Origin of the sequence: Sporolactobacillus terrae (genome assembly GCF_019930545.1) — a bacterium.
GTDB classification, from domain to species: Bacteria; Bacillota; Bacilli; order Bacillales; family Sporolactobacillaceae; genus Sporolactobacillus; species Sporolactobacillus terrae.
On the sequence record NZ_CP082837.1, the window covers coordinates 3,285,317 to 3,326,898 of the forward strand.

The window sequence follows — 41,582 nt, forward strand, 5'->3', positions numbered from 1 at the left end:
GATCCTTAATTTCCATGTTTGGGAGCTGTTCAAAGAGATAGGTTAGATAGTTGAGCGGGTTCAGCCCATTTTCTTTCGCTGTTTCCACAACGCTGTAAATAATGGCGCTCGAGCGCGCGCCTTTCGGCGTGTTGGCGAACAGCCACGCCTTTCTTCCCATCACAAACGGTTTGATCGAACGTTCAGCTCGATTGTTGTCCAGTTCCGGACGCCCATCTTTTAGATGATAAGGACGTGCGGACGTTTTTCTGGACCAACACCGCTAGGCAACCGCGCCATGCCGGTACTCTTGAGGGCTCTTTCCTCCTAAAGAATTTTTTCTTCGCTTGGTGTTATACCACTCGAGATAGGTGTTTAATTGATTCATAAAGTCCTGAACCGAGACGCCTTGCCAACTTTGGTTGTAGAAAAACTCAGTCTTAAGATGCCCAAAGAGGCTCTCCGCTCGAGCGTTATCGGGCGTACTTGCCTTTTTCGACATCGAACGAGTGAACTCGTATTTCTCCATCAAGGCGATCCAGGCAGGCCAGCGATAATGCGCGCCACGATCTGAATGGACGACTGGCTTCTCGTTGTCATTGAGTGTCTCAGCTGCTGCTTTAAGCATTGTTGAGACTAACTCTGCGTTCGGACTTGTACCGATAGACCAGCTCGTAATCTGCCCATCAAAGCAATCAATGATTGGTGAGAGATAGACTTTGCCTGCTTGAATCGAAAACTCCGTGATGTCTGTGAGCCACTTCTCGTTAGGACGATCTGCGGTGAAGTCACGTGCTAAGAGGTTGGGAACGGCCGGCGTGATCTCACCGGCGTAAGAGCTATACTTTCGACAGCGTGTAACCGTGACATACAGGCCTTCTTCTACCATTAGGCGTCGTACAACCTTCTCAGAGAGACGGATACCTTCATCGCGAAGTTCCCCTGTCATTCGTCGATAGCCATAGCTGGAATAGTTCTGCTTGAAGATAGCGTGAAGCCGAGGCCGCACCTGCGCATATTTGTCCTCTCGGGCCATTGCCGTGTGTTGGTAGAAGTAACTACTCTTGGATAGCTGGAGCGCAGCCAGGAGTGTCTTGAGTGGATACTTTAAACGTAGGGCATCAATCACTTGAACCTTCTCCAGGTTCGTGAGCTTGAGCTGATCGATGCCCAGATCTTTTTTTAAGAGATCATTCACCTGGAGAAGGATATCATTCTGGAGCTCTAGTTCTTGTGCCCTTTTTAGTAACTCCTCGCGGTTCAGCGAAGTTAGATTACGAGGAGCAACCCTACTCACAGCGTCACACGGCGCTTTCTGTTTTAGTTTAGCGACCTGCATAGCGGTGGTATTTGACTTTACCACACGTGGCTTTATTGGGTGTTTCACTCGATCCGGGGCAACGGTAATCTTGTGCTCAGTATACCGAGAATCTTCCCGTACCCAGATGTCTAGCAGAGTGCGGGAAGGGAAACCAAGGATGCGAACTGCACGAACAGAACTACGACCGTGTTCGAAGTAGTAATCTACGGCTTCCTTACGCTGAGAATCTGTGTACTTTCCACGACTCCGCTCATCAAAGGCATGAGCGTCTGATTCGTATTGCCTAACCCATAACTTAAGGGCGCTTCGTGAGGGATAGCCCAGTTCACGAAGGACTTGTGCCCATGCTCGATCGTATTGATGGAATAGCTGAACTGCTTTGAGTTTATCTACGTTAGAATACATGATTTATAGTATACCCGAAGTCCAGGATTTTGTCCGCACGTCCTGCTGGTACATTCCATTGGCGGTAATCATTTGATGGTCTACATTTAGTTATTAATTATTGAGAAAATTGATAAAAAAGCAAAAAAGTTGTCAGATAATGTGACATTCGTGTTGAAAAAAATAGTCATAGCTATAAAATCAATATATAGAAACTAATAATCGATTATCAATAATTGATAACAAAAAAGGAAGGCGAGTTACTTGCAACATTTTGAAAAGGTTGTTCGAGGAAAACTAGTGCTTAAAGATAGGCTTGTTGATGGAGAAATTGGCATCACCAATGAAAAGATTGCTTCTATTGCAACCGATGGTGAAAAGCTGCAAGGCGATGCCGTTCTTGATTTTGGTAAGGCATATGTTTTTCCCGGGTTTATTGATGAACATGTTCATTGTTTTAGTAATCCTGAAGAAGGCTTTGTACCAACGAGTGCGGCAGCAGCGGTTGGCGGTGTTACGACATTCTTTGACATGCCCTATGATCGTCCGCACCCGATTAATTCAGTAGACCTATTTAAAGATAAGGTTAAAAGAATGGAAGGACAAACCTATGTAGATATCTGTTTATGGGGCACCATTGCCAAACAAAATGGAACCGATCAAATCCTTCCTTTAGCAGAAGCAGGCGCTGTAGCTTTCAAAATGTCAACCTTTGAGACGGATCCGTTTCGCTTCCCAAGAATACCGGATCCGGAAATCTTAAAAGCAATGAAATTGGTTAAAAAGAGTGGTCTCGTTGCTGCTTTTCACTCGGAAAATGATGATATTATTTTCAGCATGATCGATGATTATAAGAAAGCAGACAAGGTTTACCCAAGAGCACATATGGAGACGCGGCCCCCAGTAACGGAAACCAGTGCCGTTCTAAAACTTCTGGAATTTGCGTTTTGGACTGGAGTGCATCTGCACATTGTTCACGTCAGTCACCCACGTACGATTGAACTGATCAAGCAGTTTCAAAAGCAAGGAGTCAAGGTGACCTGTGAAACATGCTATCCTTACTTGCTTCTTGATGTTCATGATCTTGAGAAGTTCGGACCAAAATCAAAAATGAATCCGCCGGTCCGTTATCCGGAAGACGTGAAGAGGATGTGGGATCATCTTGAAAAAGGTGATATTGATTTTATCTCTTCAGATCATTCACCTTGGGGACTTGAACAAAAGGATATTGGCAATGACAATATTTTCAAAGCAGCATCAGGACTTCCGGGAGTCGAAATCATTGCACCGTTAATGTTTGACAGCGGCGTTGCTTCCGGGCGTCTGACACCCGTTGAATTTGCTCACTTGATGTCTACGCACCCGGCTGAAATCTTTAATGTGCCAAATAAAGGTTTGATTGCGGAAGGCTATGATGCGGACTTTGCTGTGATTGATCCGGAGCAAGTAACAGAAATTGATAAGGACAAACTGCATTCAAAGATTAAATTGACACCGTTCCATGGGAAAAAATGCCGTGGTAAAGTCATTTCTACAATTGTCCGAGGTACGGTCGTCTACAATGGCGACGAACTCATTGGTCAAAAAGGATATGGAAAATTCGTTGCCGGTGCGGCGGCTAAAAGTAGTGTAACGCAGTAAAAGCAGGAGTTGTTGATTGGTGTTGGAAGAAAGCAAAATGATGAAGATGCTTAACCAAGTGTTGGGTTTGGGATGGAGCGATTTTTCAGAAGAAACAACAGAACGAGCAAAATGGGTCCTTATTGATACACTGTTTGTGATGATGTCGGGAATTCGTCATTCACCTGAATCCCAAAAATATCTGAAGGATAAAGCCGTTTGGCAACGAGATAAGGCCCATCCCATTCATGTTCCGGGGACAGAAGCCTATTTGACCGAAGAACATGCGGCTATTCTTTTCGGCACGTCAATTGTATGCGATGAGATGGATGAAGGAAGTCAGTTTGCCAAGGGACATCCTGCTGCCCATCTTATCCCGGCTATGTATATTGAAGCGACAAAGCATGAAATTGACGGAAAACAATTTCTTACAGCATTAATTATTGGGTACGAGATTGCGGCGAGATTTGCCTATGCAAGCAATATGAAGGATGAAATGCATCCTCATGGAACCTGGGGAATCATTGGAGGGGCAGCAGCCGTAGCACTGCTGCAAGGCAAAAATAAAAATGAAGTGATTCAGACGATCCTTCTGGCAGCGAGTCTGCCGTTGGCAACTTCTTGGGAGGCTGCAGTAACCGGACAGACCGTGCGCAATCTGTATACAGGATTAGGAAATGTGATTGCTCTTTATGTTCAAGATTTTGAGAAGGCAGGATTTGTAAGTTCCGAGCATGTGCTTCACCATTTATGGGGGCGGATTATGTCTCGTGGAAGCAACGAAGACCTGTTTTTGAAAAAAATAAATGATCCACTATTGATTAATCTCAACTATTTTAAACTTTATCCTGCGTGCCGTTTTTCACATTCAGCAGTTGAAGCTTTTCTGCAGTTGAAAAGCAAAGATAAGTTTGATGTTGATGATATCGAGTCCATTGAGGTTGAAACTTATGATTTAAGCGCTCGATTGAATCATCCGTCACCACAAACGACGCTTGCAGGGAAATTTTCAATACCTTTTTTGATTTCTATTTTGGCGCACGACTTTTCATTATTTGACGCAACACGCGATGAAATCTTCCATAATCCATCGGTTCGCAATTTAGCAAGGAACATTCAGGTGACAGCCAATCAGGCGATGTCTGAAAAGCTTCCTGAAAAACGACCGGCACGGGTGACAGTTTATCTAAGGAATGGCAGAAAAATAGTCGGAGCAGTTGACGATGCGCCAAGCGGGTTTGAAATGGAATCCATCAAGCGTCTTGAGAGTAAACACTGGCGCATTGCAGATCATTCGATTGACAGCGGTCAATGGACTGAAGCTATTTTAGATCTTCAGAATGTAACAGATGTTCAGAAACTATTAGAACGATACGTTTGGAGAAGAGAAAAATGAACGACTTAGTAAATATGGAAAGGGTAAAAAGCTATTTTCAAGAATTATCAGAATTATCAATCCTCGAGGAAGACGGCGGTTATACGCGTCTTGCCTTCTCTGATCAAGAAAAGGCAGCCCACCAGTGGTTGAAGGACAAGCTAAAAAAGATATCTTGTACGGTTCATCAAGATTCAGTCGGTAACGTATTTGGACGCTATGGTTCTGATTATGAACCATCCCTTGCATTTGGATCTCATTTAGATACAGTGCCGCATGGAGGTTTGTTTGATGGGGCGTTAGGTGTGATTGCAGGGTTGGAATGTTTGACTCGGTTTAGTGAACAAAGGATTAAGACCACTCATCCACTAGAATTGATCTGCTTTACCGGTGAAGAGACTAATCCATTGGGTGGAACATTTGGGAGCCGAGCAATGGCCGGCTTACTTGAGAGGAGTGATGCTTATGAGAAACGGCTCCATGAATGTTCTTTTTCATGGACAGATGTGGAAGCCGCTCGAAAAACCAAAAGTGATTTTATTCATTTCTTAGAACTCCATATTGAGCAGGGCAATGTTTTAGAAACAGTACAAAAGAAGATCGGTGTCCCCAATGCGATTGCGGGTATGCTCCGGTTAGCTGTGACGATTCACGGAAAAGCTGCACATGCCGGCACAACGCCTATGACTTTAAGACAAGATGCATTAATTGCTGCTGCGGATCTGATTAAACGGGTGAATCAACTAGCCTTGGAAAGTGAGGGGGCACTAGTCGCAACGGTAGGCGAGATTCATGCCGCCCCTAATGTGCCAAGCGTTGTTCCAGGGGAAGTACACTTGATCGTTGAAATTAGGGGCATTGATTGGAGCAGCGTTCAGTCGGCTGGTCAATCGGTAACAGACTGGTTGGAGAGCCGAAGCGGGAACGTGGATGTTAAAAAGCTTGTGGAGAAATATCCATGTGAATTATCGAATTCGTTGCAAGATGAGATAACCATGTATTGCTCTGAGCATCATATTCCGTTCCATCAGATGTTCAGTGGAGCTAATCATGATTCAAATGCAATGAGTACCCTATGTGATACAGGGATGATTTTTGTTCCAAGCAAGGATGGAATTAGCCATCATCCGGATGAGTTTACCTCATGGGATGATATTGAAATTGGTATTAATACACTAATCGGAACGATTTATGGATTATGTACGGATGGAAGAACTCATTAAATGAATGGAGCGATTGATTTGAAAAAACTCAATTTTTTAGTAATGGTGATGTTAGCTTTTCTTCTTATTGTAGGCTGTTCAAATAGTAGTAGCGGTAGTTCAAGCAGTGATTCAGGCAGTTCATCAAAGAAAACAGCATCCGACACGCTTTCACAAGTTAAAAAGAATGGAAAAATCGTCATTGCAACAACCGGTGATTTCCGTCCATTTACTTATAAAGATAAGAGCAATAATCTCGTTGGCTATGATATTGAATGGGGGAAAATTATTGCTAAGGGATTGGGGGTAAAACCTGAATTTGTCACCGGACAATTCTCAGGACTCATTCCAGGACTCAATTCAAAACGATTTGATGTGATTATTTCGGGTGTAACCGCAACACCAGAACGAAAATCAACACTAAATATTTCGGACTCATATGCTAAAGACGGTCCGGTTGCTATTGTTGAAAAAGGCGATAACAGTGTGAACGATGTTCGTGATTTGAAAGGGAAAATTGTTGGTGTAAATTCCGGATCAGTCTTCGAAGATACGGTGAAAAAGATCGGCGGCTATAAAACGTTGAAGACTTATCCAGGTCCAAATGAAGGCTTGGCAGATTTGGACAATGGAAGAATCAATGTCGAGGTACTTAGTTTGATTTCCGGAACAGATTATTTGAAAAACGCACCTAATGGCGATCACTTTAAAATCGTTGGTGACCCTTATGAACCCTATGATCTCGGCGTTGCCATGCGAAAAGGTGACGACAGTTTAACCAAAGCAATTAACAAAATTATTGCGGAACAAAAAGAAAATGGTACTTATGAGAAATTAAGCAAGAAATATTTAGGTGTGCTGATTAAATAATCAGTAATAAATAGGGATTGATTCATGATGTGTCTATGCCGCCTGCGCTTGTAGGTGGTCATTTTTTAACAGGAGGTATCTCCCATTGGACTTTTCAGTTATTAAGCAAGGTATACCTTTACTAACTCACGGTGCATTAATTAGTTTGGAAATTTCACTACTTGCCATTTTGTTTGGAACAATCGCCGGATTCTTGTTAACTTTAATGCGACTTTCGCACAGCAATGTACTTAGAGGACTATCAGCAACTTATGTGTGGGCGATTCGAGGACTACCTGTGTTGATTCTGCTTTTTCTTATTTATTATACAACACCGTTCGGAATTCGACTGTCCGCGTTTGTTGCCGGTGTTTTAGGATTAACCATTAATGCGGCAGCATTTAAAGCAGAAATTATTCGTTCAGGAATGCTTGCTGTTTCAAAGGGTCAGATTGAAGCTGCCGAAGCTATAGGCATGAGTCCCTTGCGCGTGATGTTTCATGTAAGAATACCTCAGGCAGTGCGAATTATTATTCCTCCGTATATCAGTAACTGTATTGCCATTTTAAAAGAGTCGGCAATGGTATCGGTCATTACGGTTCCGGATTTGATGATGAACGCACAGTCTCTGTATAGCAGTACCTATAAACCGTTAGAGACGCTTGGATTTGCTGCTGTTCTCTATCTTGCGATGACAAGTGTCATCATGTTGATTCAAATCTTCGCTGAGAAGAAACTACAGACTAAATGAAAGGAGCGTAACTGATGACCAAAATGATTGAAATTCAACATCTAAAAAAGAATTATGGAGAAAAAAAAGTACTCAGTGATATAAATTTATCGGTGTCTCAAGGTGAGGTAGTGACCATCATCGGTCCGAGCGGTTCGGGAAAAAGTACATTGCTGCGCTGCATTAATTTATTGGAAGTGCCAAGTGGTGGGAAGGTTTTGATTGATGGAACAGCAGTCCGTTACAAAACCAATAAATCGAACCTGTTGACCATTCGCACACGGTTTCAGTTGAGTGAGTTGAGAAGTCAAGTCGGTATGGTTTTTCAACATTTTAACTTATGGACGCATCGGACGGTTTTACAAAATATCATTGATGCGCCGATGATGGTTCAGAAAAAGTCATATTCTGAAGCGGTTGCCATTGCTGAAAGCCTCTTAAAGAAGGTCGGTTTGTTTGATAAGAAAAATGAGATGCCTTACCATCTCTCCGGTGGACAGCAGCAAAGAATTGCAATAGCTCGAGCACTTGCAATGCAGCCAAAGGTCATACTTTTTGACGAAGCAACCTCTGCCCTTGATCCAGAGACTGTCGGTGATGTGTTGAAAGTCATGACTGACCTTGCGCATGAAGGAATGACCATGGTTGTTGTGACTCACGAAATGCAGTTTGCTCGGCAAGTATCGGACCGTGTACTTTTCATGGAAAACGGGGTTATTCAGGCTGAAGGAACCCCTGATGAACTCTTTCGTAATCATTCGAACAAACGTATAGCCGAGTTCATTCATCATTTTCAGGCTGATTAACGCATCAATTGCAGCATGCTTATATAAAAACGAAATGAAAGGTTGTTGTGTATTGATGATACATAGCTCAGACCGTATAAGTGACATCCCCTTTTCGAGTATACGTCAGGTTTTTGATCACGCTGCGTCGTTGGAGAAAAGTGGTATAGGTATAACACATATGGAAATTGGCCGTCCTGATTTTGACACACCACAATCTATAAAAAAAGCTGCAATACGCGCGCTTCAAGAGGGGAAGGTTCATTACACGGCCAATGCAGGTATTCAGGAATTAAAAGAATCGATTTCCCGAAAACTAGCTGTTGAGAATCAATTTTCTGTTGATCCTGAAAAAGGTGTCGTGATTACGATTGGCTGCAAAGAAGCGATATTGGACACCATGCTTGCCTACATTAATCTGGGTGATGAGGTACTCGTTCCTGATCCATCATGGCTGGAGTATCAAAATATAGTCAAATTGGCCGGTGGCGTTCCGGTTCCCGTCGCGCTTAGAGAGGAAGAAGAATTTCTTCTGAATCCGGATGATGTACGTGAATGCGTTACAAGCAAAACAAAAATGCTTATTGTAAATTCGCCGCAAAATCCGACTGGAGCCGTGTTGCCTAAATCCTATCTGCAAGCCCTTGCTGAGATCGCAAATGCATTTGATCTGATTGTACTTTCAGATGAAATTTATGAAAAACTTATCTATGACGATGCAAAGCATGTTTGTTTTGCAAGTCTTCCAGGCATGGCTGAGCGAACCATTGTAATTAATGGGTTCTCGAAAGCTTATGCCATGGACGGATGGAGACTGGGCTATGCTGCCGGAGAAGAACATTTGATTCAGCCCATTCTCAAAGTACATCAATACAACACATCGTGTTCGACTTCTTTTGCCCAATATGGTGCGGTGAGTGCTTATGAAGGTTCTCAGGAAAGTGTTCGCGCTATGGTGAACGCATTCGATCAGCGAAGAAAATTAATCATCAGTCGACTTCAACAAATGGATGGCGTTCATTGTGTTGTTCCTAAAGGAGCATTCTATGTTTTTCCTTCATTCAAGTCATTAGGAATGTCATCAAAAGAACTGGCCATTGCCTTGCTGGAGCAAGCACACATTGCTTGTGTTCCTGGGGAAGCGTTTGGTAATCAAGGGCAAGGTTATCTGCGAATGGCTTATTCAGCGAGTTATGATCAGCTGGAGCAAGCTATGGATCGGCTCGCTCATTTTCTGCAGAAATACAGATAGGATTTTATGTATTCATGAGGAGAGCGTGAAATGAAAATACTTTTTAGTGTCGGAAATGCCTTTGTTCCGATTCATCAAGAGATGGTCGTGCAGATGGAACAGCTAGGGGCAGAAGTGGAGTGCTTAACGTTTGAACAATCAATGCATCCCGAGATTGTAAAAGAGAGAATTGAGGATGCAGACATCTATATCTTAGCGGTAACCAAGGTCGGTCGCGACGTAATTGACTGTGCCAAGTCACTTAAATGGATGATTAAGCTTGGAACGGGTGTCGATAATATCGACGTGATGTATGCTGCTAAAAAAGGCATTATTGTCAGTAACGCTCCGGGCCAAAATGCTTGGTCCGTTGCTGAACTGGTTATTGGCTATATGATTGGACTTTCACGAAAAGTGTCACTGCTTGATGCACGTACAAAAAATGGCAGCTGGAAACATAGTCTAGGACTTGAGTTGTATGGGAAAACACTGGGTATTTTCGGATTTGGGACTATTGGCAAGAAGCTTGCCCGTATTGTCGATGCTTTTCAAATGAATAAGCTGGCATTTAGTTACCATCAGGATGAAAAAACGGCGGAATCTCTGCATGTTTCCTTTGTATCAATGGATCAATTATTCTCTCAATCTGACTATCTTGTGATCTGTACTGCTTTGAACCAGACAAATTATCATATCATTGATGCTTCAGTATTAAAAAAAATGAAGCCTAATGCGTTTCTCATCAATATCTCGCGCGGCGCAATTATTGATGAGAAGGCACTATTTGATGCTTTAAAAATAAACGAAATCGGTGGTGCGGCGCTTGATGTTCGTGAAATCGAACCTCCTGAAATGGTGCCTGATCTGAATAATCTATTGGTTACCCCTCATATTGGCGGATCAACCATTGAGAGCATTCAAAGAATTGCCGATGTAACACTTGAAAATATTCATCGTTTTTCTCAGGGAAAACCGATCCTTCATGTCGTGAAGTGCTAAGTTTTCTCAACCTTGATAAGGAGTGAAACGTTCTCTATGTATCTATGTACTGCAGGAAACAAAAGCGCGTCCTGCTCTAGTGATTCTATGTCCCTTCGAGGGAGTGTTACGCTTTGCTCTTAGCGATCAATCGTTTTCTCGGCAAATGGCTGCCGATTTTAACACCAGCAAGTGTGATTATTGGTATATTAGCAGCTCCTTTGTTTCAACCCTTTACCGCTCTTGTTCCATGGCTATTCGCATTGATCACATTTGCAGGCAGCCTTCAATCAAATATTACAACTGCTCGTCATGCGATGGCCCATCCATTGACTCTGTTTGTTTCATTGACGATTCTTCATGTGCTCACTCCGCTGTGGGCATGGAGTATTGGTCATTTGTTTTTTTACGGGGATGTGTATACAACCACTGGGTTAATTCTCGCCGTCGTTATCCCTACAGGTATTACAAGTGTGATCTGGGTGTCAATGTATCATGGGAATATACCGATTGCATTAGCGATTATCTTCATTGATACGATGCTTTCACCGCTTATTGTCCCTTACAGCATTCATTTATTGGTCGGGCAATCGATTCAGATGGATGTGGCCAGCTTAATCTTGGGGTTGCTCTTTATGATTGTTGTGCCTACAATTGCCGGAATGACGACAAATCAAATCATTAGAGATAAATCGGTGGTCAAAAATGTGACGATCATTTTATCACCAATAGCCAAAATGAGCCTACCGTTTATTATTGCGATTAATAGCTCATCTTTGGCATCTTATATGAAAAGGATAGATTTTAATTTTGTGAAAATAACTCTAGTTGTTCTTTTGATTTCTATTAGTGGCTTTGGATTTTGCTGGATTTTGAGTCATTTATTCAAGCAAAGTAACGAGAATGCGGTTGCGCTAATTTTCACAGGTGGAATGAGAAACATCAGTACAGGGGTTGTCGTTGCGGTTACTTATTTTTCGCCGCAGGTGGCACTTCCCGTTGTTATGGGGATGTTGTTTCAACAGACATTAGCAGCGGCAAATGGTCATTATATCCGTATGCGACAAATAAATAAAATTGATCAAAAAATAGTCAAGCATTCACGTTGATACGCATAATCAAATATTTTTGATAAGCAAAATTTGCTATAATGAATACTAGAAACGGTTTCATAATAGAATTCAGTATGTGAATTTTGTTTTGATCATTGGAAAAGGAAGATATTATGAGCGCTGAAAAAACATTAGCAATACTGGACTTGTTTGATTTTGAAAATCGCGCATTAACGGTTTCTGAAATTGCAAAAAGATTAAATCAGCCTGTAAGCAGTTCTTATAGACACTTACGTGTTTTAAAGGATTTTGGCTATGTTATGGAAGCATCCGATGGAAAATATCGCCTAGGCTATCGCTTCTTGAAGATGGCGAGAATTGTGCGGAGTGATAACGGTTTAATGACGGTTTCCAGACCTATTATGGAGAAACTCATGGAGGAAACAGAAGAAACGATTATTTTATCTGTTCGTTCTAATTTTCAAGCGGTATGCCTGGATATCATCGCTTCACTTCGTCCTGTGAAAGTAACTTCAGTTCAGGGTGGAATTGTCCCATTGCATTGTGGGGCAACATCTAAAGCACTTTTGGTTTCCTTGGATGAATCATTTATTGATAAACTTTTTGAATTGAAATTGGTTAAAAAATATACTGAACATACATTAACAGACAAGAAAAGTTTAATGGAAGATATTGATCAAATTCGCCGTGATGGCTATTCATTCTCTGACAGCGAATTAGATGAAGGCGTGGTTTCCTATGGTGTCCCGCTTCATGATTACAACGGCAACGTCATTGCGTCACTTGGCATTTCCGGACCAAGAGAAAGAATAATTAATCAGGATCGTCAACAACTTGTTGATCAGTTGAAAAAGGCGGGTAAAGAAATTGAACACTACATTTAGAATAGAGTGTTCGTATAATAAGAAGAATAAAGTGAGAAACAGAACGGATACACGGGTACCTGTAGTTAAGACACTTAAAAAAGGTGTTTTATCTACAGGTGTTTTTGTGAGGCTAGGCAAAATCACCGCGCGCAGTAAGGTTCAAAAATTAACAAAGTAAATTAAGGTTAGTTACTGTCAAGGATGAGCTGCAGTACTGAGGGTGACGATTTATCGTAGTATACGCTGATAAAAAGCAAAATATTATCATTGACATTTTTAAAGCGAGGGAATAATATACAATATGTAAGCGCTTTAGTAAACGATTACTTTTTGTGGGAGGGGTTTATCATGTTAACTACAGAACTATTACATCCAGCCATTTTACGAGCGATTGCAGCCTGTGGTCATGGTGACAAAATTTTGATTACGGACGGAAATTATCCTCTGGACTCTGATGTCAATGAAAAGACGGAGAAGGTTTATCTAGCACTAAAACCCGGTTTACCAAAGGTTACGGATGTGCTGTTAGCGTTAAAGAGTCAAGTGAATTTTGAAAAAGCTGAAGTGATGAGTCCTGGAACGGGAGAGGATCCTGAAATTTATAATGAGTTTAAGAAAATTTTAGAGATTGATGAACTTACTAAGCTGGGACGTCAGGAATTCTATGATGCTTGCAAAAAGGCAGATAATCTGAAATTGGGAATTAACACAGCTGAGGAACGCGTTTTTGCGAACATTTTGCTCATGATTGGTGTTCGTTAAGTCATTTTCGTCATTAAATGGGGAATTTTTTTATTGATAAAAAAGTAAACGATTACTATTTTATGGAGAAGGGTGATTTAAAATGACTGCTAAATATGATCAGCTATTAAAAAAAGTTATAAATCAGGAAATAATTTCTTTGCAGAATATCGAAACAAAAATCAATCAAGAGTACAACCAAGTGATTGATGCTGTACTCAATACGACTGGAAAAGTAATTTTTTTAGGTGTGGGAAAATCCGGACACATTGGCAAGAAATTGGCGGCTACATTTGCAAGCACCGGTACGCCTTCATTTTTTGTTCATGCTACTGAGGCGGTACATGGTGATCTTGGAATGATTGAGAAAGATGACCTTGTCGTTGCGATTTCAAACAGTGGAGAAACAAAAGAGGTACTCAATACATTTGTTTCATTGAAAATAATTGGTTGCAAAGTTATTGCATTAACAGGGAATAGAGAGTCCAGTTTGGCAAAGAAGAGTGACTTATTGCTTGAAGTCAAAGTTTCAGGAGAAGCTGATGAATATAATCTTGCCCCGTCAAACAGTTCAACTGCTGCCTTAGTAGTTGGAGATGCCGTTGCTTTAACTGTTTCCCATCTTAAAGGATTTAAACCTAATGATTTTGCTGTATTCCATCCCGGCGGTGCTCTTGGCAAACGGCTACTCGGAGAGGAACTTTAAAAAATCTTGCTCTAATGAGAAAGGTTTCGAACTCTCTCTATGGCTGGGCATGTTCTGGTAAGGCGTATCTTTGGAGATGAGGAGGAAGTGCCATGAAAAGCATTCTTGTGATTGGTAGCTTTATGACGGATTTGGTGATTCAATCGGATCGATTTGTCAATGAGGGTGAGACCCTAATCGGAAATTCATTTGGTCAATTTACGGGGGGAAAAGGAGCGAATCAAGCGGTTGCTGCTGCTCGGCTTGGCGGAACCGTGGAGATGATCGGGAAATTAGGAACGGATAGTTTTGGGAAGGATCAAATTGCTTCACTAGAAGCAAATGGGATTGCACACAGTCATGTTATGTTTACGGATAAAACGAGTTCAGGAATCGGGAATCCTCAACTTGATTGCAATGGACGGAATCGAATCGTTATTGTACCCGGAGCAAATTTCACATTTACTTCAGAACAACTTATTGCTCTTGAGGATGTAATTAAAGAGTCGGATATTATTATTTTACAGCTGGAAATCCCCATTGACACTGTCTATGAAGCAATAAAGTTAGGGAAGCGTAATGGGAAAATTGTACTTTTAAACCCGGCACCAGCACAAAAACTTGATCTGCACTATGCCCCAATGGTGGATTATATTATTCCTAATGAGCATGAGGTCGTGCAACTTACTGGTGGCATCGTTGCAGATACTGAGCCGCATATTCGTGGTGCTGCAGAAGCTTTATTAAAGCAGGGATACAATAATGTCTTAATAACGCTTGGTGAAAAGGGAAGCTATTTCAAAAATGCATCAACGGAGATCAACGTGCCTGCCTATAAGGTTAAGGCTATCGATACAACGGCAGCCGGAGATTCCTATGTAGGTGCGTTTGCCTATGGGGTAGCAAATGATTGGTCAATAGAAAAAACGATGCGTTATGCAGCTGCAGCTTCAGCACTTACGGTAACCAAGATGGGGGCGCAACCCTCACTTCCAAGTAAAGATGAGGTTGATCATTTTCTTGAAGAACGAAAGACAGCCATTTGATCGATCGTTTTACTTTGGAATCGCTCTATTAAACTAAAAATGAATAAGGGGGCATATGACATGTCAAAAAAAAAGGGGTGGGTTGAACAGACTGATGGTTATCTGAATAAAACGCCTACTTTTCAATTTATTTTGGTTACCATTCTATTCGCTCTATGGGCGATTGCTGCAAGCTTAAATGACATTTTAATTACACAATTTAAAAGTGTTTTCCAGCTGAGTGATTTTGCAACCGCTTTCGTGCAAAGCGCTTTTTATGGAGGATACTTTCTGGTAGCCATTCCAGCTGCGCTCTTTATCAAAAAAAATAGCTATAAGCTGGCGATTATTGCTGGACTTACATTCTTTAGTCTTGGCTGTTTTCTCTTTTTTCCTGCATCTAGACTTGCGACGTACAGCGTATTTTTGATTGCCATTTTTGTCATAGCCATTGGACTCAGTTTTCTTGAGACCTCTGCGGATACCTATAGTTCATTATTGGGGCCGCGAAGATTGGCTACCGTACGTTTAAATATAAGTCAAACATTTAATGCCATTGGCGGCATTATTGGTATTCTATTAGGAAAATATCTCGTCTTCACAGATCACAATCTGCAAGAAGAAATGGCGAGGCTTAGTGATGCAGAAGCAATAAAATTTGGTCAGCAAGTACTACAGCGAACTTTGACACCATATATATATGTATTGATCGTTCTCATCGTGATGATCATCCTCTTCTCCGTAACTAAATTTCCTTCTGGGAAGGTTCGAAAGAAATCGGGTGAAATTGATTCGGCCAAGTTCGGAGAGACGATGAACTACTTGCTTCATAACAAGCGTTATTGGAGAGGGGTTTTGGCACAATTTTTCTATATGGGGGTACAGACAGGGGTTTGGTCCTTTACGATGAGGCTAGCGCTCGATATGTTTCCGCACTTTAATGAAAAGTACGTTGCAAATTTTATGCTTTACAGCTATATCTGTTTTTTTGTTGGCCGTTTTCTTGCCAGTTACTTGTTATCTAGATTCCGAGAGACCATTGTGTTGACCGTCTATGCAGTCATTGGTACGGTCATGTTGATTGGAACAACGTTTATCCCTAATATGATCGCAATTTATTTAGCCGTTGGTGTCAGTTTACTACTGGGTCCGGGATGGCCAACGATTTATGCGCGTACCTTAGAGACGGTTGATGACAAGCGCCACACTGAAACTGCCGGCGCGATCATTGTTATGGCAATTGTCGGAGGGGCTGTTCTTCCTGTCATTCAGGGTTTGATTTCTGATGCGACCACGATGCAGTTCTCATTTATTGCAACGGCTGTTGAGTTTGCATGGGTTGCTTGGTATTTTATCAGCGAAATCAAATATGACATTCGATCAACGGTCACCAATAAGTCACATTCCCTGGAAGACTAATATTGAGAAATGTAGCATGATATGATAAGGTTTATGTGAAAGAAAAAAGTAAACGATTACTATATGAACGGAGTTGTGTGTGATGAATCTTTCTAACTTAAAAATTGATGTTTATTCGGATGGCGCTGACATTAAGGACATGAAAGAAATGGCTAAACTTAATTTTGTAACCGGATTCACAACTAATCCATCACTAATGAAAAGTGCCGGTGTTGAAGATTATCTTACGTTTGCAAAAGAAGTAGTTAAAGAATTTCCTGACAAATCTCTTTCCTTTGAAGTTTTTAGTAATGACTTCGAAACGATGGAAAAGGAGGCACAGGTTATTCATCAGCTCGGCAGCAACATTTATGTGAAGATTCCAATTATCACAGCGGATGGTGAAAGCACCGCACCGCTGATTAAAAAGCTTTCTGATCAAGGAATTTTTATTAATGTTACAGCAATTGCAACGATTGATCAGGTGAATGATTGTGTCGCAGCATTCGCACCCGGCACAAAGAATCTGGTTTCTGTTTTTGCCGGACGTGTTGCAGATACAGGAACGGACCCTACTGAATTCGTAAAGCAGAGTGCTGAGATTTGTGGGCCTGTTAAGGAAGCTTATCTACTATGGGCAAGTACACGGGAAGTTATTAATGTTTTCCAAGCGCAGGAGCTTGGCTGCGACATCATTACGGTTCCACCGTCGATCCTTAAGAAGTTAAGTAAGATCGGCAAGAGTCAATTAGATGTTTCGCTGGATACGGTGAGAGGCTTTGCAAGGGACATTCAATCATTAGGCTACAGCATCTTAAGCTAAGTAGAAATGCGACAAGATATAGAGCATCCTGCTGAATATAATTCTATCTCATCATGCCATACAGAAAGGAATTCTTGATATGAAGAAAACAGTGGATGAATTAGCCATTGATACAATTCGTACGTTGTCGATTGACATGATCAACAAAGCCAATTCAGGACACCCAGGATTGCCGATGGGAGCAGCTCCGGCAGCGTATACTCTTTGGTCTAAGACGATGCGTCACAATCCGAAAAATCCTAAATGGTTTAATCGCGATCGTTTTGTTCTTTCAGCCGGTCACGGTTCAGCTTTGTTATATAGCTTGCTGCATTTGTTTGGTTATGGATTAACGATCGATGATTTGAAACAATTCCGGCAGTTCGGAAGTAAAACTCCAGGACATCCGGAATACGGTGAAACCGTTGGTGTTGAAGCGACGACCGGACCACTCGGGCAGGGGTTTGCAATGGCGGCGGGAATGGCAATGGCTGAAGCTCATCTTGCCGGAATGTTCAATCGCCCAGCTTATCCTGTTATCGATCATTTTACGTACGTGCTGTGCGGTGACGGAGATCTAATGGAGGGAATTACTGCTGAAGCAGCTTCGTTAGCCGGTCATTTACAGTTAGGAAAATTGATCGTTTTGTACGATTCCAATAAGATTTCTTTGGATGGGGTAACCGACAAGGCATTTACCGAGAATGTTCAAATGCGTTTTCAATCCTACGGCTGGCAAACCTTAACAGTAGCTGATGGCAATAATACGCGTGCGATTGAGCAGGCGTTGAACCGTGCACGAGAAAATGTAAATAGGCCGACTTTAATTGAAGTACATTCTGTGATTGGCTATGGTGCGCCTGGTGTAGCGGGGACACATAAAGTTCATGGTTCACCACTTGGCGAAAAGGAGACACGATTGACGAAGCAGGGCTACGGCTGGAATTATGAGCCTTTCTATGTACCTGCCGAAGTTTATCACCAGTGTGCCAAGACGAGTGCAAAGGGTGAATCCGCCGAACGAGCATGGCATGTGTTGCTTGAGGACTATGCCAAGGTATATCCAGAGAAATGGAGGAAATTGAAATCCTTTCTGTCGGGTGATATTCCTGTAGGCTATGAACAAGCTCTTCCGCAATATGAACCAGGTGTAAATGGCGCGACACGCAGTTATTCAGGTAACATTTTACAAGCACTGAACAAAAAATGGCAACAGTTATTTGGTGGATCAGCCGACCTGTTTTCTTCAGTGAAAACCTATCTTAATGATAAGGGTGACTACCAAGCGGATCACTATGATCACAGCAACATCTGGTTCGGTGTTCGTGAGTTTGCAATGGCTGCAATTGTGAACGGAATGACTTTACACGGTGGGGTTAAGGCTTATGGATCAACCTTCTTCACATTCTCTGATTATATGAAACCAGCCATTCGTTTGGCAGCGTTAATGAAGATCCCATCAATATTCGTCTTTACTCATGACAGCATTGCAGTAGGCGAAGATGGCCCGACTCATGAGCCGATTGAGCAACTGGCTGGTTTGCGATCAATTCCTAATTTGAATGTGATTCGTCCTGCAGAAGCTGTGGAAACTAGAGAAGCATGGCGTATTGCAATTGAAAGTAAGGACGTACCCACTATACTTGTCTTAACACGGCAGAACACCAAAACTTATGAAGGAGAAGTGCTCGGTGCAGAAGCAGGTGTTCGACGTGGTGGTTATGTCGTTTCTGAAGCCTTTTCATCGCAACCTGAGCAAGGGATTCTCATTGCTACCGGATCTGAAGTGGCGCTTGCCATTGAGGCGCAGAAGTTATTGCTGAATGATCAGATTAATGTACGTGTCGTTAGCCTCCCATCGTTCGAACTGTTTCATAGGCAAAGTGAAGACTATAAGCAGCATATTCTTCCGCCGAATTTAACGAATCGTGTAGCTATAGAAATGGCAGCCTCCTTTGGTTGGGAACGCTATGTCGGCTTGGATGGAAAATTAATCACTATTGATCGTTTTGGTGCTTCCGGTAAAAGCAATGATGTAATGAAAGCTTATGGATTTACGTCAGAACATGTCGCAGCTGTATTTACGCGTTTACTTCAGAAACAATTGTAAACGCTTAACTTAGCTGTTTGAACAACTCTATACGTAAAATAATCAGATAAGGGTCTATTTTGACACGCGAGGGTCATTATAGATGCTTATCTTTTTTTGCTCTGGAGTTACATTCTGATTCAGCAATGATCATAAGTGAGGGGGGAAGAGATCGAGGGGACTCATCTAGATCCGGAAATTTGCTAATTAGTGGTTTAATCGCAATCATTTTCTATAACACAAGTTCTGAAGAATGAACGACTCATGGAGTAAGATTCTTAAACTTGCGTTTTTTTAATGCTATTTAACCAAACAATAGTGCAAGAGAGACAAATCCTAAGATTTGAAAATACTAAAAAGATAACGATTTCTTGAAAGATGGTGGTTCTTTTAGGTACAATACGTGTATGTACCTGTTTAATCCTATTTGAAAAAAAGGAAATTATGTGAATGCGATGAAAAACATAACGATTAAAGAAGTTTCAAAGCGAGCCAATGTATCTACTGCTACAGTTTCTCGCGTACTTAATAATAATTACCCAGTTCGGGAAGAGACGCGTGCCAAGGTACTTAAAGCCGTCAGAGAATTGAATTTCTCACCGAGTCATGTTGCGCGAAATCTGAGAACACATCAGTCAGATCTAGTTGCCATGGTTGTTGCTGATATTACAAACTCTTACTATGCAAAAATTGCTAAGATCGTGGATCAGCACTTGTTTATAAAAGGCTATAATTTACTCGTATGCAGTACCGATGAATCCCAGAAAAAAGAAAAGCAATTTCTGAACATGCTCATTAAGAAAAATGTGGATGCAGTGGCAATTTCTTCGGTCTCAAAAAATGCAGCAAACATTCAAACTGTGATTGATAATGGCATAAAAGTTGTGTTGCTTGATCGAAAGCATTCTGGATTAAGAGTTCCCTATGTTGGAAACGATAACGCAGCTGAAAGTTATCTACTCACTGAACATTTGATTCAGATGGGACATGAGAAAATTGCATTGGTTTCAGGTCCGTTGCACACATCCACTGGATTCGAACGTTTGCAGGGTTATAGAGAGGCTTTAATGACACATGGACTTCAGGTTCAAGAAAAGTTGATCTTAGAAGGCGATTATTCAAGAGATTCTGGGTACAAGTCAATGAAGAAAATCATCATGGAAGTTAAGGATGTTACAGGGGTTGTTAGTTCAAACAACTTGATGACTGAAGGAATTCTGCATGCTGTAAAGTCAGAAGGAAGGAGGATTCCTGAAGATTATTCTGTCGTATCATTTGGTTCTATTGACAATGATGACCTAATTACGCCAAAGATTTGTTGTATTGATCAGGATAGTGAGGCAATCGGTAATGAGGTATCGAAACAACTCTTAGACTTGCTGAATTCTTCGTCTCAATCGGAAAATTCAGTAAGCCGACAGTGCATTGTGTATGATCGGTTTGTCCCAGGTGAGTCAGTGCGACGAATAGAGTAACAGATGAGCGTGAAGAAAAATCCGAGGAACGGTTAATACCGTCTCTCGGATTTTAGGGACACGACAAATGGACCAATTAGCTGTGTACCTTTCTGTAATGATCTGCAGTTTCGCTTAGAAATTGAGCGCTATGAAAAATAGTGTCTTTGTTTCCCTTTGTTAAAAGACCGCTGACACCGAAAAAATCTGCCCCGTTTTCAAACCGTCCTTTTTAGATTTGCATTGGCAATACCGAAGACTCTTAGCTCTTTGCCTATCGTTTGAACGAACAATGACCATAATGCAGCTTCGATAAATTCTTGTCATTGTCTCGTTCTTTGCATATTAAATCGCCTCAAGCACAGCTTCTATTTAAAGAGAGATAATAGAGAATTTAACAAGGAACCGATGATGTTGTAGTCGATATTTGGAAAAGTTGTACCGGAAATGCCCATATCGCCAAAAAGCGGGTAAAGAAGAGCAGGTAGAATTGATAACATCAAGCCAATAACGAAAGAACCAAGTACTGCCCCTCGCCATCCGCCGGTCGCATTGCCGAATATCCCGGCGGTACCACCAGAAAAGAAGGCAATATGCGCTGCAGGAATGATGACGACTGAAGATCCAAAGAAGATCATGAGCACCATGCCAAGAAGACCTGCACCATATGAGACGAGAAATCCAAGAATCACAGCCATTGGCGCATAGGGAAATACAGTAGGAACATCGAGAGCAGGACGTGATCCGGGAATGAGTTTTTCTGAAATTGCAACAAATGCAGCAGTAATTTCAGCAAGAAACATGCGTACACCTTGAAGCAGAATTGCCATACCGGCTGTGAAGGTAAAGGATTGAATAAGAGGGAAAACCAGCCAGTTCGTTGTGCCTGCAATTTTTGCAGTAGCTTCTGGTCCAGCTTTGAGTGTTGCGACATAGAAAAGAATGAGCATGATCACGGCAACACTTACTAAAAAATCTTTAAAAAAGGAAAGCCATTTTGGAAATTTAATATTTTCAGCACTTTCTTTTTGATACTTTCGAAACAACATGCCTAGTGTTCCAGCAAGAGCATAACCAACCATATTAAAGTGACCAATTGCTTGTTTATCGGAGCCGGTCAGCTTGCGCATAAAAGGTTGACAAATTTGCGGCAATCCTGCTGAGCATAGACCTAATATAGCTCCACCAAGTAGAATCGTGATCCAGTCGGTGAGTCCATAAAACTTCAAAATTAGAGCTAACACGCAGGCAAAATACAAAAGATGCTGCCCAGTAAAGAAAATATTTTTTAAAGGGGTAATTCGTGCAAAGACAATATTCATGACAAAGCCGAAAATCAATGTCAGGGAAACGACGGTACCGTACTCATTTTGAGCAAGTGCTGTGGCGGCTTCAGGCGAAGCAAAAATGCCGCTCACATGGAACCCGTTTGTAAATAAGGTGTTGAAATTTTGCAGCGATCCGGTAATTGTTGTGGCACCAACTGAAAAAATCAAAAAGCCGATGATTGTTTTCGCCGTTCCTGTAAACACTTCAGTTCCCGATTTTTTTTGTGCAAGCAAGCCAACAAGTGCTACGATACCAAGGATAATGCCTGCGTTACTGAATAGGCTAATAATAAAGTTAATCATTTGTTTTCACTTCTTTCCCTTTAAATGTAACCCGATCATTTTTCAGCTTCTAGTTCATCTAAAACGTTTTGAAGTTTGGTGTATATTTCATCCTTATCTACAATGCTATTGATACCGACAATTTTCTTTTTTGGTTTTTTTGCTCTTAGATCATCTGCTACATCACTTAAGGCAAGAATGATATCGCCGTCATAACCATCGATTTCATCCAATCCGACATGCGTCAATGAAATATCCAGATTATGTTCAGTGATGACTTCATTAATTTTAATCTTTAATATTAAACTTGAACCAAGACCAGCTCTGCAGGTAACTAATGCTTTATACATGATCAATTCCCCGTTTCTTTTATATAGTTTAGAATCTCATTTGGATTATTTGATTGATCTAACAATCTAAAAAAAGTTTCATCCGTCAATAATACGGTTAATTCCTGTAGTGCTTTAATATGGTCATCGCCGTTCGGAGCGCTTAAACAGAACAGATAAATTACCGGATCGTTTGCTTGATTGCCAAAAGTAACGGGTGTATCTAGGGTTGTTACGCCAATCCCTAACTTTTTCACTCCAAATTTTGACGGTGCATGTGGGAGTGCAATGTTTTTGGCGATAACAATATAAGGGCCCAGATCTTTGGCAATTTCAATAATTTTCGATACATAAGTGTTATCGAAGCAGCCGTCCTCTAATAATGGTTGGGCTGCAATGCGTACGGCTTGTTCCCAGTTGTTCGCATGAGTCTTTAGCTGGATGTATTCCGTTTTTACTAAATCAGAAAGCATACGCTCACCCTCTCTTCGTAAGAACATCAAATGATTTTAATCATGGAGAACCACAGGATAGAGGAAAACTCCCGCTTATAAGTAAGCGGTTACAAAAAATTAATCTACATGCACAGAACAAAGACGACAAATGAAAAAAAACTAAGCAACAATGTAAACGATTACTATAAAACTTACAAATGGAGCATAACACACTATATTCATTTGTCAATAGAGTTATTCCTCCAATAAATTTTAACAAGTGGAAATTAATAGTGTGGCCTTGACTGAACGCTGCAATGGATGCAGTAGTATATAGTTCTTTTGAAGAAAATTTAGTTGATTTATTCACAAGGTGTTCATGTACTTAGAGCGCGCGTTAGTGTTGACAAAAGAAAGGGCGACGTTTATTATCAAAAGCAAGCACTTTGTAAACGATTACATTTATTGTGTTTGGAAGATCTCTTTATGTTTTGAATAAAAAAGGATCGTGCATTGAACAGGCAACGAACCATTCTTATCTGCTGTCAAAACGGTTAGCCAATGCTGAGTTCATGGTGCAATTAATGATGAAAGAAGTGAATTTTATGGAGATAAATGGAATCATTACTGCAATGGTTACACCAATGTCTGAAAATGAAAAGATTAATGTTCAGGGAACAAAGGACTTGATCAACCGGCTAATTTCAAAAAAAGTTGACGGATTGTTTATATTGGGAACTAATGGTGAATTTCATACTTTATCGAACCAAGAAAAGATTGATTTTGCAACACTTGTGATCGAAACCGTAAATCATCGAGTACCTGTTTATGTTGGAACAGGTGGCAACAGCACTAAAGAAGTGATTGAATTATCAAAAATAATGGAGTCTCTAGGTGCAGATGCGTTGTCTGTGATTACTCCATATTTTCTTACTGTATCTGAGCAGGAATTATTGCATCATTATCGGTCAATTGCTGAATCCGTAAATATCCCGATTATTCTGTATAATATCCCGGAAAATACTGGAATTAATTTGCATCCTGAATTAGTTAAAAAATTAGCAAAAATACCCAATATTCAAGGGATAAAAGATAGCAGCGGTAAAATTGAAAATATAAAAAGATATCTTGAAGAAACACGAGGGCAAGACTTTTCTGTACTCGTTGGTTCAGATTCGAAGATCTATGAAGCATTAAAGTTAGGAGCTCATGGCGCCATAGCGGCTACAGCAAACGTGATTACTGAAAATGACGTGAACATTTATCAATATTTTAAATCTCGGGAATTTGCCAAGGCTGAAAAATGTCAAGAAGATGTTAATGTGTTACGCAAAGTTCTCCACAAAGCCACTACTCCAGCTGTGTTAAAAGCAGCTGTAAATCTCCTTGGCATCGAAGCCGGCTCACCTCGACTGCCGGTAGCTAAATGTAAACCTGAAGTTGTTGATGAAATGAAACAATGTCTTGATTATTTCAATCTGGAACATAAATAAATGATAAATTAAGAGATTGAGCATCCTAATCATTATGACAGGGATGCTTTTTTGTATTAGGAGCAGGTTATCGAATTTAATTTGTGCTGATGTTGTTTCAACGACGTTTTTTTAATTCTGCGCTTAATGGCTTGAGCTTCTTGCGCAAGCTCTTTTTCCAGGAGCGGACGGTGTGTTCGGAGACATGGACGGCTTCGGCAATGGCGTAATCGCTGAGCGAAATGAACGGGCAATTGAGTGGCGGCACAACCAACTCTGTGACGGGAAGAAGATTCCGGCGATTGGCGGAAGTGACTTTCATCGCCCAGGTTTATTCAACAGTTTGGGCGTACTGACGTATTGCGTCTATGCCTGGTCAAAAGATCCAGAGGATATTCTTTCGGCAATACGCTATGCATCGAAACTGGATCTGACGTGCGGAGAAGCTTCGTTCGGCGATACTATAGATTTGTAAGGGATTGGACCGTTCGCAACTTGTGTGCGCGGGAATAGAGGTGTGCTCCACCGATTAATTTTATTTTCACGGATTCAGCGTGTTTCGCGAGCGCTGTTTTTGTGACCATGCGCGCTTTGCTGGCGGCTTCTATCTATAAAAAAGCACCTGTTGCCTAACAGGGCAAATCAAGTGTTTGACAATTCTATAATATACTTCTAAATAGTACTGAACTGGTTTCATATGGACTATTTCGATGGCACTACATCCCTTGGTGATGACGGAAATAATTGTACACAATATTACCTTTGAGATTGATTTTTTCACTATTGAAAGCATGATATATTATCCTGAAATCAGTTTTTTGGGAGACATGGGATTAACCTTATGATCACGCAAAAGTCGATCGATTTCACAATGTTTCAGTTATCGGTTGATTTTATTATAGATGATTAATAGTCGCATGCATTAGTTATAAAAGATTTTTAAGTGCCTGTTCAAACATTTGATTAAAGTGATCAAATTCACAAATTAAATCTCCACTTGGTTTATCGAGTTCAACAAATTTGTTTTTTTCAATATCATAGGCATACCAGGAGATATTTCCATCTCCCAAAAAAAGATAATGGGTGTTGCTTTCAATGTCCCACCAAATTTCATTTGCAGAAATTAGATTGTTATTTTCATCGCCTGGATCAGAGTTATAAATGACTAATCCATTATAGTTTAACCCATCCATTTTATTTAAAAAATGTTCATACTCTGAAAACCATAGATTATGTCGTACATGGTCCGACACCCATTTTTTTAGGCGATCTATATTTTCTTTTTTTGCTGATAATCTCATTGAACGGCCGCGTGATTTTTTTTTGTTCTCAATTTGAGATAATAATTGATCCAACATGTTTTTACTCCTTTTCGGGATAAATGTGATTTCTAGGGATTGGCCATTGAATGTGAACAGAATCTCCTTCATTCAAATGCCCTGTTAAATTTTTCTGGGCATTAGTTAAAGCCTTATGGTATGGATCATTTCTAATTAAAACAAGATTGCTATAAACATTTGTACCTCCATCATCCAATGGCAATTTATGATGAACCTGATAATTATCTGGGATACATCCATCCTTCAAATCTTCAATGTCTACATCACTTAATCCTGCATCTATTAGTCTATTGATTGAATTTTGATCTTTGACTAGATACTTCGCGAAGTTCTTACGAACAGAACTGTCAAATTTTCTTCTTAATTGATTGAATTCATTTCTGTTCCGCTTCGTATAAGTTATCTCTTTCATATCCACATTATCTAAAATAATAGTTTCCCCTTTTAAAGTACCTGAGAAACTATGATCATCAAAAGCGTAATTATGTTTATTTTGAATTGTCTTTTTAATTGACGCTTGCTGAATGATGCTTCTGACGTTATTAATAGGATCAATAAAGGTACTCTTTCCAGCGCTTTCGCCAATCCTTGAAAGCTTATCTCTTAAGCCAGAGGAGTTAATTGAATTATACGGGACATCTCCTGCAATTTGAACTTTTGGCGCAAATGGGTTATTCCATCCGTTAATTTTATCTGCTGCTTTGTTTGCGTGTTTAACTACGCTTGCTTTTGCTAGTGTACTTATTTTCTTTGCCGATGTGCCCAAATTTTCTAGTTTGGCCATTTTGCTCACTTGGCCAACGCCTTTGGTTCCGACAACTGAGGTAACCAGCGTTGTTAATGCGTAAGTAACCCATCGTGATCGTGTATACGCATCCCCATGAACCATATCTTTATCATAGGATTCAGTTATCGCTTGGGCAATGAGTGCCGACGTTTGCTTCCAATTCCATAGTGCCATAACCGTGTTTGTTGCGGTTTTTAGGGGATCCCGGACCATATCGATAAATCCATAGACTATATCTTTACCTGTATCAATTAAACCTTGCGTGATCCCACGGTTGATTTTTTCCTTTAAAAGGTACATACGAACATCGGGAGGCAGGCTGGCTTCAGCATTCATTATTCGTGCCTGTTCCTGCTGCTTTTTGATCTCCAGATACTGCTGTGTTTGCTTCCGCATTTCATCCTGAACTTGATAGATTTTGCTGTCGTGATAGGCGGTCGCGTTGAAATGCATCGGCTGCACGTCCGCGCCTTGACGGGTCGCATGGATCAGTGCTTCATAGAGTGCTTGGATGTGCGGCAGGTCTTCACTGATTTGCCGGTATTCGTTGGTCAAAGACTGGTCTAGATCTTGAACATCAAGCGCTGTTTGTGCGCGCTTTTTATCTGCGGCATCAAGTTCCTGATCGACATCATGGTTCGAAAAGACGTTGATCGGTACCAGATCCGATATACTGCTCAGAATCTTGGCGATGTCATCACGCTGCTCGCGCACCATTTCCTTGGAACGCGCGTAGCCCATGGAAAGGTCCTCATTCAAAAAAGGGACATGAATCGCTGTGTCTCCGCCAAGATGCTTATCTTCGATTGAACCGGAAACACCTTGGAAATAGGCGATCTTCTTATCAATCAGATGCAGCCAGGCATCGACGACATTGATTTGTCCTGAATAAAAGTGTTTAATCGCGGCCGCACCTTTGCCTTGAAAATCAGAGCCGAGTCCAGCGATCTGCTGGAATGCGGTGCGTAAGTTATGGAATTGATCGCGTAACGTTTGGTAGTGTTTGGCGTGTGCTTTGGCGGCTGTGATTAGGGATTCGGCATCGTAGGTTTGTGTATCGCCGGCTGAGCCGGAGCCGCCTATGGTTACTCTCATTTTATCACCTTCAGAATAGGAACTGTTCAATGGGATTGATGATCAGGGAATGCAACGCGATGTGTCTCTGGAAGGAACAAGCGATGAAGGTTCATTGTTTTAATTTGTCTCTAGTATACAAAATGTGACCAATTGATGAACACGGGCGAAATGCCTAAAAGGGCATTGAGATTTTACGAAAACACAAGTGATCGACATGATTCGACATTAAATGCCCTGCCATTATGACTATGCAACAGATAACCTAAGGTCAAGATACAGATAGAGGGTACAACACCAAAAATAACCGAAAACTGTTGAATCATTTGGAATGCTTGGCGACTTCCGAGTGCGTGATTTCTGGGGAATAAGCCGATCAATCCCCGGCCACATTCGTTGCTTTGTACCTTTGATGTACAACCAGCTACTTTTCAAAGAACGGTGGCTTTCCCCCATTGATTCAAGCTGTTCTTTTAGAGGAATACGTACTTGAGCCATCCCTGAGTCTTTCCTTTAATTTTTTTAAAGAATAGCTTGATAATAATTGATACCGCTTACATAATGCGTTTAGCTGTTTAGGCACCTATATTCCCGGTTTTTCTTATTGCGACTATGCCTTTCGCAGGGAAGATTATTAAGATTGCCCAGATGAAGTGTGGCGAAGCGGGAAACTCCTTGTTATCCTGGATACAAGAGGCGAGAATCAGTCGAAAACAAAGCCTTAACCGTTCGAAAGGAGTTTGTCATGAATGAATCAGATAACGAATGACCGATATAGGCAAAACTATCATATCATGCCCCCAAAAGGATGGATGAATGATCCCAATGGATTATGTTTTTTTAAAGGCTATTACCATGTCTTTTTTCAGTATCATCCCTATAGTGCAGAATGGGGACCAATGCACTGGGGCCACATGCGGAGTATGGATCTGGTCCATTGGCAAGAGTGCCCAATCGCGCTAACGCCAGGGGATAACGAAGACAAAGACGGTTGCTTTTCCGGCAGTGCTGTGGTCAAAGATGGTCGGCTCTACTTGATCTACACAGGCCATCACGACAAAGAAAATACAGACCAGAAACAGTACTGGCAAAATCAAAACCTTGCCTACAGTGAAGACGGAATTCATTTTAAAAAATACGAGAAAAACCCAATAATCAGTCACCCGCCTGAAGATAATGACGTTGATTTTAGAGATCCAAAAGTTTGGCAAGACAAAGATGAATGGTTCATGGTTTTAGGAAGCCGCGATCAAGCGGGATTGGGAAGGGTCCTGTTATATGCCTCTCATGACTTATTGAACTGGGACTATTTCGGTGTGATCAGCCAATCAAATCATCCGGAAAAGGAAGGGTATATGTGGGAATGCCCCGATTTTTTTCAGCTGGATGGACAGTATATCCTATTAACCTCGCCGCAGGGAATTGTTTCACATCATGACAGGTGCAAAAACATTTTTCAAAGCGGGTATTTTATCGGCGATTATAAAGACGGTGTCTATACGAGAGGCTGCTTCCGAGAAATGGATGCTGGGCATGACTTCTATGCAACACAAACCATCGAGACCGATGATGGCAGGCGTATTTTGCTCGCTTGGATGGCGATGTGGGAGAACAAGATGCCTGAGCAAGCGGACGGATGGGCGGGAACCATGACGCTTCCGAGAGAATTAAAGCGGGTTGGAGATAAATTATATGCATACCCGATCCCGGAATTAAAAGCGCTTCGATCAAAGCTTCTTCTATCAAAAAATGAATCCACCAACGCGATCAATTTTTGCAGCAAGGCACATCAACTGGAAATTGATGCTAAAATGGATTGGAGGAGTCATTCAACGATCGCTTTAGTGATGAATGATCATAACGGCAGTGCGCTTATTTCTGTGACTTTTAACGCTGATGATGGTAAAGTTGTCCTTCACAGGGTCGGCCCTGATGCAGAGAGACAAACCGTTATTCAGCAATCCGATGACTTAACAATGAAGGTCTATGTCGATACGTCATCTTTTGAATTGTTTATTAACCATGGAGAAGCCACCTTTTCAGAACGGTTTTACGCGGAAGGCGCGCTTTCCTTTAAAATAAGTGCACAAGAACGTGTTTGGTGCACAATGCATGTCTATGAACTGGGAAATCATCGCAACAATGCGATGATCGATAAATGAACGATGAGGAGATGGAGGACATGTTATTAGGCAGTATTGAAGCAGGCGGTACGAAGTTTGTCTGTGCGGTTGGAAATGAAGATTATCGAGTACTCGAAAAAGCAACGTTTCCGACGACCGATCCAAAGACCACGTTTGCACAGGTCATCGACTTTTTTAAAAAATTTAACGATCTGGCCGCGCTGTCGATCGCTTCTTTCGGTCCGATCGAGATCCAAAAAAACAACACAAGATACGGATACATTACCGAAACACCAAAAAAAGGATGGAGCAATACCGACTTTGTCGATCCGATAAAAAAAGCGTTGAACATTCCCGTATTTTTCACCACGGACGTAAATGGATCGGCATACGGCGAATATGTTCTTGCGCAATTATTTAATGAAAAGATACGATCGTTGGTCTATTTAACCATTGGTACCGGTATTGGTGGCGGGGCGATCATCGACGGAAAGATTGTCGGATCCCAAGGCCATACCGAAATGGGACATGTACGGGTCAAACGTCATCCGGATGATTTAGATTTTGAAGGGCTCTGTCCGTTTCATCACGATTGTCTTGAAGGACTTGCCTCAGGGCCAACCTTTGAAGCGAGACTGGGCATTAAAGGACAGGATGTCCCAAAGGATCACCCGATTTGGGACATCGTCTCGTACTATGTTGCGCAAGCTGCCATTCAGCAAACGATGATTCTGCGCCCGGACAACCTTGTATTCGGCGGTGGAGTAGTCAGCGAACCGTTCCTGGAAAAAGTACGGCGTGACTTTGCGCAATTAAACAATCAGTATGTCCAGGTCCCTGACTTAACGACCTACATCCGCATGCCAAGAGCCAAAGACAACGGATCAGCAACACTAGGCAACTTTGCACTGGCATTTAATGAATTAGGAAAATGACGCGTGCGTGATCAATCGATGGACAGGTAACACTTCCCCTTTGCGTAGACAGATGTAGGTGGTCTGTTTCGCCAAAGGGGAATTTTGTTTAAAAAAAGCTGTTTCTTACCATCTATTATCACATTTTTATTTTTGACCAAATGCACCAAAGTATTGGCGTTGAAATTCATGTGAACGAAAGTTGTATGGCTGGAATCTGTCACGAGATAAGTTTCACAACATGCAGAAAACAGGAGAAGTATTAGGAATGGTGGTAGTTATAGCTTATTCCAATAATCGTCATATCCATCATTTCTTCATACGACACCCATTTAATAGTGTGGAAATGTCACTTCTGCTATTCTTATAGACTGTTTTTTCAATGGTATCTTCATCTGTGTCATCCATGTCAATATTAAAATCAATAAAAAATTTGGAAGGAACAGACTCTCCATCCTCATCATATATTAAATCTACATACTCTTCCAAAGAGTCTTTTCTTCTTTGATATTACCTAACCAGATAGATACCCATCCTTGCTTTTCCATTTAAGTATCCTCCTATTTTAACCTAAGACCTTTTGGTAGGGACGAAACGCCACCCTTAAGTCTATAAATTAGCCCAATTATTAAATCGTCTAACGAATGTATGATAGTCGTTAGATGTTTCTATTAATTAACTGAGATGAAAGCACCGGCTCATTTTTTATGAAAAATTTGAATGAAAACACAACCCCTGCGTATCATGTTCTCTGTTTTAGATTCCCCTTTTTACACAATGATACCTCATCGTTTTGTTCTCATTCTAGTACGCTTATTTCCTGCAGTAATTTCTTAGTAGCAATGGGCAATACACGTGAATTAACTTAAACTTTACGTTGCACAAATAGTAGATTAATGAACTGGACGTAATATATAAATTGTGCAGCGAACCGGTTTTCTGACGGAGGTGCCCTATGGCCACGATTAGAGATGTTGCGAAGCGAGCGAACGTAGCAAAAAGTACAGTATCTAATGTGTTTAGTAAGAAGAAAGAAATTAGTAAGGAATTAACGGATAAAATCTTGAAAGCAGCTCGGGAACTCAACTATCAACCCAATTATTTTGCTTCTACTCTAGCAACGAAGAAGTCACGAGTGATTGGCGTATCGTTCAATACCGATACAACATCTTCAACTGATTTTCATCAAAACATGATTCGGGGGATTCTATCGGTTTGTGATGAACGCAACTACTATCTGCTTATTAATCCCTCAGGAAAAAAGAGAAAACATTTTTTTCCGATTGATGGAGAGATCATTTTGAATCCGGAAACCTATGAGTCTGATTCGAATGATGCGATCAAACGTGTATGGGTCGGCGCGTCCGCACGTCCGAGTGGCCTATTCTGATGGCCGCCTTCAAAATAAGGATATGTTCTTCTTCCAAAGACATACCACTTTCGAATAATTCTTCGAATGTAGCATTTAATCTTTGAATATTTCTGGAATTTTACTTCGCCAAACTTTTAATAATTCTTTAAACTCTCCAGTTTCAATCGTGTTCTTGCAAGGAGCTTCAATTTGAAAAGGATTTTCAACACTCGTTACTTCTTTTTTTATGAGTACATTGTTTGCATTCAATTCAATTTCAAAGTTTTCATATGTTCCGTTTAAGACTTTATCGATGTATCCTATATATTCATCTACTTGTTCCTCTGAAGCGATATTTTCAATGAAATCTGTGAAAAGACTAATTTCTTCCGGCAAAGTTATTCCTAAATCACCAAAAGGATCTTTTTTAAATTCATATGAATACTTCATAAGTTTTAATTCACCCTCTCAATTATTTTTTATATAATGGATACGCAGTTGCAATGGAACCATCTTTATTTAAGTACATTTCGATTTTAATACCCGATGAAGTGATTCCTCGATATTTATTTAACCGAATAGGTTTCCTAGATTGGTAGGCTTCATCAATAGCCCTTATTACTTCAGCACGGTTCCAGTCTTTTGGAAAGAAACTTGAATCTGCTATTTTTCTTACATTATCAATCTTAACTTTTGCCATATAAACTCTGTTTTTGTCAGGAACTTTTTCAGTGCCTGAGACTATTTCTCCTTCCATCATGCTTTCGTGGTGATATCCAACAGCCTTTCCATGTTTATTCACTATTCCATGATAAATGTGCTTCATCGTTTCTAAAGTGTATTGTGGATCTTGTGACACAGCGTCAACATTCTTTACAGACGCCTGCTGAATCAGATCCCGCACCTGATCGATTTGATTGGGGAGTGGGGCGGTACGATCTGGCAGCTGCTGCAGTTTATCTCTTAATCCCTTGGTATCGATCACATTGTAAGGGATCGGACTGTTTGCAAATTGTGTGCGGGGCAGGGGAGGGCTGCTCCATTGATCCAGTTTTTGATTGACCCATGCTGTACTCTTGGTTCGTGTTGTTTTTATGGTGTTGCGCACTTTGCTGGCGGCTTCGCCTATTTTTCCGGCCTTGGCAACTTTACTTATTTTATCGACGCCTTTGGTACCGACAATAGAGGTTGCCAGCGTGGTGATGGCATAGGTGACCCATCTTGTGCGTGTATAGGCATTGCCGTGCACCATCTCTTTATCAAACGACTGAACCAATGCGTTTTTGATGAGGTTAGCCGTTTGAATCGGGTGGGTTGCTGCGTGCCAAGTGCCTTTGAGCGTCTCGACCGGATGGGTTGCTGACTCCCATAGACCGAGGACGGTGTCCTTGACTGCATCTTTTGCGCCGTCGCGTATGCCATACTGAATTTCCTGATCCATGATCGCCGCTTTGGTTGCGTTTGCCAGCAGGGGATTGACGGGCTGTGTGTCTTTTTTCGACACGTGCCCGGCGTGCATTGCATCTAGAGGTTAGGAAAGCTCGGTAGTCAAAATCCGATTGAATACCAGACTTCAACCACCGAACAAAGCTTAAAACTATGTCCAACTTATTGGTTACATAGATCTTTTTTACTTATATGAATACTCATGTAAAAAAGGAATTCTTATTTTTACGAATCATTCGTTCTAATCTTTTTTTCATATGATTTTATTTCTTATTTTTCAACTTTGTCTATTAATGTTTTCAATTTTATGAGATTGGGGTGATAAAGCTACTTCCATCTTTCCAGACAGGAGGTCTCCCAAGCTTCATAAGTTCTAAATCGGAAGGGGAAAGTTCAAGTATAATAAGACATTATGAATGATAAAAGAAGGCAAGTACACGTCCAACTTTTATTTGGATTTTAATTAATGATTAATTAGCCTAATATCAATCATATTCTATATATACTTTTTGATCGCTATTTAATTCCAAAAAAGATATGAGTTCTTTAAGAACATTTTTTATTGCTTCTTTTGATGTACGGTCACTATTGAAATGATCTGCATTTACTAATTTTAATTGACGAATGGTTAACGGAAGATCGCTGATTAGCCATGGAGAATTATCATACCAACCTTCATGGTAGAAATACTCTTTAACAATTCCTTTTTTCTCAATGCCTAATTCGATCAGACTGTCCAATATCATTTCAAAATATCCATTCCAAATAACTAGCTTATTTATTCCACTCACCAAAGAAAGTTCGCTTTCTCCTTCAAAGCCGTCATAGAACTTTGTATTGATCATTTTTTTACCCCTTCCAATGCCCTTTATTCAAAAGATTGATCTGGTCTTTTGTGGCTTTATTGGCTTTTCTAGCACTTATTGCAGCATACCATTCGGTCGCCGCAATCCATTCATCAACATCTATTTTAAAAAATGTTCTAGGCTTATTGCTGCCATTTCCGGGTACCGTTCTCTGAATAACCCAAGTATTTCCTTGATTCTTTGGAGCGCCAGGAGTCCTTGTATGCCATCTTGCTTCATATTTATAATGGTCCTCACTCCATTTATAGGAGATTTGTTCATAACCAGTAGATTTACTTTGTGCTTTTATTTTCGCATCATCAGGGATTTCAATTGGAGCTTTTTGTTTATACTGATCTGCAAGTTTTATTTGTTCGTCCAATGATAAGTTTGATAATTTAGGAACAATACTGGATTGACTCGTTTTTTCACTACTTTTTAAACCATCAACTTTTTTAGCCGACGCCTGCTGAATCAGATCCCGCACCTGATCGTTTTGATTGGGGAGTGGGGCGGTACGATCTGGCAGCTGATCAAGTTTATTTCTTAATCTTTTGGAGTCAATCACATTGTAGGGCACCGGACCGTCCGCAAACTGCGTGCGGGGCAGGGGAGGGCTGCTCCATTGATCCAGTTTTTGATTGACCCATGCTGTACTCTTGGTTCGTGTTGTTTTTATGGTGTTGCGTGCTTTGCTGGCGGCTTCGCCTACTTTTCCGGCCTTGGCAACTTTACTTATTTTATCGACGCCTTTGGTACCGACAATAGAGGTTGCCAGCGTGGTGATGGCATAGGTGACCCACCTTGATCGTGTATAGGCTTTGCCGTGCACCATCTCTTTATCAAACGACTGAACCAATGCGTTTTTGATGAGGTTAGCCGTTTGAATCGGGTGGGTCGCTGCGTGCCAAGTGCCTTTGAGCGTCTCGACCGGATGAGTTGCTGACTCCCATAGACCGAGGACGGTGTCCTTGACTGCATCTTTTGCGCCGTCGCGCAAGCCATACTGAATTTCCTGATCCATGATCGCCGCTTTGGTTGCATTTGCCAGCAGGGGATTGACGGGCTGTGTGTCTTTTTTCGACACGTGACGTGCCTGTTCCTGCTGCGCTTTAATCTCCAAGTACTTTTGCGTTTCCTTTTGCATTTCATCCTGAACTTGGTAGATTTTGCTGTCGTGATAGGCGGTGGCATTGAAATGCATTGGTTGAACATCGGCGCCTTGGCGGGTCACATGGATCAGTGCTTCATAGAGTGCTTGGATGTGCGGCAGATCTTCACTGATTTGCCGGTATTCGTTGGTCAAGGACTGATCCAGATCTTGAACATCGCGTGTTGTTTGTGCGCGCTTTTTGTCAGCGGCATCTAAAGCGTGATCGACGTCGTAGTTGGAAAAGACGTTGATCGGTACAAGATCAGAAATGTTGCTCAAAATTTTGGCGATGTCATCCCGCTGCTCGCGCACCATTTCTTTGGATCGCGCGTAGCTCATCGACAGTTCTTCATTCAAGAAGGGGACGTGAATTTCGGTGCCTCCGCCAAGATTTTTATCTTCGATTGAACCGGAAACACCTTGGAAATAGGCAATCTTCTTGTCAATCAGCCGCAGCCAGGCATCAACGACATTGATTTGTCCTGAATAAAAGTGTTTAATCGCGTCCGCACCCTTGCCTTGAAATTCGGGGCCGAGTCCTGCGATCTGCTGGAATGCGGTGCGCAAGTTATGAAATTGATCACGTAACGTTTGGTAATGTTTGGCATGTGCTTTGGCGGCTGTGATTAGTGATTCGGCATCGTAGGTTTGGGTATCGCCGGCTGAGCTAGAGCCGCCTATGTTTACTCTCATTTTATCACCTTCAGAATAGGAACTGTTCAATGGGATGGAAATGCAAAAACGCGATGTGTCTCTGGAAGGAACAAGCGATGAAGGTTCATTGTTTTAATTTGTCTCTAGTATACAAAATGTGACCAATTGATGAACACGGGCGAAATGCCTAAAAGGGCATTGAGATTTTGCGGGAAAGCAGGCAATCGACACTATTCGACATTAAATCCCCTGCCGTTATGACTATTGCGCCATAATCAGCAATAGAGAATGAAAATGACAGCCGAAAGTATAAAAAGCCGATCCATCACCTATCGCTTGTGTTTTGGATCGACCTTTTTGTATCGGTTGGATTTGTTTTGTGGTGCATGCAACGAACGATAAAAAACTGAAGAAGAATTTGGGCATTCAACTTTTTTTGTTTCATTAAAACATGATTAAGCTTCACTTTGTCCCTTCATCGCAATTAAGAAGGCGTTTAGTTTTGCACGCTGATCAGGAGATAATGTTTTTGCAGTCTCCATAAGCTGTGCTAGATCTTCTGGCAATGAATAAAACTCTTTGGCAAAGAAAGAGGATAGATCTGTATTTAGAGCGGTTAAAATACGGGATAACATATCAACATCCGGGATTGCTCGATCATTTTCAAATCGGCTGATATAGGATTGAGAAATACTAACTTTATCCGCTAGTTCCTGCGTGGTCATGTTTAACCGTTTTCGTCGTGATTTTAAGCGTTCTCCAATATGCAACTCTTCCATAATGAAACTCCCTCATACCATTCTTGTAGTTTTATTTTATCGTCTCTAGTGATAATAAACATTTTTATATCGTATATAGAACTAATAATCATAAAGCTATTGAATAATATGATATTTAGGAATAATATTAAGAATGTAAAAAATATTTCAATAAGGAGGTAGTACATAAGAACGATTTATTTTTAAACAGGCTGATTAGAAATCGTTGTGTCATTTGATGAGGAGATTAAAAATTATATGGAGGTGAAGTGTAGAAAATCTGCACCTATAAAATTCGAAATATTCCATTTAGTCAAAACGAATGGTATTGAATAATCGCTCTACTTCTCGAATCGATTGAGTGGGTGAGGGGGGGGGATTCGTGATTCCTTTTGTTCATTTGCCTTGTACCATGCGAGAAAGTGTGCTTCATCAGTTTATCTCATTCTAAAAAACGAGTAGGAGGAATGATTTATGCCAGTCGGATCTATTTCTAGTTCGAGTGATACGGTCGGAGTCGCTGTTGTGAACTATCGCGTGCCTGTCTTGGAATCAAAAGAAGAAGTGCTGGATAATTGTCACCGGATTGCTGACTTTGTCGAAGGGACAAAGATGGGTTATCCAGGCCTTGATTTAATCGTGTTCCCAGAGTATTCGACACAAGGATTTCATCCAACCAAGTGGCGAGAATTGTGCACGACGGTTCCTGGTCCTGAAACAGATATTTTTTGTGAGGCGTGCAGAAAAAATAAAGTCTGGGGCGTTTTTTCAATTACCGGGGAAATTAATCCAAACGGGAATCCGTTTAATTGTTTTATTCTGATCGATGACCAGGGGAAAATTAAGCTTAATTTTCACAAAATCAATCCTTGGGTACCGAAAGAACCGTGGTATCCGGGCGATCAGACCATGGTCGTGAAGGGACCAAAGGGTCTGATGATTGGCGCCAATGTCTGCTATGACTCTAATATACCCGAAATTGTGCGCGATACGGTTATGAAAGGAGCCGAACTGGTCGTTCGCATCCAAGGTTATATGTATCCATCCAAAGAACAGCAAATCAAAGTGGCCAGCGTCCGCGCGTGGGAAAATAATGTTTATTTTGCCGTTGCCAATATGGCTGGGCGGGACAAGCTTTATTACTACTTTGGTCACTCGAATATCATCGATTTTGATGGGACGACGTTAGCGGAGTGCGGATCTGCTCCAGATGAAGTGACCTACGCGGAACTATCGATCTCCGCAATTCGCCGAGCAAGAAGAAACTGGACGGCAGAGAATCATCTCTATAATTTAACGCATCGCGGCTATTCCGCAGTTAAAGATGGTGTCGCAACGAGTCCATATTCGTTCTACAAGATTTGGTCGGAAGATCCGGAAAAAGCCAAACAAATCTGTGAATCGCTAACACGAGACACTCCGGAACAGCCGAGTGAGGAACAAGCGACGGGTCATCTGCTAAACAAATAATTCAATGGGTTGCTTTTAAAAATAAAAAGTACAGAAAGAGGGGGGAATGCATCATGGAACAGACATCTTCGGATCATGCAACTAGAAAATTCAATAAATGGGTGAATAATCCGGTGCTCGAGGACTATGCGCTTCGTTACGCACCACGATCGTTTCGAACATTTTCTCAATCTTCAGTAGCCAATTCTGCGCTTGGTGGGATTGCCTTTCTTGCTAACTTCGCGATCGGTGCCTCCGTGACCACTGCGTATGGCTTCTCAAGTGCATTTTGGGGCATTCTCATTGCCGCAGCGGTTATTTTTCTAACCGGTATTCCGATTGCCTATTATTCAGCCAAATACAATGTCGACATGGATTTGCTGACACGCGGCGCGGGATTCGGTTATCTTGGATCGACGCTGACATCACTCGTATACGCCACCTTCACATTCATCTATTTCGCAACGGAAGGATCGATTCTCGCACAAGCTTTTGAGATTTACTTTCATATGCCTCTTGCAGTCGGTTATCTCATTGGCGCGCTTGTGGTCATTCCTTTGGTAACTTTTGGTATGACGCTTCTTTCACGATTACAATCGTGGACGCAGCCTTTGTGGATCATTTTAATGGTTGCGCCGCTCATCGGTATTCTCACCACCCATCCGGAATCTTTGGCAGCATGGACCCACTTTGGCGGCGACAAGACCACGGGCGCATCGTTTAACCCGCTCTATTCTGGTATGGCAGCAGGCGTTGTCCTGTCCCTAATCTCGCAAATCGGCGAGCAGGTTGACTACCTACGCTTCATGCCTAACCGCAGCGAAAAAAATCGTAAAAGCTGGCTTTGGGTGGTGATCCTCTCAGGTCCGGGCTGGGTTATTCTCGGTGCCTTTAATATGATCTGCGGCTCCTTATATGCGTCTTACATTGCACCCACGGTCGGGCTCACAAATGCGGTAGAGCCGATTCAACAATTTATCCATGGATTTGGAACGATTATTCCCAATGCTTTTCTCGCGTTAACGATTGCGACGCTCTTCGTTATTCTCTCTCAATTAAAGATACAAGTGACCAATGCCTACTCGGGTTCCTTATCCTGGTCGAACTTTTTCTCGCGTCTCTTTCATTTTCATCCCGGACGAGTGGCCTGGCTTTTTCTTCAAGTCGCGATTGCACTGACGATTATGGAAGTCGGCATGTTTAATTTCCTAAATACTATTCTAGGCTTCTACGCAAACGTTGCTGTAGCTTGGATTGCTGCGATTGTTTCCGATCTTGTGATTAATAAAAGGATCCTGAAGATCAGTCCGGATTATATTGAGTTTAAAAGAGGGCATCTGCACAATTTTAACCCTGTAGGATTTGGCTCAATGATTATCGCTTCAATTGTTTCCATTGTTGCGTATTTTGGCCTCTTAGGGGGAACGATGCAAGCCTTCTCACCTTTCGTTGCGCTGATTCTCTCGTTCGTTCTTGTTCCCATTATTGCCCTTGCCACGAAGGGGAAATATTATATTGCCCGAGAGAATCCAATGCATCCATCTGGAATCGAACTTGCTGCAACGGTTCAGGAATCACTGGATCACGTGCATCACCACCATTTGGGAACCGATGATGTTGCAACGTATACATGCTCCGTTTGCCAGTATGACTATGAGAAAGAAGATATGACCTACTGTCCTTTTCATGGAGGAATGATTTGCTCACTATGCTGCAGTCTTGAAAAAAACTGCCATGATATGTGCAAAACAGATAAGGTTTTAGCTGATCTTGGAAAGCAAGCACACTGATTACAAAAAAATTTCAAAGCAATCATTAAGGAGAGATCATTTATGGGTAGCATTGGAAGCATGACCAAACCTACAGAAGGATTTCTGAGCGCTTTAATTCAATATCCTGTACCGGTTGTAAATTCACGTGAAGATATTGACAAACAGATCAAACAAATCGTCAAAATTCTTCATGCGACAAAATCCGGTTATCCGGGTGTCGAGCTGATCGTCTTCCCCGAATACAGCACCCAAGGATTGAATACGAAGAAGTGGACGACAGACGCGTTCCTCTGCTCCGTACCGGGACCGGAAACGGATCGCTTTGCAAAGGCCTGCCAAGAAGCGGGCGTCTATGGTGTTTTCTCTATTATGGAAAAAGATCCCGAGGGCGGAGCGCCTTTTAACACCTCGATCATCATTGATCCTGAAGGAGAGATCATTCTAAAATATCGTAAGCTTAATCCTTGGGTACCTGTTGAACCATGGCAGGCGGGAAATCTGGGCTTGCCTGTCTGCAAAGGGCCCGGCGGAAGCGTTCTGTCTGTATGCATCTGCCACGATGGAATGTTCCCGGAAATCGCAAGAGAAGCCGCTTATAAGGGGGCCAATGTGCTGATCCGTATCTCGGGCTACAGTACTCAGGTCAATGATCAATGGATCCTAACCAACCGCTCCAACGCATGGCAGAATCTCATGTATACCCTATCGGTTAATCTAGCCGGCTACGATGGCACCTTCTATTATTTTGGCGAAGGGCAAGTGTGCAACTTTGACGGAACGACTTTGGCACAAGGACACCGAAACCCCTATGAAATCGTCACCGCAGAAGTCTATCCGCACCTCGCAGATCAAGCGCGATTAGATTGGGGCCTCGAAAACAATATCTACAACCTCGGAACACGAGGCTACGTCGCAACCCCCGGCGGCGTCAAGAAAAACCCGTACACCTATATAAGAGATCTAGCAAATGACGCCTATAAATTACCATGGGAGGACGAAATCAAAATCAAAGACGGCTCCATTTATGGCTATCCAGTAAAAAAATGATGTGCATCGATTACAAACGGAATGAATGATCGACATCATGCCCGACACTGCATGGAACAGTGCCGGGTGTTTTTTTATGGCATGCATTCGCGTCTAAAACAATCCGTTGCAAAACGACGTTCAAGGAAATACCTTTAAGTAAAGATCGGAAAATAAGAGCGCTGTAACGGTTGTACATTATATAAAAGAAATGGAAGTACATTGGAATTACTAAAATGCGTCAAAACTACTATGGCTCTTATATGGCTCTTTGCTTGGCACGCCATACTCTAAAACATGGCACAGGCTGCACTACTCAATGGCAATATGCTGGTATGTCAACACTAAATCAAACAAATTTTTAAAGGTGTCGCAGCTTGTATTCAGTTGGTGTTAGGTAGTCTAGTGATCCATGGATGCGAACATTATTGAACCAATTGACGTAATCAAATAATTCA

37 protein-coding genes and 2 pseudogenes (1 of these 39 cut by a window edge) are annotated in these 41,582 nt (G+C 41.6%); 25 read left to right on the plus strand and 14 right to left on the minus strand.

The window, feature by feature from the left end; genetic code table 11:
• Together K7399_RS15820 and K7399_RS15825 are read right to left on the minus strand one after the other, a co-directional pair.
• Positions 1-226, minus strand: a pseudogene (locus K7399_RS15820) (transposase domain-containing protein) (its annotated part extends 71 nt beyond the left edge of the window); the annotation flags it as partial.
• 36 nt (positions 227-262) lie between these two features.
• Entirely contained in the window at positions 263-1,705 is a 1,443-nt protein-coding gene (locus K7399_RS15825; RefSeq protein WP_223362421.1) for an IS3 family transposase, read from the minus strand.
• A 243-nt stretch (positions 1,706-1,948) separates the two neighbouring features.
• Between K7399_RS15825 and K7399_RS15830 the strand changes: the two genes are divergently transcribed.
• From K7399_RS15830 to K7399_RS15910, 17 genes are all read left to right on the plus strand, one after another.
• Positions 1,949-3,325 carry a hydantoin-5-propionate amidohydrolase gene (locus tag K7399_RS15830; protein ID WP_223362422.1) on the plus strand — a complete coding sequence of 459 codons (1,377 nt, stop codon included), beginning with the start codon at positions 1,949-1,951 and terminating at the stop codon, positions 3,323-3,325.
• Positions 3,326-3,362: 37 nt separating this feature from the next.
• Positions 3,363-4,700 (plus strand): MmgE/PrpD family protein, encoded by a 1,338-nt coding sequence (locus tag K7399_RS15835; RefSeq protein ID WP_223362423.1) that lies wholly within the window; start codon positions 3,363-3,365, stop codon positions 4,698-4,700.
• Positions 4,697-5,902: a M20 family metallo-hydrolase gene (locus tag K7399_RS15840; RefSeq protein WP_223362424.1), complete on the plus strand. Its 1,206-nt coding sequence runs from the start codon at positions 4,697-4,699 to the stop codon at positions 5,900-5,902. The genes K7399_RS15835 and K7399_RS15840 overlap by 4 nt, the downstream gene beginning before the upstream one ends.
• The gene (locus K7399_RS15845) at positions 5,903-6,751 is read left to right on the plus strand and encodes a substrate-binding periplasmic protein (RefSeq protein ID WP_223362425.1); all 849 of its coding nucleotides are present in this window, start codon (positions 5,903-5,905) and stop codon (positions 6,749-6,751) included.
• An 85-nt stretch (positions 6,752-6,836) separates the two neighbouring features.
• Positions 6,837-7,481 carry an amino acid ABC transporter permease gene (locus K7399_RS15850; RefSeq protein WP_139691801.1) on the plus strand — a complete coding sequence of 215 codons (645 nt, stop codon included), beginning with the start codon at positions 6,837-6,839 and terminating at the stop codon, positions 7,479-7,481.
• A gap of 23 nt (positions 7,482-7,504) precedes the next feature.
• Positions 7,505-8,266, plus strand: coding sequence for an amino acid ABC transporter ATP-binding protein (locus K7399_RS15855; RefSeq protein WP_176557791.1), 762 nt, complete (start codon positions 7,505-7,507; stop codon positions 8,264-8,266).
• Positions 8,267-8,426: 160 nt separating this feature from the next.
• Positions 8,427-9,497, plus strand: a complete 1,071-nt coding sequence (locus K7399_RS15860; RefSeq protein ID WP_223362426.1) for a pyridoxal phosphate-dependent aminotransferase — start codon at positions 8,427-8,429, stop codon at positions 9,495-9,497.
• Positions 9,498-9,527: 30 nt separating this feature from the next.
• Complete coding sequence (locus tag K7399_RS15865; RefSeq protein ID WP_139691796.1) at positions 9,528-10,475, plus strand: phosphoglycerate dehydrogenase; 948 nt, start codon at positions 9,528-9,530, stop codon at positions 10,473-10,475.
• 113 nt (positions 10,476-10,588) lie between these two features.
• Entirely contained in the window at positions 10,589-11,563 is a 975-nt protein-coding gene (locus K7399_RS15870) for a bile acid:sodium symporter family protein (RefSeq protein WP_223362427.1), read from the plus strand.
• 116 nt (positions 11,564-11,679) lie between these two features.
• Positions 11,680-12,411: an IclR family transcriptional regulator gene (locus K7399_RS15875; protein WP_176557778.1), complete on the plus strand. Its 732-nt coding sequence runs from the start codon at positions 11,680-11,682 to the stop codon at positions 12,409-12,411.
• Positions 12,412-12,741: 330 nt separating this feature from the next.
• The gene (locus K7399_RS15880) at positions 12,742-13,155 is read left to right on the plus strand and encodes an RbsD/FucU family protein (RefSeq protein ID WP_223362428.1); all 414 of its coding nucleotides are present in this window, start codon (positions 12,742-12,744) and stop codon (positions 13,153-13,155) included.
• 82 nt (positions 13,156-13,237) lie between these two features.
• A complete protein-coding gene (locus K7399_RS15885; protein ID WP_139691791.1) occupies positions 13,238-13,840 on the plus strand; it encodes a KpsF/GutQ family sugar-phosphate isomerase in 603 nt (200 codons plus the stop codon).
• 92 nt (positions 13,841-13,932) lie between these two features.
• Entirely contained in the window at positions 13,933-14,865 is a 933-nt protein-coding gene (gene rbsK, locus K7399_RS15890) for a ribokinase (protein WP_139691788.1), read from the plus strand.
• Positions 14,866-14,925: 60 nt separating this feature from the next.
• Positions 14,926-16,263 carry an L-fucose:H+ symporter permease gene (gene fucP, locus K7399_RS15895; RefSeq protein WP_218013119.1) on the plus strand — a complete coding sequence of 446 codons (1,338 nt, stop codon included), beginning with the start codon at positions 14,926-14,928 and terminating at the stop codon, positions 16,261-16,263.
• 82 nt (positions 16,264-16,345) lie between these two features.
• Entirely contained in the window at positions 16,346-17,065 is a 720-nt protein-coding gene (locus tag K7399_RS15900; RefSeq protein WP_139691785.1) for a transaldolase, read from the plus strand.
• A gap of 79 nt (positions 17,066-17,144) precedes the next feature.
• Positions 17,145-19,154: a transketolase gene (gene tkt / locus K7399_RS15905; protein ID WP_139691783.1), complete on the plus strand. Its 2,010-nt coding sequence runs from the start codon at positions 17,145-17,147 to the stop codon at positions 19,152-19,154.
• A 434-nt stretch (positions 19,155-19,588) separates the two neighbouring features.
• Positions 19,589-20,608, plus strand: coding sequence for a LacI family DNA-binding transcriptional regulator (locus K7399_RS15910; protein ID WP_223362621.1), 1,020 nt, complete (start codon positions 19,589-19,591; stop codon positions 20,606-20,608).
• Positions 20,609-20,955: 347 nt separating this feature from the next.
• Here K7399_RS15910 and K7399_RS15915 read toward each other — a convergent pair whose 3' ends face one another.
• The 3 genes from K7399_RS15915 to K7399_RS15925 are packed head-to-tail and all read right to left on the minus strand — an operon-like array spanning position 20,956 to position 22,999.
• Positions 20,956-22,218: a PTS ascorbate transporter subunit IIC gene (locus K7399_RS15915; RefSeq protein ID WP_139691780.1), complete on the minus strand. Its 1,263-nt coding sequence runs from the start codon at positions 22,216-22,218 to the stop codon at positions 20,956-20,958.
• A gap of 35 nt (positions 22,219-22,253) precedes the next feature.
• Positions 22,254-22,547 carry a PTS sugar transporter subunit IIB gene (locus K7399_RS15920; protein ID WP_176557777.1) on the minus strand — a complete coding sequence of 98 codons (294 nt, stop codon included), beginning with the start codon at positions 22,545-22,547 and terminating at the stop codon, positions 22,254-22,256.
• A 2-nt stretch (positions 22,548-22,549) separates the two neighbouring features.
• Positions 22,550-22,999 (minus strand): PTS sugar transporter subunit IIA, encoded by a 450-nt coding sequence (locus tag K7399_RS15925; protein ID WP_139691778.1) that lies wholly within the window; start codon positions 22,997-22,999, stop codon positions 22,550-22,552.
• A gap of 452 nt (positions 23,000-23,451) precedes the next feature.
• Between K7399_RS15925 and dapA the strand changes: the two genes are divergently transcribed.
• Together dapA and K7399_RS15935 are read left to right on the plus strand one after the other, a co-directional pair.
• Entirely contained in the window at positions 23,452-24,453 is a 1,002-nt protein-coding gene (gene dapA / locus K7399_RS15930; RefSeq protein ID WP_223362429.1) for a 4-hydroxy-tetrahydrodipicolinate synthase, read from the plus strand.
• A 172-nt stretch (positions 24,454-24,625) separates the two neighbouring features.
• Positions 24,626-24,907 (plus strand): CehA/McbA family metallohydrolase domain-containing protein, encoded by a 282-nt coding sequence (locus K7399_RS15935; protein ID WP_139691776.1) that lies wholly within the window; start codon positions 24,626-24,628, stop codon positions 24,905-24,907.
• A gap of 451 nt (positions 24,908-25,358) precedes the next feature.
• On the opposite strand, the gene K7399_RS15940 is transcribed toward K7399_RS15935, so the two are convergent.
• Both K7399_RS15940 and K7399_RS15945 read right to left on the minus strand, forming a co-directional pair.
• Positions 25,359-25,790 (minus strand): YrhA family protein, encoded by a 432-nt coding sequence (locus K7399_RS15940; protein WP_028977505.1) that lies wholly within the window; start codon positions 25,788-25,790, stop codon positions 25,359-25,361.
• A gap of 4 nt (positions 25,791-25,794) precedes the next feature.
• The gene (locus tag K7399_RS15945) at positions 25,795-27,654 is read right to left on the minus strand and encodes a T7SS effector LXG polymorphic toxin (protein WP_223362430.1); all 1,860 of its coding nucleotides are present in this window, start codon (positions 27,652-27,654) and stop codon (positions 25,795-25,797) included.
• A gap of 728 nt (positions 27,655-28,382) precedes the next feature.
• Here K7399_RS15945 and K7399_RS15950 point away from each other — a divergent pair.
• Both K7399_RS15950 and scrK read left to right on the plus strand, forming a co-directional pair.
• Positions 28,383-29,795 (plus strand): glycoside hydrolase family 32 protein, encoded by a 1,413-nt coding sequence (locus K7399_RS15950; protein WP_139691773.1) that lies wholly within the window; start codon positions 28,383-28,385, stop codon positions 29,793-29,795.
• Positions 29,796-29,815: 20 nt separating this feature from the next.
• On the plus strand, positions 29,816-30,691 hold the full coding sequence (gene scrK, locus K7399_RS15955) for a fructokinase ScrK (RefSeq protein ID WP_223362431.1): 876 nt from the start codon (positions 29,816-29,818) through the stop codon (positions 30,689-30,691).
• Between the two features lie 288 nt (positions 30,692-30,979).
• Here the strand turns inward: scrK and K7399_RS15960 are convergent, their stop codons facing one another.
• The gene (locus K7399_RS15960) at positions 30,980-31,159 is read right to left on the minus strand and encodes an immunity 22 family protein (protein ID WP_223362432.1); all 180 of its coding nucleotides are present in this window, start codon (positions 31,157-31,159) and stop codon (positions 30,980-30,982) included.
• 466 nt (positions 31,160-31,625) lie between these two features.
• On the opposite strand from K7399_RS15960, the gene K7399_RS15965 reads away from it, so the two are divergent.
• Positions 31,626-32,060: a LacI family DNA-binding transcriptional regulator gene (locus tag K7399_RS15965; protein ID WP_128166087.1), complete on the plus strand. Its 435-nt coding sequence runs from the start codon at positions 31,626-31,628 to the stop codon at positions 32,058-32,060.
• Positions 32,061-32,135: 75 nt separating this feature from the next.
• On the opposite strand, the gene K7399_RS15970 is transcribed toward K7399_RS15965, so the two are convergent.
• From K7399_RS15970 to K7399_RS15990, 5 genes are all read right to left on the minus strand, one after another.
• Positions 32,136-32,471: a hypothetical protein gene (locus tag K7399_RS15970; protein ID WP_028977515.1), complete on the minus strand. Its 336-nt coding sequence runs from the start codon at positions 32,469-32,471 to the stop codon at positions 32,136-32,138.
• A 22-nt stretch (positions 32,472-32,493) separates the two neighbouring features.
• Positions 32,494-33,462 carry an EndoU domain-containing protein gene (locus K7399_RS15975; RefSeq protein ID WP_223362433.1) on the minus strand — a complete coding sequence of 323 codons (969 nt, stop codon included), beginning with the start codon at positions 33,460-33,462 and terminating at the stop codon, positions 32,494-32,496.
• Positions 33,463-33,952: 490 nt separating this feature from the next.
• Positions 33,953-34,312, minus strand: a complete 360-nt coding sequence (locus tag K7399_RS15980) for a hypothetical protein (RefSeq protein WP_028977516.1) — start codon at positions 34,310-34,312, stop codon at positions 33,953-33,955.
• A 4-nt stretch (positions 34,313-34,316) separates the two neighbouring features.
• Positions 34,317-36,158, minus strand: coding sequence for a ribonuclease YeeF family protein (locus K7399_RS15985; protein WP_128166088.1), 1,842 nt, complete (start codon positions 36,156-36,158; stop codon positions 34,317-34,319).
• 416 nt (positions 36,159-36,574) lie between these two features.
• Positions 36,575-36,898 carry a helix-turn-helix domain-containing protein gene (locus tag K7399_RS15990; protein WP_128166089.1) on the minus strand — a complete coding sequence of 108 codons (324 nt, stop codon included), beginning with the start codon at positions 36,896-36,898 and terminating at the stop codon, positions 36,575-36,577.
• Positions 36,899-37,351: 453 nt separating this feature from the next.
• Here K7399_RS15990 and K7399_RS15995 point away from each other — a divergent pair, with 453 nt between their 5' ends.
• The 3 genes from K7399_RS15995 to K7399_RS16005 are packed head-to-tail and all read left to right on the plus strand — an operon-like array spanning position 37,352 to position 41,145.
• On the plus strand, positions 37,352-38,347 hold the full coding sequence (locus K7399_RS15995) for an aliphatic amidase (protein ID WP_128166090.1): 996 nt from the start codon (positions 37,352-37,354) through the stop codon (positions 38,345-38,347).
• A gap of 53 nt (positions 38,348-38,400) precedes the next feature.
• Positions 38,401-40,116: a purine-cytosine permease family protein gene (locus tag K7399_RS16000; RefSeq protein ID WP_128166091.1), complete on the plus strand. Its 1,716-nt coding sequence runs from the start codon at positions 38,401-38,403 to the stop codon at positions 40,114-40,116.
• Positions 40,117-40,158: 42 nt separating this feature from the next.
• Entirely contained in the window at positions 40,159-41,145 is a 987-nt protein-coding gene (locus K7399_RS16005) for a formamidase (protein WP_128166092.1), read from the plus strand.
• A 340-nt stretch (positions 41,146-41,485) separates the two neighbouring features.
• Here the strand turns inward: K7399_RS16005 and K7399_RS16345 are convergent.
• Positions 41,486-41,569: pseudogene (locus K7399_RS16345) on the minus strand (IS3 family transposase); the annotation flags it as partial.
• Between the last annotated feature and the right edge of the window lie 13 nt (positions 41,570-41,582).

Bases quoted from the DNA above. Each gene is read 5' to 3' on its own strand.
- K7399_RS15825 (WP_223362421.1), bottom strand. From the start codon at position 1,705: ATGTATTCTAACGTAGATAAACTCAAAGCAGTTCAGCTATTCCATCAA.
- K7399_RS15835 (WP_223362423.1), top strand. From the start codon at position 3,363: ATGATGAAGATGCTTAACCAAGTGTTGGGTTTGGGATGGAGCGATTTT.
- K7399_RS15840 (WP_223362424.1), top strand. From the start codon at position 4,697: ATGAACGACTTAGTAAATATGGAAAGGGTAAAAAGCTATTTTCAAGAA.
- K7399_RS15845 (WP_223362425.1), top strand. From the start codon at position 5,903: ATGAATGGAGCGATTGATTTGAAAAAACTCAATTTTTTAGTAATGGTG.
- K7399_RS15855 (WP_176557791.1), top strand. From the start codon at position 7,505: ATGATTGAAATTCAACATCTAAAAAAGAATTATGGAGAAAAAAAAGTA.
- K7399_RS15860 (WP_223362426.1), top strand. From the start codon at position 8,427: ATGGAAATTGGCCGTCCTGATTTTGACACACCACAATCTATAAAAAAA.
- K7399_RS15865 (WP_139691796.1), top strand. From the start codon at position 9,528: ATGAAAATACTTTTTAGTGTCGGAAATGCCTTTGTTCCGATTCATCAA.
- K7399_RS15875 (WP_176557778.1), top strand. From the start codon at position 11,680: ATGAGCGCTGAAAAAACATTAGCAATACTGGACTTGTTTGATTTTGAA.
- K7399_RS15880 (WP_223362428.1), top strand. From the start codon at position 12,742: ATGTTAACTACAGAACTATTACATCCAGCCATTTTACGAGCGATTGCA.
- K7399_RS15885 (WP_139691791.1), top strand. From the start codon at position 13,238: ATGACTGCTAAATATGATCAGCTATTAAAAAAAGTTATAAATCAGGAA.
- rbsK (WP_139691788.1), top strand. From the start codon at position 13,933: ATGAAAAGCATTCTTGTGATTGGTAGCTTTATGACGGATTTGGTGATT.
- fucP (WP_218013119.1), top strand. From the start codon at position 14,926: ATGTCAAAAAAAAAGGGGTGGGTTGAACAGACTGATGGTTATCTGAAT.
- K7399_RS15900 (WP_139691785.1), top strand. From the start codon at position 16,346: ATGAATCTTTCTAACTTAAAAATTGATGTTTATTCGGATGGCGCTGAC.
- tkt (WP_139691783.1), top strand. From the start codon at position 17,145: ATGAAGAAAACAGTGGATGAATTAGCCATTGATACAATTCGTACGTTG.
- K7399_RS15910 (WP_223362621.1), top strand. From the start codon at position 19,589: ATGAAAAACATAACGATTAAAGAAGTTTCAAAGCGAGCCAATGTATCT.
- K7399_RS15915 (WP_139691780.1), bottom strand. From the start codon at position 22,218: ATGATTAACTTTATTATTAGCCTATTCAGTAACGCAGGCATTATCCTT.
- K7399_RS15920 (WP_176557777.1), bottom strand. From the start codon at position 22,547: ATGTATAAAGCATTAGTTACCTGCAGAGCTGGTCTTGGTTCAAGTTTA.
- K7399_RS15925 (WP_139691778.1), bottom strand. From the start codon at position 22,999: ATGCTTTCTGATTTAGTAAAAACGGAATACATCCAGCTAAAGACTCAT.
- K7399_RS15940 (WP_028977505.1), bottom strand. From the start codon at position 25,790: ATGTTGGATCAATTATTATCTCAAATTGAGAACAAAAAAAAATCACGC.
- K7399_RS15945 (WP_223362430.1), bottom strand. From the start codon at position 27,654: ATGAGAGTAACCATAGGCGGCTCCGGCTCAGCCGGCGATACACAAACC.
- K7399_RS15950 (WP_139691773.1), top strand. From the start codon at position 28,383: ATGAATCAGATAACGAATGACCGATATAGGCAAAACTATCATATCATG.
- scrK (WP_223362431.1), top strand. From the start codon at position 29,816: ATGTTATTAGGCAGTATTGAAGCAGGCGGTACGAAGTTTGTCTGTGCG.
- K7399_RS15965 (WP_128166087.1), top strand. From the start codon at position 31,626: ATGGCCACGATTAGAGATGTTGCGAAGCGAGCGAACGTAGCAAAAAGT.
- K7399_RS15970 (WP_028977515.1), bottom strand. From the start codon at position 32,471: ATGAAGTATTCATATGAATTTAAAAAAGATCCTTTTGGTGATTTAGGA.
- K7399_RS15975 (WP_223362433.1), bottom strand. From the start codon at position 33,462: ATGGATCAGGAAATTCAGTATGGCATACGCGACGGCGCAAAAGATGCA.
- K7399_RS15980 (WP_028977516.1), bottom strand. From the start codon at position 34,312: ATGATCAATACAAAGTTCTATGACGGCTTTGAAGGAGAAAGCGAACTT.
- K7399_RS15985 (WP_128166088.1), bottom strand. From the start codon at position 36,158: ATGAGAGTAAACATAGGCGGCTCTAGCTCAGCCGGCGATACCCAAACC.
- K7399_RS15990 (WP_128166089.1), bottom strand. From the start codon at position 36,898: ATGGAAGAGTTGCATATTGGAGAACGCTTAAAATCACGACGAAAACGG.
- K7399_RS15995 (WP_128166090.1), top strand. From the start codon at position 37,352: ATGCCAGTCGGATCTATTTCTAGTTCGAGTGATACGGTCGGAGTCGCT.
- K7399_RS16000 (WP_128166091.1), top strand. From the start codon at position 38,401: ATGGAACAGACATCTTCGGATCATGCAACTAGAAAATTCAATAAATGG.
- K7399_RS16005 (WP_128166092.1), top strand. From the start codon at position 40,159: ATGGGTAGCATTGGAAGCATGACCAAACCTACAGAAGGATTTCTGAGC.